The sequence below is a fragment of the Brevundimonas vesicularis NBRC 12165 genome (assembly GCF_001592205.1).
Lineage (GTDB): Bacteria > Pseudomonadota > Alphaproteobacteria > Caulobacterales > Caulobacteraceae > Brevundimonas > Brevundimonas vesicularis.
In genome coordinates this window covers 1-50,522 of record NZ_BCWM01000022.1, presented here as the reverse complement: position 1 = coordinate 50,522, position 50,522 = coordinate 1, and the positions used below count along the sequence as shown (strand labels likewise).

General features: G+C 64.6%; 64 protein-coding genes and 2 pseudogenes. 34 read left to right on the top strand and 32 right to left on the bottom strand.

Translation table 11 applies throughout. The annotated features are described in order from the left end of the window. The 4 genes from BVE01S_RS15030 to BVE01S_RS15015 form a co-directional block, all read left to right on the top strand. A partial coding sequence (locus tag BVE01S_RS15030) for a copper resistance system multicopper oxidase (protein WP_066629282.1) occupies positions 1 to 1,305 on the top strand: 1,305 nt, incomplete at its 5' end. Continuing rightward, positions 1,302 to 2,495, top strand: a complete 1,194-nt coding sequence (locus tag BVE01S_RS15025; protein WP_066629267.1) for a copper resistance protein B — start codon at positions 1,302 to 1,304, stop codon at positions 2,493 to 2,495. The genes BVE01S_RS15030 and BVE01S_RS15025, both read left to right, overlap by 4 nt. A gap of 17 nt (positions 2,496 to 2,512) precedes the next feature. Next, entirely contained in the window at positions 2,513 to 2,899 is a 387-nt protein-coding gene (locus BVE01S_RS15020; protein WP_244878401.1) for a copper resistance protein CopC, read from the top strand. Between the two features lie 10 nt (positions 2,900 to 2,909). Next, entirely contained in the window at positions 2,910 to 3,152 is a 243-nt protein-coding gene (locus BVE01S_RS15015; protein WP_066629264.1) for an ammonium transporter family protein, read from the top strand. 332 nt (positions 3,153 to 3,484) lie between these two features. On the opposite strand, the gene BVE01S_RS15010 is transcribed toward BVE01S_RS15015, so the two are convergent. Then, a complete protein-coding gene (locus BVE01S_RS15010; protein WP_084375443.1) occupies positions 3,485 to 4,345 on the bottom strand; it encodes a ParB/RepB/Spo0J family partition protein in 861 nt (286 codons plus the stop codon). Between the two features lie 357 nt (positions 4,346 to 4,702). Between BVE01S_RS15010 and BVE01S_RS15005 the strand changes: the two genes are divergently transcribed. Then, positions 4,703 to 5,260: a TetR/AcrR family transcriptional regulator gene (locus BVE01S_RS15005; protein WP_066629261.1), complete on the top strand. Its 558-nt coding sequence runs from the start codon at positions 4,703 to 4,705 to the stop codon at positions 5,258 to 5,260. 18 nt (positions 5,261 to 5,278) lie between these two features. On the opposite strand, the gene gst is transcribed toward BVE01S_RS15005, so the two are convergent. Further along, positions 5,279 to 5,983, bottom strand: coding sequence for a glutathione transferase, Atu5508 family (gst, locus tag BVE01S_RS15000; RefSeq protein ID WP_066629259.1), 705 nt, complete (start codon positions 5,981 to 5,983; stop codon positions 5,279 to 5,281). A gap of 126 nt (positions 5,984 to 6,109) precedes the next feature. Continuing rightward, entirely contained in the window at positions 6,110 to 7,009 is a 900-nt protein-coding gene (locus tag BVE01S_RS14995) for an endonuclease/exonuclease/phosphatase family protein (RefSeq protein WP_066629256.1), read from the bottom strand. Positions 7,010 to 7,255: 246 nt separating this feature from the next. Here BVE01S_RS14995 and BVE01S_RS16655 point away from each other — a divergent pair, with 246 nt between their 5' ends. From BVE01S_RS16655 to BVE01S_RS17400, 4 genes are all read left to right on the top strand, one after another. Continuing rightward, positions 7,256 to 7,456 carry a helix-turn-helix transcriptional regulator gene (locus BVE01S_RS16655; protein ID WP_157076481.1) on the top strand — a complete coding sequence of 67 codons (201 nt, stop codon included), beginning with the start codon at positions 7,256 to 7,258 and terminating at the stop codon, positions 7,454 to 7,456. Positions 7,457 to 7,815: 359 nt separating this feature from the next. Then, positions 7,816 to 8,106 carry a metal/formaldehyde-sensitive transcriptional repressor gene (locus tag BVE01S_RS16650; RefSeq protein ID WP_084375442.1) on the top strand — a complete coding sequence of 97 codons (291 nt, stop codon included), beginning with the start codon at positions 7,816 to 7,818 and terminating at the stop codon, positions 8,104 to 8,106. 213 nt (positions 8,107 to 8,319) lie between these two features. Then, positions 8,320 to 9,429: an S-(hydroxymethyl)glutathione dehydrogenase/class III alcohol dehydrogenase gene (locus tag BVE01S_RS14980; RefSeq protein ID WP_066629248.1), complete on the top strand. Its 1,110-nt coding sequence runs from the start codon at positions 8,320 to 8,322 to the stop codon at positions 9,427 to 9,429. A 392-nt stretch (positions 9,430 to 9,821) separates the two neighbouring features. Then, positions 9,822 to 12,482: an excinuclease ABC subunit UvrA gene (locus tag BVE01S_RS17400; RefSeq protein ID WP_280513220.1), complete on the top strand. Its 2,661-nt coding sequence runs from the start codon at positions 9,822 to 9,824 to the stop codon at positions 12,480 to 12,482. Between the two features lie 258 nt (positions 12,483 to 12,740). On the opposite strand, the gene BVE01S_RS14970 is transcribed toward BVE01S_RS17400, so the two are convergent. The 5 genes and pseudogenes from BVE01S_RS14970 to BVE01S_RS16645 form a co-directional block, all read right to left on the bottom strand. After that, positions 12,741 to 13,130: a DJ-1/PfpI family protein gene (locus BVE01S_RS14970; RefSeq protein WP_218015934.1), complete on the bottom strand. Its 390-nt coding sequence runs from the start codon at positions 13,128 to 13,130 to the stop codon at positions 12,741 to 12,743. Between the two features lie 209 nt (positions 13,131 to 13,339). Further along, positions 13,340 to 14,479 (bottom strand): glutathione-independent formaldehyde dehydrogenase, encoded by a 1,140-nt coding sequence (locus tag BVE01S_RS14965; RefSeq protein ID WP_066629245.1) that lies wholly within the window; start codon positions 14,477 to 14,479, stop codon positions 13,340 to 13,342. Between the two features lie 461 nt (positions 14,480 to 14,940). Continuing rightward, positions 14,941 to 15,237, bottom strand: coding sequence for a putative quinol monooxygenase (locus BVE01S_RS14960; protein ID WP_244878400.1), 297 nt, complete (start codon positions 15,235 to 15,237; stop codon positions 14,941 to 14,943). Positions 15,238 to 15,343: 106 nt separating this feature from the next. Then, a pseudogene (locus BVE01S_RS14955) lies at positions 15,344 to 15,837 on the bottom strand (SDR family oxidoreductase). Next, complete coding sequence (locus BVE01S_RS16645) at positions 15,827 to 16,111, bottom strand: Arm DNA-binding domain-containing protein (protein ID WP_441441204.1); 285 nt, start codon at positions 16,109 to 16,111, stop codon at positions 15,827 to 15,829. The pseudogene BVE01S_RS14955 and the gene BVE01S_RS16645 overlap by 11 nt, the downstream one beginning before the upstream one ends. 218 nt (positions 16,112 to 16,329) lie before the next feature. Here BVE01S_RS16645 and BVE01S_RS14950 point away from each other — a divergent pair, with 218 nt between their 5' ends. Then, complete coding sequence (locus BVE01S_RS14950; RefSeq protein ID WP_066629243.1) at positions 16,330 to 16,581, top strand: SDR family oxidoreductase; 252 nt, start codon at positions 16,330 to 16,332, stop codon at positions 16,579 to 16,581. Between the two features lie 560 nt (positions 16,582 to 17,141). On the opposite strand, the gene BVE01S_RS14940 is transcribed toward BVE01S_RS14950, so the two are convergent. The 4 genes from BVE01S_RS14940 to BVE01S_RS14925 form a co-directional block, all read right to left on the bottom strand. Continuing rightward, positions 17,142 to 18,416 (bottom strand): serpin family protein, encoded by a 1,275-nt coding sequence (locus BVE01S_RS14940; RefSeq protein ID WP_066629239.1) that lies wholly within the window; start codon positions 18,414 to 18,416, stop codon positions 17,142 to 17,144. Then, complete coding sequence (locus tag BVE01S_RS14935) at positions 18,416 to 18,802, bottom strand: DUF3597 domain-containing protein (protein ID WP_066629272.1); 387 nt, start codon at positions 18,800 to 18,802, stop codon at positions 18,416 to 18,418. The genes BVE01S_RS14940 and BVE01S_RS14935 overlap by 1 nt, the downstream gene beginning before the upstream one ends. A gap of 62 nt (positions 18,803 to 18,864) precedes the next feature. Next, positions 18,865 to 19,491, bottom strand: a complete 627-nt coding sequence (locus tag BVE01S_RS14930) for an OmpA family protein (protein ID WP_066629236.1) — start codon at positions 19,489 to 19,491, stop codon at positions 18,865 to 18,867. A gap of 66 nt (positions 19,492 to 19,557) precedes the next feature. After that, positions 19,558 to 20,859 (bottom strand): mechanosensitive ion channel, encoded by a 1,302-nt coding sequence (locus BVE01S_RS14925; RefSeq protein WP_066629233.1) that lies wholly within the window; start codon positions 20,857 to 20,859, stop codon positions 19,558 to 19,560. A gap of 73 nt (positions 20,860 to 20,932) precedes the next feature. On the opposite strand from BVE01S_RS14925, the gene BVE01S_RS14920 reads away from it, so the two are divergent. From BVE01S_RS14920 to BVE01S_RS17485, 3 genes and pseudogenes are all read left to right on the top strand, one after another. Then, positions 20,933 to 22,141 (top strand): L,D-transpeptidase family protein, encoded by a 1,209-nt coding sequence (locus BVE01S_RS14920; protein ID WP_306301768.1) that lies wholly within the window; start codon positions 20,933 to 20,935, stop codon positions 22,139 to 22,141. A gap of 92 nt (positions 22,142 to 22,233) precedes the next feature. Then, on the top strand, positions 22,234 to 24,285 hold the full coding sequence (locus tag BVE01S_RS14915; RefSeq protein ID WP_066629229.1) for an AsmA family protein: 2,052 nt from the start codon (positions 22,234 to 22,236) through the stop codon (positions 24,283 to 24,285). Positions 24,286 to 24,334: 49 nt separating this feature from the next. Continuing rightward, positions 24,335 to 24,613 (top strand): annotated as a pseudogene (locus BVE01S_RS17485) (PAS domain-containing protein); the annotation flags it as partial. Here BVE01S_RS17485 and BVE01S_RS17480 read toward each other — a convergent pair. The 5 genes from BVE01S_RS17480 to BVE01S_RS17310 form a co-directional block, all read right to left on the bottom strand. Further along, positions 24,522 to 24,896 carry a DUF6766 family protein gene (locus BVE01S_RS17480; RefSeq protein WP_312572573.1) on the bottom strand — a complete coding sequence of 125 codons (375 nt, stop codon included), beginning with the start codon at positions 24,894 to 24,896 and terminating at the stop codon, positions 24,522 to 24,524. The pseudogene BVE01S_RS17485 and the gene BVE01S_RS17480 overlap by 92 nt on opposite strands. Then, a complete protein-coding gene (locus BVE01S_RS14905; RefSeq protein WP_066629222.1) occupies positions 24,862 to 25,152 on the bottom strand; it encodes a hypothetical protein in 291 nt (96 codons plus the stop codon). The genes BVE01S_RS17480 and BVE01S_RS14905 overlap by 35 nt, the downstream gene beginning before the upstream one ends. 41 nt (positions 25,153 to 25,193) lie before the next feature. Further along, a complete protein-coding gene (locus BVE01S_RS16915) occupies positions 25,194 to 25,397 on the bottom strand; it encodes a hypothetical protein (protein WP_157076479.1) in 204 nt (67 codons plus the stop codon). A 219-nt stretch (positions 25,398 to 25,616) separates the two neighbouring features. Next, the gene (locus BVE01S_RS17315) at positions 25,617 to 25,787 is read right to left on the bottom strand and encodes an EAL domain-containing protein (protein ID WP_244878404.1); all 171 of its coding nucleotides are present in this window, start codon (positions 25,785 to 25,787) and stop codon (positions 25,617 to 25,619) included. 53 nt (positions 25,788 to 25,840) lie between these two features. Then, a complete protein-coding gene (locus tag BVE01S_RS17310) occupies positions 25,841 to 26,500 on the bottom strand; it encodes a hypothetical protein (RefSeq protein ID WP_244878398.1) in 660 nt (219 codons plus the stop codon). Between BVE01S_RS17310 and BVE01S_RS16910 the strand changes: the two genes are divergently transcribed. From BVE01S_RS16910 to BVE01S_RS14880, 3 genes are all read left to right on the top strand, one after another. After that, the gene (locus tag BVE01S_RS16910; RefSeq protein ID WP_157076478.1) at positions 26,487 to 26,999 is read left to right on the top strand and encodes a hypothetical protein; all 513 of its coding nucleotides are present in this window, start codon (positions 26,487 to 26,489) and stop codon (positions 26,997 to 26,999) included. The two genes, BVE01S_RS17310 and BVE01S_RS16910, sit on opposite strands and share 14 nt — an antisense overlap. 172 nt (positions 27,000 to 27,171) lie before the next feature. Beyond that, the gene (locus tag BVE01S_RS14885; RefSeq protein WP_066629213.1) at positions 27,172 to 27,360 is read left to right on the top strand and encodes a hypothetical protein; all 189 of its coding nucleotides are present in this window, start codon (positions 27,172 to 27,174) and stop codon (positions 27,358 to 27,360) included. Positions 27,361 to 27,468: 108 nt separating this feature from the next. Then, a complete protein-coding gene (locus tag BVE01S_RS14880; RefSeq protein ID WP_066629210.1) occupies positions 27,469 to 27,765 on the top strand; it encodes a helix-turn-helix transcriptional regulator in 297 nt (98 codons plus the stop codon). 684 nt (positions 27,766 to 28,449) lie between these two features. On the opposite strand, the gene BVE01S_RS14875 is transcribed toward BVE01S_RS14880, so the two are convergent. Both BVE01S_RS14875 and BVE01S_RS14870 read right to left on the bottom strand, forming a co-directional pair. After that, a complete protein-coding gene (locus tag BVE01S_RS14875) occupies positions 28,450 to 30,375 on the bottom strand; it encodes a hybrid sensor histidine kinase/response regulator (RefSeq protein ID WP_066629207.1) in 1,926 nt (641 codons plus the stop codon). 278 nt (positions 30,376 to 30,653) lie between these two features. After that, positions 30,654 to 31,370, bottom strand: a complete 717-nt coding sequence (locus BVE01S_RS14870) for an SDR family NAD(P)-dependent oxidoreductase (protein WP_218015933.1) — start codon at positions 31,368 to 31,370, stop codon at positions 30,654 to 30,656. A 321-nt stretch (positions 31,371 to 31,691) separates the two neighbouring features. On the opposite strand from BVE01S_RS14870, the gene BVE01S_RS14865 reads away from it, so the two are divergent. From BVE01S_RS14865 to BVE01S_RS14855, 4 genes are read left to right on the top strand one after another with little or no spacing between them, the layout of a single operon-like run. Then, positions 31,692 to 32,030 (top strand): SRPBCC family protein, encoded by a 339-nt coding sequence (locus tag BVE01S_RS14865; RefSeq protein ID WP_218015932.1) that lies wholly within the window; start codon positions 31,692 to 31,694, stop codon positions 32,028 to 32,030. Continuing rightward, positions 32,030 to 32,155: a hypothetical protein gene (locus BVE01S_RS17395; protein WP_280513219.1), complete on the top strand. Its 126-nt coding sequence runs from the start codon at positions 32,030 to 32,032 to the stop codon at positions 32,153 to 32,155. Before BVE01S_RS14865 ends, BVE01S_RS17395 begins: the two co-directional genes overlap by 1 nt. Positions 32,156 to 32,196: 41 nt before the next feature. After that, entirely contained in the window at positions 32,197 to 33,375 is a 1,179-nt protein-coding gene (locus BVE01S_RS14860; RefSeq protein ID WP_066629202.1) for a zinc-dependent alcohol dehydrogenase, read from the top strand. A 10-nt stretch (positions 33,376 to 33,385) separates the two neighbouring features. Continuing rightward, the gene (locus tag BVE01S_RS14855; protein WP_066629199.1) at positions 33,386 to 34,366 is read left to right on the top strand and encodes an ATP-dependent DNA ligase; all 981 of its coding nucleotides are present in this window, start codon (positions 33,386 to 33,388) and stop codon (positions 34,364 to 34,366) included. Between the two features lie 12 nt (positions 34,367 to 34,378). On the opposite strand, the gene BVE01S_RS17305 is transcribed toward BVE01S_RS14855, so the two are convergent. From BVE01S_RS17305 to BVE01S_RS14830, 7 genes are all read right to left on the bottom strand, one after another. Further along, a complete protein-coding gene (locus BVE01S_RS17305) occupies positions 34,379 to 34,588 on the bottom strand; it encodes a cysteine hydrolase family protein (protein WP_370667839.1) in 210 nt (69 codons plus the stop codon). Beyond that, the gene (locus BVE01S_RS14850; protein WP_244878405.1) at positions 34,510 to 34,983 is read right to left on the bottom strand and encodes a cysteine hydrolase family protein; all 474 of its coding nucleotides are present in this window, start codon (positions 34,981 to 34,983) and stop codon (positions 34,510 to 34,512) included. Before BVE01S_RS14850 ends, BVE01S_RS17305 begins: the two co-directional genes overlap by 79 nt. Positions 34,984 to 34,989: 6 nt before the next feature. Further along, positions 34,990 to 35,493, bottom strand: coding sequence for a YciE/YciF ferroxidase family protein (locus tag BVE01S_RS14845; protein ID WP_066629196.1), 504 nt, complete (start codon positions 35,491 to 35,493; stop codon positions 34,990 to 34,992). An 80-nt stretch (positions 35,494 to 35,573) separates the two neighbouring features. Further along, a complete protein-coding gene (locus tag BVE01S_RS16905) occupies positions 35,574 to 35,744 on the bottom strand; it encodes a hypothetical protein (RefSeq protein ID WP_157076477.1) in 171 nt (56 codons plus the stop codon). Between the two features lie 48 nt (positions 35,745 to 35,792). Next, a complete protein-coding gene (locus tag BVE01S_RS17300) occupies positions 35,793 to 36,173 on the bottom strand; it encodes a hypothetical protein (RefSeq protein WP_066629190.1) in 381 nt (126 codons plus the stop codon). A 29-nt stretch (positions 36,174 to 36,202) separates the two neighbouring features. Continuing rightward, positions 36,203 to 37,888: a glycoside hydrolase family 65 protein gene (locus BVE01S_RS14835; RefSeq protein WP_244878396.1), complete on the bottom strand. Its 1,686-nt coding sequence runs from the start codon at positions 37,886 to 37,888 to the stop codon at positions 36,203 to 36,205. After that, the gene (locus BVE01S_RS14830) at positions 37,881 to 38,282 is read right to left on the bottom strand and encodes a DUF6766 family protein (protein ID WP_066629181.1); all 402 of its coding nucleotides are present in this window, start codon (positions 38,280 to 38,282) and stop codon (positions 37,881 to 37,883) included. The genes BVE01S_RS14835 and BVE01S_RS14830 overlap by 8 nt, the downstream gene beginning before the upstream one ends. 120 nt (positions 38,283 to 38,402) lie before the next feature. On the opposite strand from BVE01S_RS14830, the gene BVE01S_RS14825 reads away from it, so the two are divergent. Both BVE01S_RS14825 and BVE01S_RS14820 read left to right on the top strand, forming a co-directional pair. Beyond that, positions 38,403 to 38,585 (top strand): hypothetical protein, encoded by a 183-nt coding sequence (locus tag BVE01S_RS14825; protein WP_066629178.1) that lies wholly within the window; start codon positions 38,403 to 38,405, stop codon positions 38,583 to 38,585. Then, on the top strand, positions 38,582 to 38,833 hold the full coding sequence (locus tag BVE01S_RS14820; RefSeq protein WP_244878395.1) for a hypothetical protein: 252 nt from the start codon (positions 38,582 to 38,584) through the stop codon (positions 38,831 to 38,833). The genes BVE01S_RS14825 and BVE01S_RS14820 overlap by 4 nt, the downstream gene beginning before the upstream one ends. A 280-nt stretch (positions 38,834 to 39,113) precedes the next feature. Here the strand turns inward: BVE01S_RS14820 and BVE01S_RS14810 are convergent, their stop codons facing one another. Further along, the gene (locus tag BVE01S_RS14810; RefSeq protein ID WP_066629170.1) at positions 39,114 to 39,320 is read right to left on the bottom strand and encodes a hypothetical protein; all 207 of its coding nucleotides are present in this window, start codon (positions 39,318 to 39,320) and stop codon (positions 39,114 to 39,116) included. A 283-nt stretch (positions 39,321 to 39,603) separates the two neighbouring features. Here BVE01S_RS14810 and BVE01S_RS14805 point away from each other — a divergent pair, with 283 nt between their 5' ends. Continuing rightward, positions 39,604 to 40,206 carry a DUF4142 domain-containing protein gene (locus BVE01S_RS14805; protein WP_084375436.1) on the top strand — a complete coding sequence of 201 codons (603 nt, stop codon included), beginning with the start codon at positions 39,604 to 39,606 and terminating at the stop codon, positions 40,204 to 40,206. 72 nt (positions 40,207 to 40,278) lie between these two features. Here BVE01S_RS14805 and BVE01S_RS14800 read toward each other — a convergent pair whose 3' ends face one another. Next, positions 40,279 to 40,599: a hypothetical protein gene (locus tag BVE01S_RS14800; protein WP_066629165.1), complete on the bottom strand. Its 321-nt coding sequence runs from the start codon at positions 40,597 to 40,599 to the stop codon at positions 40,279 to 40,281. A gap of 9 nt (positions 40,600 to 40,608) precedes the next feature. Next, entirely contained in the window at positions 40,609 to 40,974 is a 366-nt protein-coding gene (locus BVE01S_RS16900) for a hypothetical protein (RefSeq protein WP_157076476.1), read from the bottom strand. Between the two features lie 100 nt (positions 40,975 to 41,074). Here BVE01S_RS16900 and BVE01S_RS14790 point away from each other — a divergent pair, with 100 nt between their 5' ends. Both BVE01S_RS14790 and BVE01S_RS14785 read left to right on the top strand, forming a co-directional pair. Continuing rightward, complete coding sequence (locus BVE01S_RS14790; protein WP_066629162.1) at positions 41,075 to 41,338, top strand: DksA/TraR family C4-type zinc finger protein; 264 nt, start codon at positions 41,075 to 41,077, stop codon at positions 41,336 to 41,338. 4 nt (positions 41,339 to 41,342) lie between these two features. After that, entirely contained in the window at positions 41,343 to 41,936 is a 594-nt protein-coding gene (locus BVE01S_RS14785) for an alpha-ketoglutarate-dependent dioxygenase AlkB (RefSeq protein ID WP_066629161.1), read from the top strand. A 418-nt stretch (positions 41,937 to 42,354) separates the two neighbouring features. Here BVE01S_RS14785 and BVE01S_RS14780 read toward each other — a convergent pair whose 3' ends face one another. Further along, a complete protein-coding gene (locus tag BVE01S_RS14780) occupies positions 42,355 to 43,119 on the bottom strand; it encodes a glutaredoxin family protein (protein ID WP_055808283.1) in 765 nt (254 codons plus the stop codon). A 68-nt stretch (positions 43,120 to 43,187) separates the two neighbouring features. On the opposite strand from BVE01S_RS14780, the gene BVE01S_RS14775 reads away from it, so the two are divergent. The 5 genes from BVE01S_RS14775 (at position 43,188) to copD (ending at position 46,216) form a co-directional block, all read left to right on the top strand. Beyond that, entirely contained in the window at positions 43,188 to 43,601 is a 414-nt protein-coding gene (locus BVE01S_RS14775) for a MerR family transcriptional regulator (protein WP_054765702.1), read from the top strand. A gap of 146 nt (positions 43,602 to 43,747) precedes the next feature. Then, on the top strand, positions 43,748 to 44,191 hold the full coding sequence (locus BVE01S_RS14770; RefSeq protein WP_082382688.1) for a DUF305 domain-containing protein: 444 nt from the start codon (positions 43,748 to 43,750) through the stop codon (positions 44,189 to 44,191). A gap of 96 nt (positions 44,192 to 44,287) precedes the next feature. Continuing rightward, on the top strand, positions 44,288 to 44,734 hold the full coding sequence (locus BVE01S_RS14765; RefSeq protein WP_066629159.1) for a DUF305 domain-containing protein: 447 nt from the start codon (positions 44,288 to 44,290) through the stop codon (positions 44,732 to 44,734). 200 nt (positions 44,735 to 44,934) lie between these two features. Next, a complete protein-coding gene (gene copC / locus BVE01S_RS14760) occupies positions 44,935 to 45,297 on the top strand; it encodes a copper homeostasis periplasmic binding protein CopC (protein ID WP_017505543.1) in 363 nt (120 codons plus the stop codon). A gap of 4 nt (positions 45,298 to 45,301) precedes the next feature. Next, positions 45,302 to 46,216: a copper homeostasis membrane protein CopD gene (copD, locus tag BVE01S_RS14755; RefSeq protein ID WP_066629157.1), complete on the top strand. Its 915-nt coding sequence runs from the start codon at positions 45,302 to 45,304 to the stop codon at positions 46,214 to 46,216. Positions 46,217 to 46,391: 175 nt separating this feature from the next. Here copD and BVE01S_RS14750 read toward each other — a convergent pair whose 3' ends face one another. Both BVE01S_RS14750 and BVE01S_RS14740 read right to left on the bottom strand, forming a co-directional pair. Then, a complete protein-coding gene (locus BVE01S_RS14750) occupies positions 46,392 to 46,883 on the bottom strand; it encodes a YybH family protein (RefSeq protein ID WP_017505545.1) in 492 nt (163 codons plus the stop codon). A 40-nt stretch (positions 46,884 to 46,923) separates the two neighbouring features. Continuing rightward, positions 46,924 to 48,555, bottom strand: a complete 1,632-nt coding sequence (locus tag BVE01S_RS14740; RefSeq protein WP_244878394.1) for an acyltransferase family protein — start codon at positions 48,553 to 48,555, stop codon at positions 46,924 to 46,926. Between the two features lie 129 nt (positions 48,556 to 48,684). Between BVE01S_RS14740 and BVE01S_RS14735 the strand changes: the two genes are divergently transcribed. The 4 genes from BVE01S_RS14735 to BVE01S_RS14720 all read left to right on the top strand — a co-directional run. Next, positions 48,685 to 48,966, top strand: a complete 282-nt coding sequence (locus tag BVE01S_RS14735; RefSeq protein ID WP_017505548.1) for a hypothetical protein — start codon at positions 48,685 to 48,687, stop codon at positions 48,964 to 48,966. Further along, on the top strand, positions 48,963 to 49,403 hold the full coding sequence (locus BVE01S_RS14730; RefSeq protein WP_017505549.1) for a Spy/CpxP family protein refolding chaperone: 441 nt from the start codon (positions 48,963 to 48,965) through the stop codon (positions 49,401 to 49,403). Before BVE01S_RS14735 ends, BVE01S_RS14730 begins: the two co-directional genes overlap by 4 nt. 9 nt (positions 49,404 to 49,412) lie before the next feature. After that, a complete protein-coding gene (locus tag BVE01S_RS14725) occupies positions 49,413 to 49,976 on the top strand; it encodes an RNA polymerase sigma factor (protein WP_017505550.1) in 564 nt (187 codons plus the stop codon). Between the two features lie 126 nt (positions 49,977 to 50,102). Then, a partial coding sequence (locus BVE01S_RS14720) for a multicopper oxidase domain-containing protein (RefSeq protein WP_157076475.1) occupies positions 50,103 to 50,522 on the top strand: 420 nt, incomplete at its 3' end.

Below are 50,522 nucleotides of genomic sequence, written 5' to 3'. Positions count from 1 at the left end.
CCGGTCGCCTACGACCGGGAGCATGTGCTGGTCCTGTCGGACTGGAGTTTCATGCATCCGCACGAAATCCTGGCCAAGCTGAAGAAGAGCCCGGGCTACTTCAACCAGCAGCGCACCACGCTGGCGGGGCTCATGGACGGCAGCGACCGCATGAGCCTGGAGGAACGGCGCATGTGGGGCCAGATGCGGATGGACCCGCGCGACATCCTCGACGTCAGCGGATCGACCTACACCTATCTGATCAACGGCCATGGGCCGCAGGAGAACTGGACCGGCCTGTTCCGGCCCGGCGAGCGGGTGCGGCTGCGCATCATCAACGCCTCGGCCATGTCCATCTTCAACGTTCGCATCCCGGGCTTGCCGATGACCGTGGTGCAGGCCGACGGCGAGAACGTGCGCCCGGTCGAGACGGACGAGTTCCAGATTTCAGTCGCCGAGACCTACGACGTCATCGTCCAGCCGACCGAGGACCGCGCCTACACCATCGTCTCCGAAGCCATCGACCGGTCCGGCATGGGCCGGGCAACCCTGGCGCCGCGCCTGGGCATGACCGCCGAGGTCCCTCCCCTGCGCGAGGTCCCGAACCTCACCATGCGCGACATGGGCATGGGCGGAATGGATCACGGCGCGATGGGCGACATGTCCGGTATGGACCATGACGCGATGTCCGGCATGGACCACGCGGCTCCGGCCCAGAACGCGCCCGCAGCCGGCGAGATGGCCGGGATGTCCATGTCGGGCATGAACATGCGCGATCCCGAGAACGCTCCGCCCGACATGGCGGTGGGCGTCGGCGTCGATGCGATCGCCATGGACCCCGCCAACCGTCTGGGTGAGCGTCCGATCGGTCTCACGACCGTCGATCATCGCGTCCTCGTCTACACCGACCTGGTGTCGCTCCAGCCGAACAAGGACCCGCGCCCCCCGTCTCGGACGATGGAGATCCACCTGACCGGCAACATGGAGCGGTTCATGTGGGGCTTCGACGGCCGAAAGTTCAGCGAACTGGTCGAACCGATCCGCTTCGAGCGCAACGAGCGGGTGCGGGTGACCCTGGTCAACGACACCATGATGGCCCACCCGATCCATCTGCATGGTCATTTCTTTGAACTGGTGACCGGCGGACCGGCCGGGCACCAGCCCCTCAAGCACACGGTCAACGTCGCGCCCGGCGGCAAGGTGACCTTCGATCTGACCGCCGACGCGCCCGGTGATTGGGCCTTCCACTGCCACATGCTGATGCACATGCACGTCGGCATGTTCAATGTTGTGACGGTGCGGCCCATGGACGGAGCTGCGTCATGAACCGCCTCGCCGTCGCCCTCGCCCCGCTGGTGCTCGCCGCCAGCGCCTTCAGCGCCCAGGCCCAGGACCCTCACGCGGGCCACACGATGCCGGCGACCGCGGCGCCGACGCGCCCCGCGCCAGCACCGCGGCCCACGCCACAGGCGCCGGCCCGACCGGCGCAGGATCCGCACGCCGGTCACGTCATGCCGCCCGCGCAGACGCCGCCCGCCGCGGATCCGCATGCAGGCCACCAGATGCCGGCGCAGCCCGCGCCCGTAGACCCGCACGCGGGACACCAGATGCCGGCGGCGACGCCCGGCCAGGCTGATCCGCACGCGGGCCACGACATGTCGGCCATGTCGCCCGCGCAGACCGACCCTCACGCCGGGCATGACATGTCGACCATGAGCATGGGGCCGCCCGATGTGGCGACCAGCTCCGACAATCCCGGCCGTCCTCCGGAGGACCCACTCCCGGCCGCCGCCCTGGCCGGCCCTGCCCACGCCGCCGATCTCGTCTTCGGCGCCGAGGCCATGGCCGCCTCTCGCCGGACCCTGATTCACGAAAACGGCGACGTCCGCACCACGGCCGTCATTCTCGATCGCCTCGAAGCCGGCTTCGGCGACGACGGCGAGACCTACCTCTGGGACGTCCAGGGCTGGACGGGCGGCGACATCAATCGCTTCTGGTGGAAGTCCGAGGGCGAAGGCGACTTCGGCGGCGAGCTCGAGGAGGCTGAAGTCCAGGCGCTCTACAGCCGCGCGGTCACGCCCTTCTGGGACGTTCAGGCCGGCGTGCGTCAGGACTTCCGGCCCGACGGCGAGGACACCACGCATCTGGTCCTCGGCCTGCAGGGCCTGGCGCCCCATTGGTGGGAAGTCGACGCCGCCGCCTTCCTGTCGACCGACGGCGACCTGACCGCCCGCGTCGAGGCCGAATACGACCAGCGCATCACCCAGCGCCTGATCCTTCAGCCCCGCCTCGAAATCGACGCTTCAGCCAGCGACATTCCGGAACTGGAGATCGGTTCGGGCCTGTCCTCGATCGAGGCGGGCCTGCGACTGCGCTACGAATTCCGCAAGGAGTTCGCCCCCTATGTCGGCATCGAGTGGAGCCGCGCGTTCGGCGATACCGCCGACTACATCGAGGCCCGAGGCGGCGAGACCGACGACACCCGCTTCGTCGTCGGCCTCAAGGCCTGGTTCTAACCGAAGGAGAAAACCCCATGATGATCCGCACTCTCGTTGTCACCGCCGCCCTCCCGTTCGCCGGCGCCGCCGCCGCCCAGGACCCGCATGCGGGTCACGCTATGCCGGCCCAGGCCGCAGCGCCCCAATCCGGCATCACGACCGTTCCTGCGAATGGCGCGATGACCCAGGGTTCGCCCGAGCGGTTCAGCGTCACCTTCCCCCACGCCATGGTCCTCAAGACCGTCGCCCTCTCCGCCGAGGGGCAGGCTCCGGTCGACGTCACTGTCCCCGCCGCGCCGGCCGCCGCCACCGTCGGCGTGGCTCTTCCGCGCCTCGCGCCGGGCAACTACACGGCCGCCTGGACCGCCGAAGGCCCGGACGGCCACAAGATGTCCGGCTCCGTCAGCTTCATGGTTCACTAGGAGAACGACGATGAGGGTTTCCAACCTGCTGGCCGCCGCCGGCGCGATCCTGACCCTGAGCGCGGGCGCGGCTCTGGCGGCCGAAGGCTGCGATTGTTGCAAGGACATGGCTGCGGACGCGGCTATGACGTGCTGCGACGAGATGCAGGATGATGCGTCTTCGGCTCCCGCTCATTCACTGGCACCTGACAGCGCGCCTGCGAGGCCTTCGTCAGAGGCCGTGAACCACAATCAGCAGCGTTCACCAACCTAAGCGACACTTCTACGATTTCGGCAGGAACTCTCCGCCCAACCGCCGACGACCATCGGTCGAGCGCGCTAAGGTCGAGGCTGCAATGCCCCAGAACAAACTTTGGCTCACACCGGAAAGCGGACGCTCCCGGAGTCGCCAAAGAGTCAGAAGCGGCCTCGCGCCGATTAAAGCCCACGGACTCGCCTGAACCGAATATCCTAGGCTATTGTAGCGGCGGCGGGTTCCGGAACGGATAGGTCATTGTCTTGAGCCAGGGGACGCTTAGGCGTCGGCGGCGGCAAGGACCGAAACTCCGGGCTTCCGAAAAGAAGTTCCTGGCCCGCCCCCTCCCCTCAATCCACCTCGATAAGGCCTCGCCTTACGCCGACTACGACCGCTTCAATGCGCGTGCGAACCCCCAGTTTGGAGGCCGCCTTCTCGAGGTCGCGCAGCACCGCCCCGCCCTCGGCCTCATAGGCTTCTATCCCCACGAAACCGACGCGCCGGTCGTCGGCGCGGACCTTGGCCTCGGTCATGGCGCGACGAATGGCGAAGACGGAGGTGTAGGGCCCCATCTGTGCCAGCACCTGACGTTGCCGGTCCTGATCCTCGCTGACGCAGAAGGCGGTCAGGAGGTCCAGGGTGAGCGTCCCCTCGCGATAGGCCGCCATCAGTTCCGGGGCCGCTGCGCCCAGCCTCAGGCGCTGCCGCACCACATGGGCCGACACCCCGAAACGCGCGCCGATCTCCTCAGGGCCATAGCCCTTCTCCTCCGCCAGCGTGCGGAAAGCCTCGAACTGATCGGCGGGATGCATGGCCTCGCGGGTGAAGTTCTCGTCGAGACTGATCTCATGGGCGTCGTTCAGAGTGTCCACCACCACCTTGACCGGATGGGTCGACTTGATCGCCTTGCGCTTCACCAGCATCCGCAGCGCCTGCCGCCGCCCCTCCCCGATGGTGACGAGGTAGTTCCCCGTCGTTGCGCCTTCCCGGTCCCGCTCGATTTCCACCACAGGAGCCTGAAGCACGCCCTTGGCCCTGATCGACGCCGCGAGCGCCTCGATAGCCGCCGCCGAGTGCTTCACCTTACGTGCGTTTCTCGGAGAGGCCTTAAGCCGGTTCAACGGGACCACGATCTCCGCGCCATGCGCAGGCTCGAGAACCGCCCCAATCTGGGGCTCGGTCGCGGCGGTCTGAACATCATGAGCAGTCATGTCTGCCTCCTTTGGGCAAGGGTTGCAGGCATGCGAAAGGCGCGCCTGAAACCCTGCCCGTCGGCGAGACCGGGGTAGCAAGGGCCAGGGCGGATCGACCGGAGGGGGATCACCCGGCCTTCACAAGTCTGACGTCCTTGCCCAACATCCAGGAATGACCGGCGCGGAAGGCCGGGGAGACCGGTCGATCCGGCGGCGAAGCCGCTTCACCCTGGCCCGCGCGAGGGCGGAGCCCTTAGCGCTTGTGCCTTGCTATTCGCCGCGCCGCACCTTCGCGGCGCGCCTGACCTGAAGCGCTTTGTCTGGATCGAACCAGCATTCGAGCTAGAGTGAAGCCATGCGGACCGTGGCTCCAGAATGAGAAGCGCCGAGATCACCCGTCAGGTCATCCTGCATGCGGCCCTGAACCTCTTCGCCGAGGAAGGCTTCGAGACGGTCGGCGTCCGCGATATCGGACTCCGCGCCAAGGTCGATCCCTCACTGGTCAATCGCTACTACGGCGGGAAGGAGGAGCTCTTCATCGAAGTGGTGAAGGCCTGCCACGCCGATTGGCGTCACCTGTGGGGCGCCAAGCAGGACTTTGCCGCCCGCGTCGTCAAAGAGGTGCTTCACGGAGGGAACGACGGGAAGGTGCTCCAGGGCATTCTCGTCATGCTGAGAGTGACCGGCTCGGAACGCGCGCGACATCTCGTCGACGAGACGCTCGGCTCCAGCATCTTCGCCCAACTCGAGGCCTGGCTGGGCGGCCCGGAGGCCGATGTGCGAGCTCGCATGCTCATCGCCCTGATCGGCGGCATGGCGTTCGCCCGCGACCTGAGCGGCGACTTTCCCCTGGAGGACGCCAGAGCCGCCGCACTGGCACAGGCCTTTGAGGCCTCTATCGAACGGCTTCTATCTTCATCGCCCTCGGCCTGAGCCGACGCCAATCAGGACCTATTGCGCGCCCAACACCTTGCGAAGCGACTGTTCGATCTGTCCGCCGCAGTAGACCTCGCCATATTCGCGACGAGCACGAGCCGCCAGATCGGCCAGCGCCGGGGTGCGCGAAACCCGACCAGCGAGGTTCGCCGTCATAGGCGCCGCATCCTCCAGGATCGCCCCGATCGATGGAAAGCGCTCGACCATGGTGGACCACAGCGTCGCGCTGACGACATCGGCGACGCCCGGCGTCCCGCCGCCGAGCAGAAAACCGGATTGAGATGTCAGCCCGTGACGTCGGCCGAGTTCCTCCCACAGACCCATCCACTTTCGCAGGCGCGGGACAAAGGTCACCCAGCGGGCTTCGGTCCACATCTGTCGCCCACCATCCAGGGTGAGATCGTCGATCACGTCGTTGGCGTCATTGACCACCTTGATCGACAAGGCCCGTCCGCCGGGATCGTCCGGAAAGAGCCCGAGCTTGTCCCCCAGGTAGAGAAGGATCGCGGGCATCTGGGAAACGGCCACGCCTGCAGCGTGATCAACCAAGACCGGAGGTCCCATGAAGGGTACCGGCTTGTCTTCCAACGCCCCCTCCATCAGAGCGCCGACCGCTTCGTCGCCCGCCTCTGTCCACGCCTCGCCGCCGTAGGCCAGAAGCGCGCGGACAAACTGCCCGCGGAAAGGCACGGCCCAATAGTAGAGGGTGTAGTTTGGCATCCGGCCCTCGATGACGACGCATATCGCTCAACGGACCAGGCCGAGATCCGTTCTCAGGCCCCTACGCTCGATCTCACTCCCAAGTCGTCTCAATCCACCGACGATACGGCCCCGCGTTAGACGCCCTCAGCCCAGAAGGCGCACCGATATCGGGCAGTGATCCGAAGGGTGCTCGGCCTCAGGCGCGCCATAGACATATTCCTGGAACGACTCCGGCTCGACCCGCGCGGCGGCGTCCACGCCGACGACGATGAAGTCGATGAACTCCGGGTAGCGCGCCTTGCATCCGGCTGGACGGTCGCCGCCGGCAAGGGTCAGCGCCGCAGCCGCCGGCTCGCCGTCATTGAGCCCGTCCAAGAAGGCGTCGCCCCGGCTCGCCATGCGCCGGTTCCAGTCGCCCAGAACGACGAAGGCCTCGCCCGCCTGAGCGCGATCATCGACCCAGGTCTCGAGGACCGGCAGTTGGTCAAACAGCACAGGGCAATCGGGATCGCTCGAGGCGCGACCCGAGTTGCATCCGGACTTTAGGTGGACGGCCAGCAGCCGCACGGGCCGCCCCTTGGCGACGGTGATGTCGACGCCCCAGCGCAGGTTTGGATTGCCGAGAGCCAGAGCCGCAAGGTCGCCGTTGCGCGACCAGACGACGCCCTTGCGGATCGCAAATCCAACGGCTTGGTTCTGGATGTGGCGACCAGGCCCTCCCCGGCATTCGGGGCCGCGCTCGCTCGCCGGGCGGGTCGACATGACGACATCGTATTTTGCCGGTTCGAAGACCCGCTCCGCCGCGGCCTGGGTCTCGACCTCCTGGAGGGCGATCACATCGGCCCCCAGGGCATCCGCATGGCGGCGCAGGACGGCGTAATCGGCCTCCACGCGCGGCCTGCACCCCTGGCCGTCCAGTTCTGCCAGGTGCTCGAGATTCCAGCTGGCGACTTTGAGCGGAGCGCCGTCCGACGGAACGGGCAAGATCCCGGCGCAGCCGGAGAGAAGAGCAGTGGCGGCGAGAGCGGCGAAGAAGCGTTGCATGGGGCTGTCGTAGCGCACGCGAGCCCTCAGACAAGCCCCGCTCCCCCTGCTGCAGGAAGGGCGCCACCGTGGAGATGGCGGCCGCAGGCCTACGGGTTTCGCCTTCGCCGCCTATCGGGTTCGATTCTTCAAAGGCAAATCGAGGAGACGAGACATGGCCAGCACCGACCCGCCGCCGCTCAAGCGCACGATCAAGAAGCCTCAACTCCACCAGATGGTGCCCCTCGCGACAGCACCATCTGGGAAATGGAAAAGCGGGGTCAGTTTCCTCGCCGTTTCCTCCTCACCCCTCGCTGCGTCGTCTGGGATCTTGCCGAGGTGGAGGCCTGGCTTCTCCTCCGCCGCACCACGCCGATCCACCGCGCCGCGCCTCCAGACGTCCGCAAGCGTATTTCGCGCCCCGTCAGAGACGCGGATCGAAACGGGGAGCAGCCGTCTCAGGGATAGCCAGACGGTATGGAGGAGCCGGCGCTTCCTCGAATCGAACGACCAGATCGGCAAGGTCGTCGTTACGGTCTGACCGGCAAACCCGGGGGAGCGAGCGATGGCTCCCCCCTCCCAGACACAGGATCGGACCCTAAGCGCGCATGCCGTCGTTGCTTGTGGCGCAGGCTTGAGAGCATGATGCTCCTCGTCCGCGTGCCAGACCTGTCTCAGGGCAACATGGCGGCTATGCCTGCCCGATCTGGGGGCGAATTTGGAGATTGGCCAGGGAACCTCGCCTGATTACAGAAGCGCCAGCCTCTGGACAGGATTGAAACTCTCCCCCTGTATAGTATGCTGAAGCGATTTCTCGGGAAAACGCGATGCCACATTCATCAGAGGACAAAAAGCGAGCCATCACACGCTTGCGGCGTATCAAGGGCCAGGCGGACGCTCTGGAACGCGCGATCGAAGCCGGGGCCGATTGCACTCCCCTGCTGCAGCAAATTGTCGCCATGCGTGGTGCGACAAATGGACTGATGGCAGAAGTGATGCAGAGTCATCTCAGGGAAACATTCGGTGCGGGCGCAGATCGGGCCGTCAGAGGCGCAGGTGGCGATCACGATGACGGCGTGGAGGGCATAATGAAGATTCTGCGTACCTATCTTAAATGACAATTTCAGGCTCATTTTCTTGCTCGTGTTCTCCCGCACCTAGAAGCCAGCCCCTGCTGCCTTCCCGGGTTTGAGATCCTCGTTAGGACACATGTTGTATACTGCCAGGGAGTATGATAAAGATACTCCCTGGCAGTATGAGGGTGTCGACGACTTGCGCTGACGCAACGGCCTCGCACCAGCAATCAGTTTAACTCATGAGGGTATCCCAACATGAAATCTCGCGCCGCTGTAGCCTTCGAGGCGGGCAAGCCACTCGAAATCGTCGAGATCGATGTCGCCCCACCCCGGAAAGGCGAAGTCCTCATACGGGTGACGCACACCGGTGTGTGCCACACCGACGCGTACACGCTGGCGGGGAGTGATCCGGAGGGTGTTTTCCCGGTGGTTCTGGGCCACGAGGGCGCGGGCGTCGTTGTCGAGGTCGGTGAAGGCGTCACCAGCGTCGGGCCGGGCGATCACGTGATTCCGCTCTACACCGCCGAGTGCCGCAAGTGCGACTTCTGCCTGTCGGGCAAGACCAACCTGTGCGTCGCTGTCCGCGAAACGCAGGGCAAGGGCTTGATGCCCGATGGGACCACCCGCTTTTCGTACAATGGTCAGCCGCTCTATCATTACATGGGTTGTTCAACCTTCAGTGAATATACTGTCGTCGCCGAGGTCTCGCTCGCCAAGATCAATCCCGAGGCAAACCCCGAACATGTCTGCCTGCTCGGCTGCGGCGTCACGACCGGCATCGGCGCAGTCCACAATACCGCCAAGGTCCAGCCCGGAGACTCGGTCGCCGTGTTCGGCCTCGGCGGCATCGGCCTCGCGGCGATTCAGGGTGCGCGCCAGGCCAAGGCGGGTCGCATCATCGCCATCGACACCAATCCGTCCAAGTTCGAGCTGGCACGCCAGTTCGGTGCGACCGAGTGCATTAACCCCAAGGACCATGACAAGCCCATCCAGCAAGTGCTGATCGAGATGACGGGCTGGGGCATCGATCATACCTTCGAGTGCATCGGCAACGTCCACGTCATGCGCGCCGCGCTTGAATCAGCGCACCGTGGCTGGGGTCAGTCGATCGTGATTGGCGTTGCCGGCGCGGGCGAGGAAATCTCCACCCGCCCGTTCCAGCTCGTCACGGGTCGCGTCTGGAAGGGGTCTGCTTTCGGCGGCGTCAAGGGACGTACACAGCTCCCCGGCATGGTCGAGGACGCCATGAGAGGTGATATCGATCTGGCCCCGTTCGTTACCCACACCATGGGTTTGGAGGAGATCAACGAGGCCTTCGAACTGATGCACGAAGGCAAGTCGATCCGCACGGTCATTCACTACTGACCCGTCGATCAGAAGCGGCGCGAGGCGCTCGGATCGACAACTCGGCCGTCATCATGGCTCGACCCCGGCCATGATGACGCGCGCTCTGGCAAATGGGCAACGCGTCGCGATGCGGTAACAAGCGCCGAAGTGCGGTCGTTACATGCCGATAGCGGCACGGACCAGGGCCGCTTGGCCCAGGCGCTTACCGCCGGAGTGTGTGTGGCCTCGTCGCGCGACCCAACGGGAAAGTGGTTTTGTCGCAACCTTTGTCTAGTGCTGGAAAAATATTTCAAAGGTGCCGAACATCGGGCCAGCCTGGCCGTTGGATGTATTGAGTCGGAAATGCATTCATCTGTACCCGACTGTGATGAACCACGGGCCGCACAGGCGTATAGGGCAGGAAGACTGAATTGAAGAGCAAGGATATTCACGCGACGACGCCGGCCACCGATCATGGGCATACGGGGCCGCCCGCTTGCGTGCAGGTTCGCGGCGCGCGCCAGAATAACCTCAAAAATATTGACGTCGATGTACCGCGCGACGCCTTCGTGGTGTTCACCGGCATATCGGGCTCGGGCAAGTCATCGCTCGCGTTCGGCACCCTTTATGCCGAAGCCCAGCGGCGTTATCTGGAATCGGTTGCGCCCTATGCCCGTCGCCTGATCGACCAGGCCGGCGTGCCGGAGGTCGACGCGATCGACGGTTTGCCGCCTGCGGTGGCGTTGCAGCAGCAGCGCGGCTCGGCCAACGCGCGATCCTCGGTCGGCAGCGTGACGACGCTCTCCAGCCTGGTGCGGATGCTCTATTCGCGCGTCGGCGAATATCCGCGCCATCAGCCGATGCTCTATGCGGAGGATTTCTCCCCCAACACGGTCGCGGGGGCCTGTCCGACCTGTCACGGCATCGGGCGCGTCTATGACGCGACCGAAGAAACGATGGTGCCCGACGACACGCTGACGATCCGGGAACGCGCAGTCGCCGCCTGGCCGGCGGCATGGCATGGCCAGAACCTGCGCGATATCCTCGTGTCACTCGGCTATGACGTCGATACGCCGTGGCGCGACCTGCCGAAAAAGGATCGCGACTGGATCCTCTTCACTGAAGAGGCGCCGACGGTGCCGGTCTATGCGGGTCTGACGCCCGAACAGACCCGCGTGGCGCTGAAGCGCCGCATGGAACCGAGCTACCAGGGCACCTTCACCGGCGCGCGCCGCTATGTGCTGGAAACCTTCGCCAACACGAAAAGCGCGCTGATGAAGAAGCGCGTCTCGCAATATATCATCGGCCGCGATTGCCCGACCTGCGACGGCAAGCGCCTGAAGCGCGAAGCCCTGTCAGTCAAATTCGCCGGCCTCGACATTGCCGAGTTCGGCGACCTGACGGTGCTCAAGCTGAAGGACTTGCTGATGCCCGTCGCGCATGGCGCGTATGGGGCGGTCTCAGCCCCCTCAAAGGGCCATGTTCTGGAAGAAGCGGCCCGCGATGCAGCGGTCAAACAACGGGTTGCGGCGGGCGGCTCTGCGCACAAGAGCGCGCCCGACGTGCGCCGCACGTCCAATCTCTCCGACGAGAAGCGGATCGCCGCCCAACGCCTTGCCTGCGAATTGATCGAGCGGCTCGAGGCGCTGATCGATCTTGGCCTTGGCTACATTTCGCTCGACCGCAGCACGCCGACGCTCTCCTCCGGAGAGTTGCAGCGCTTGCGGCTTGCCACGCAATTGTCGTCACAGCTTTTCGGCGTGGTCTATGTGCTTGACGAGCCTTCGGCAGGGTTGCACCCGGCAGATGGCGAAGCCTTGCTCACCATCCTCGAGCGTCTCAAGGCGGCGGGCAACTCTTTGTTCGTCGTCGAACATGATCTCGACGTGATCCGCCGCGCGGAATGGCTCGTCGATGTCGGGCCAGGAGCCGGGGAAAAGGGCGGTGAAGTCCTCTACAGCGGGCCGATAGAGGGGCTTGCCGACGTCGAGAATTCGATCACCCGCCGCTACCTGTTCGCAGAGCCGTTCCGCAGTGAGCGCACACCGCGCGATCCCAAGGCATGGCTACGCCTGGAAGGGATCAGGCGGAACAATCTCCATGGTCTCGACGTCGAGTTTCCCATCGGCTGCTTCACCGCTGTCACCGGCGTTTCGGGATCGGGTAAATCCAGTCTTGTCAGTCAGGCGCTGCCCGAGCTCGTCACGGAACACCTCGGCGGCTCCCCCGTGGCCGAGGAGGAGGATATCGATCCGCTGCTCGATGTTGCGCAGAACGACACTGAAGGACGCATTGTCGCAGGCATGGAGCATGTTCGCAGGCTGGTGCGGGTCGATCAGAAACCGATCGGCCGCACGCCGCGCTCGAACCTATCCACCTACAGCGGCATGTTCGACAATGTGCGACGGATCTTCGCTGATACGCCGCTCGCCCGCCGGCGGCACTACAGCCCGGGAAGGTTCTCGTTCAACGTCGCGCAAGGCCGCTGCCCTGTGTGCGAGGGCGAGGGATACGTCATGGTGGAGCTGCTGTTCCTGCCGAGCGTTTTTGCCCCGTGCTCGACCTGTCATGGCTCTCGCTACAACCCGCAAACGCTCGAAGTCGAATGGAACGGGCGCAATATCGCCCAGGTGCTCGAACTGACGGTCGACGACGCGTGCGATTTCTTCGCTGGCGAGGCATCTGTGATGCGCTCCCTCGACGTGTTGCGGGAGATCGGTCTTGGCTATCTGAGGCTCGGACAGCCTGCGACCGAGCTGTCTGGCGGGGAGGCGCAGCGCATCAAGCTGGCGGCTGAACTGCAACGCGCCCAGCGCGGCAACACGATCTACATCCTCGACGAGCCCACTTCGGGGCTTCACCCCTCCGATGCCGACCGGCTGATGCAACACCTGCAGGGCCTCGTTGACGCTGGCAATACCGTCGTCGTCGTCGAACATGACATGCGCGCCATCACGCAGGTGGACTGGCTCATCGATCTGGGACCGGGGGCTGGGGAAGATGGCGGCCGTATCGTTGCCAGCGGCGTCCCTGGCGTCGTTGCGGAAGCAGAAGGCAGTCTCACCGCCCCCTATCTCAAAGCGGCGCTGTAGGTAGTAAACCTGGGAGGACGCACGTTCGATCAGGCGTATCTCCAACGTACGCACGCTGAAATGGTCGAATCTGAAAACGGGAGCCGGCGAGGTGTCACCGCGGGTCACGCGGCTTGGGGATTGAGTGCTCGGAAGTGCGCCGTTTTCGTCTGATACTAGGCGTAGCGGACAGTCAATCGTCGGCCATCCGCTACGCCTGTTTGTGAGGACCTTCACTAGGGAGCGCGCCCTCACATGGTTCGTCGAAACCGTCCCGTATTAATTCGAGGCCGCAGGCCCAGCGCCCGCACCTTCCGCGATTTTCTCGACGAGCTTGCCACAGAAGGCGGGTAAATCATCGGGGTCGCGGCTGGTCACAAGGCCGTTGGCGACCACGACTTCCTCATCGGCCCATGTAGCGCCGGCGTTCTCGATATCGACCTTCAGCGTCGGGTAGGACGTCAAGGTGCAACCCTCAAGAACGCCCGCCTCGACCAATGTCCAAGGTGCATGGCATATCGCGGCAACCGGTTTTTTCTGATCGAAAAAAGCCCGGATGAAGTCAATTGCCTCGGCGCTGCCGCGCAGCTTGTCGGCACCGACAGTCCCTCCGGGCACAACTAGTCCGTCGAAATCGTCGGCTCTGACATCGGAAAATGCTCTGTCGATAGTATAGCTGCCGCCCTCGTCGAGATCGTTATTGACCGTGTGAGCCTCGCCCGGTCAAAACTGACCACGGTCACTTTGCCGCCAGCCTCCTCGACAGCTTGCTTGGGCTTCGAGAACTCTGGTTCTTCCGTCCCGCGGGTGCGATCAGAATGGCAACTGATTTGCCCTCTAACGTCATCACTTATTCCCTATTTCGGAGAAGACTAAGGTCAGGCGGTCGGCTTAAGCACGACCTTTGTCCATCCATCATCGCGCGCATCGAAATGCTTGTAGGCGTCTGGCGCCTGATCGAGCGGCAGTCGGTGCGAGATGATTTGGGCAGGATTAGCCCGGTTTTGCTCGATCAGCTTCATCAGTCGCCGGTTGTAGTGCTTTACATTGCACTGGCCGGTACCGATCTTCTGGCCCTTGAACCAGAAATTGCCGAAGTCGAACGCCATCTTGCCTTCCTTCTGGAGATCGTCAGGCGCATTCGGGTCTTCCGGGATGAACACGCCGACGACGCCGATGCCGCCGGTGGCCTTCGTGCTTTTTACGAGGCAGTTCATCGTGTAATTGCTGCGCTCCTTGCCGTGGCGATCGCAACACTGGTATCCGACCGCCTCGACCCCCCGGTCGGTCCCTAGCCCGCCGGTCGCGTCAAGGATTTGCTGAGCGGGATCGCCCTTGCGCATGTCGATCGGGATCGCGCCCATTGCCTCGGCCAGCTGCAGGCGATCATCATGGGAATCGACCACGAAGATCTGAGAGGCACCGCGGATTTCGGCTGAGTGCGCGGCCATCAAACCGACTGGACCGGCGCCGTAGATCGCGATGCTTTCACCAGGCAGGAAACCCGACAGTTCGACGCCATGCCAACCTGTGGGGAAGATGTCGGAGAGCATAACATAGTCGTCCTCCTTCTCTTCGGCGTCCTGGGGCAACTTAAGGCAATTGAAGTCCGCATAAGGAACGCGCATCAACTCGGCCTGACCGCCTTGCCACGGACCCATTTCGGCAAAGCCATACGCTGCGCCGGCGGTTCCAGGGTTGGTCGTGAGGCAAAAACCAGTCAAACCGCGTTCGCAATTTTCGCAGAACCCGCAACCGACGTTGAACGGCATGCAGACGCGATCGCCCTTCTTGATATGATCCACGGCGGCGCCGACTTCGATGACCTCGCCAAGGTTTTCGTGGCCAAAGACCCTGCCCTTCTCAAAGCTGGTACGGCCCTCATACATGTGAAGGTCGGACCCGCAGATGTTGGTGGTGGTCAGCCGAATGATGACATCGGTGGGCTTTTCGATCTTGGGATCATCGATGGTATCGACGGAAACGTCTTTGGGCCCGTTGTACACGACAGCTTTCACGGATTTTCTCCTTTTTGTAGCTCTGCTCTGGCGTCATCAAATCGAGAGCTTGCTCATGATCTGAACCAGCGCAAAGGCGCATAGCATCGCATCTTCCGAACCGATGTCTGTCTCCTAAACCGCCTGGCGCCTGAGCGGTTCCTTCCCGTTCGGCAGTTCTCGGATCGATTTACGGCGGCTTTTCGATTGTCTGGGCCAGGACGGTCTAAAAAAGCGGCAGATTGATGTGCTCAAGAAGTCCTGCGAAACCAACGGTGCCATGATGACGCAACACATCAACGCCGACCTATCAGCAGCAGCATCGAAAGGTGGGATAAGCGCAAAAGACAAGGCCATCCACTATCGCGGATGGCCTGTCGTATTCTTCTATTTAGTTCCAGAGCCGGCCGGGCCGTCCATTCCGGAGGGCAGGCGACCCTAACCTTGCAGTCGTACGGCAGCTTGGGGTGCCGACCGCTCCGCTATTTCGCTGCCAGCAGGGTGAACTTGTGAATCTGCGGCGGTTCCGAGAACAGTTCTTCCGCCTTGTCCATCAGCGCGGCGGCAACCTTGCCGTCAAGATGGGCCTGCCGATCCTCCTCTGTGTCGAACGTATCGAAGATCGCGTACGCACCGGGACCTTCCTCGATCGCATACCAGGTCAGAGTGCCCGACTCGGCTTGAACGAGCGGCAATGCCGAGGTCAGGAAATTGGCGACATCGCGCTCTTTTCCGGGCTTGGCCTTCAGTGGCACATACAGCGCAAGTTTGGGCATCATCGACTCCTCAAGTTAACGGACAGATATCATTTGGCAAAGTAACGGTCAAACGGGCCGGAACGTTCCTAGGAGGCGGAGCACACGCGGCCCTGCCTCCTCGTCGAAATCAGAACTGCTGTGCGGTCGGCCGGATGACGATCGCGTTGACGTCGACGTCATCAGGTTGTTCTACAGCGAACGCGATAGCACGCGCCACCGATGCCGCCGGGATGGCCTGCTTGTAGAAGTCGAGCACCGTCTCGGCAGCCGTGCCAGACGTCGTGAACTTCAAATCGCTTTCGACAGCTCCAGGCTCGATTGACGTGACACGGACCTTTTCACCCACCTCGTGGCGCAAGCCCTCGCTGATCGCGCTGACGGCGAACTTGGTGCCGGAGTAGACCGTGCCGCCCGGTGGGAAGACCTTGATGCCCGCAACCGAGCTCAAGTTGATGATGTGACCGCTGCCCTGCTCAAGAAAGCCGGGATCAGCCCGGCGTTGTTGATCAGCACGTCGAGGCGGCCGAAGTCGGCGATGATTGCGGCGACGACGGACTGGACCGCCGACTTGTCGGTGACGTCGAGCGCGTAGCTGCGTGCCGTGCCGCCGTTAGCGGCGATGGGCGAGGCTCAATCCGCCGCGCCCGTACCGCCCCAGGGTCAGCGTCTCGCGTCGTCCGTTGAAGCGATAGTCGTAGCGAAACGAGATCGCTCCGCCGGGCGAGACATAGACATACAAGCCGTCCCTGTCGGTACTCTTGTAAGGCTTTGATTGCGGGCGCAAATTCTTCAGTGCAACGTCAGTAAGCACGGTAAAAACACCTCGATCCAAGCAAGTGCGGATTTGCCCGATGCACGACCGGTATTTTCCTTCAAGATCAATATGTTGATCCAAAATAATACCGTCACCGCCTTGCGATGAGGCTGACGGTACGAGGGAGATTCCGGCATCGCAACAGGAGGCGACACCGTCGCCAGTGACGGTAAAACGAAAAAAGACCCTCCGAAAGATATCGAAGGGTCTCGTCAGAATTCACAATGTTGTCAGGCGCTTGTCGAGGTTTTCGGAAGCGATACCGAAAGGTAGCGAGAGCCCCGAATTATTCCAAGTCCATGGTCAAGCAACTCGCCTCCAAAGGCATCCGTGTGAATGCCGTGGCGCCAAGCCCCTCCTGGACCCCGCTGCAGGTCAGCGGCGGGGCCACGCCCGAGAAGCTCCAGAGCTTTGGGTCACAGAGCCCGCTGGGTCGCCCCTGCCAGCCCGCCGAGATCGCAGGCCTCGATGTCGCCGCGGCCAACGCCGCGCTCAGCTATTCCACCGGCCAGATCTTCGCAGCAACCGGCCGCGGCGGGCAGCCCGCGTAATCGGCTGACGCGCCACAACCGACGCTCAGAGAGGGATCATGTGATCGCCGACCTGGATCTGTGGGTCTTAGCTATTGGCTCGGGAGTTCGAACCGCCTTTGCGCCCCCTTGGGAGCCAGTTTCCCGACCGGCGACGATGCTCGGGACACAATTTTCCGAGGAACGACGAACGTCCGGCGCCGCAGGAAAAGCATAGCGAGGGATGCCCTGTACCGCGTCAAATCAGGCCCCTTCGCCAGCTTACCCAAGAGTTTGATCGTAAGGTCTCGCATCGGCGGCTGGCTCGCAATCTTGATAGCCCCGTGCAACAAACAAATACCAGTACGGGTGTGCGGGTTCATCAGCCGAGGCCCGACCTTTGGAATGCTTTGGCCCATGGCCCGCCCGGCGCCTAGACACCGAGATGTTCCGGCAAGGCCCGGTCCAACATCGGGGCAAGGTCAAATCACCAAAGGACTCTCGTTATGGGTGGATGAGAAACGGGGGTCATCCTTTAAGTCAAAGTAACGTCAGGACAACGCATGCGAGGATGGCGCGTGCGGGGAATGCACGTGTGGCCGCTAGGTTGCCGGCGCCTCTGGGCGGCTGATGCGGCCGAGGAAGAGAATGGCGCTGGTCTCCTTGTCGCGGATCAGAAAGAGGAAGGGGTGGTCGGCGCGGAAGGTCGGCGGGGGCGTCACAGGCGCGCTCGTCTGTTCTTCGACAGCGATCCCGGTGGCCGCCGCGGCTTCCGTCCCCTTCTCATCAATCCGCAAGAAGGGCTTGTGCACCACCTGGCCGATCGCCAGAGGGGCGTCGGCGATGCCGCGGAAGTCGGCGCCATCGGTGAAAGCGATCCCCATGCCCAGCATGGTCAGTTGCGGGATGAGATCGTAGCTGAGCGCCGTCTCGGTCTTTGGAAGATAAAGCAGGACCCGCCGAGGCTCCTCCTCATCAAGTGCAATGAGCCAGCCCGCAAGATTGGCGCTGAGTTGAGCCTCCACGTCCGACAGGCCGCCGCGCGTGCGCGGCAGGATCACAGTCATCGACAGCCGATCGCCCCTGTAAGGAAGATCGATGGCCTGCAAGGCGCCGGTTTCCAGCAGACGCAGGTACCCGCGCTGATACATCATCGGCGTCGACAGGCGCGATCCGTCCGTAAGGTAGAATGTTTGGTCGCTTGTGTTGGAGGCGTTGAACGGCTGGGCCCAATCACCCAGGAAATAGACCGCGTTGGTGACGATCAGGCGCGTGGCGACGTTGATGCTGGAAGGGCTGAGCAACTCCGGGATGCGCCTGCGCGTCTGTCCCGAGACCCAGGCGTTGATGCGCCCGGCCGCCTCATCAGGCGCGTCCCGAAAATCCACGGGCCGGGCCAGGGCGCCGTAATCCCGCTGGACGCTCTCAACGAAATCGGGTTTGAGGCCAAAGCCGTCCTGCACCCACACCGCGTTGGCGACGCTGAGCGTGGTCTGTCCGTCCTCGCGCTCGAGCGAACGCAACAGTGCGCCCAGGTCTGCGTCGAGCGAGGGGCTGTCGGGGAGACTGAGGCTGCTCAGGAGGGCTGTGCGCGTCTGGCCCCGGGCTCCCGCCGAGACCACCCCGAAGGCCCCCATCAGGCTGACCGGAGAGATGACGACATTGTCGTCTCCAGCGCGCAACTGGTCGTAGAGCCTCACGCCGAGCGTTTGCCCGCTGAGATCGGCCGGCGCGTTGACCGCAGGCGCATCGGTCAAAACAGGGTCATCGGGAAGAGAGGCCGGAGCCGTCGTGCAGGCGGACGCCGCCAGGGCGAAGGCGGCCAGGGCTGCAGAGGCCCCTAACCGCGCAACGTCGCCCTGTCGCCGCCGGACCATCAGTCCCTCAGGCTTGCCGGGACCTGCCCGCCGTTCTCGGCCAACTTGGCCCAGACCGCACCGGAGAGGGCGATGTTCTGCTCTGCGGATCCGTGAGGACCGGCATGCACGCCGAGTTCCTCCGCAAGGTCCTTGCGAGCGTCGAGACTGGAGTCGATATCCAGCAGCTTCAGGAGGTCGACGATGGAGGTGCGCCAGTTGCCGCCGCCGCCCTTCATCTCCGCCATCTGGGACAGTACCTGCTCGACATCGACCGGTTGGGAAGCGACAGGGGCCGCCGTCGGCTGCACAGGAGGGGCTTGAGGTGTGGGCGCCTGGGGCGCCGCCGGCGTCTCAGGCTTCTTGTGCCCTGTGATCTTGTCCCAGATTTTTCCGAAAATACTCATGATCGACCTCGATGTGCGTGTGTTGGGATCCCGGGCGCGCATCGCGCCCGGGGTCATAGGGATCAGCGTTGGACGACAACCAGTTCGGTGCGGCGATTCTCCGCCAGCCCGCCGGCCGTGGCGTTGCTGTCGACCGGGTTGGTCTCGCCACCCGAAAGCGACTCGATACGTCGTCCATCCACGCCTGAAGCGATCAGAGCCGACCGCACCACATCCGCCCGAGCCTGGGCCAGCGTGCGATTGGCGGCATCGGACCCGCGTGCATCGGCGTAGCCGTAAAGCCGGACGTGCGCGTTCGGATAGCGGCTGAGGACGGCGGCCACGGCCTGGATTTCGGGCCGATCCTGAGGACGGATCGTGGATGCACCCGTATCGAAGTTGACGCGCTCGAAGGCGAAGGTCCGCGGCGCGGCGTCAGATCCGGCGAGATAGGCGTCCAGGCCTGAGACGCCGGCGGGGCTGGCGGGGCTGGCGGGACCCGCGGTCGGCGGCAGAACGGGACCGGTTTCGACGGGGAACGCAGCGGCGTCCGTCACTGCCGGATCGACCGCCGCACGATCATCACCGCAGCGCGTGAGCAGGAGAAGCAGAAGCAGAAGGACCACGGCTCCGATGATCCACGGAAGGTATTTGCGCCAAGAGGGCGCCACAGGATCCAGGCGGGGATCGCGATCTCGGTTGTCGGTCATGTCGGGCTCCTTGTTGGAAGCGAAGTCAAAAGACCGGGCCGCGAAATGCGGCCCGGTCCGGGAGGGTTATTGCGGCGGGATCTTCGTGACCTTGTCGGCCCACATCTGAGCCACTTTGCCCGCCGCGTCGCGTCCGCCGAGACCAAAGGCCAAGGCCGCGGCGACCGCCGCGGCTCCCAGGATCAGGCCGAAGGCGAGAAGAACGATGTCGTCGGCGATGCCCATGAAGCGCAGGCCCATGGCCGTCGCCAGCGCGATCGTGGCCCAGCGGACCAAGGTCGACGCGAAACCGTCGGCGCCGCCAGTCCCCTTGTTGATCAGGTTGGCCAGAACGCCGCCGATCAGGACGCCGGCGGTGATGATGATCCCGCCGACGATGACATGACCCGCCAGCGCCAGGATCTCCTGGAGGGTGACGGCGATCGTGCCGAACTGCAGCAGCTTGGCGGCCTCGACCGCGGTGAAGGCCACGATGGCGGCCATGGCGATCTTGCCGACGATGGACGACGGCGTCAGGGCTTTCGGCGCCTCCCCCCCGAGCGCCCGCGCCGTAGCCGGCGTGACGTCCCCGGCATAGGGCGCGACGGCAGGCGTCGGTTGGGCCGGCTTCTCGGGCGTGGCCGTGAGGCTGGTCAGGCTGGAGATGCTGCGATCGAAGCCGGTGGCCGGCAGGATGCGTTCGATCAGGTGGGCGACCCAGCGACCGATGAACCAGCCTACAGCGAGGACGATGGCGGCGGCGAGGACGTGGGGAATCGCCGCCAGGACGGTCGAGAGGACGGCCACGGCGGGAACCGTGAGGGATTCGATGCCGAGCTGTTCCAGGGCGGCGATGGTGATCGGGATGAGGATCAGGACGAACACCAGGGTACCGATGGCCGTGCTGACACCGGTCGATCCGGTCGCCTTTGTCAGACCGGCCTTCTCAAGCCAGCGATCGGCGTTGGCGGCCTGCAGGGCGGCCTCGACGACCCGCCTGGCCAGGGTGGCGACGACGAAACCGATGAAGAAGATCAGGACGGCGCCCAGCACGCTCGGGACGAAGGCGGCGACCTGGGTCAGAAGGGTGTTGAGGGGGGTGACGACCTGGCCGAGGTTGAGGACGCCGAGCGCCGCGACGACGCCGAAAAGCAGGATCAGCCAGAAGGCGACGTCGCCCAGGCTCGCGCCGATAGAATGTTTGGGATTATCGCTGGCGGTCGCTTTCGAGGCGCCCGGAATGCGGTTGATGCCCTTGGCCAGCGCCCATTTGACGGCCTTGCCGATAAACCAAGCCGCGACCAGGATGACCAGGGCTCCGAGCGCCTTGGGGCCCCATTCGTAAATGAGCGCGTTCCAGCCGATGAACTCGTAGTTTGCCGTTTGCATTCAACCCTCCACGACACTCCCTCGCAAGCGTCGCCGAACTAACGGTGCAAAGCTGAGGGGGTTCCGCCTGGCGATGGCTTTCACGCGGGGAACCGCCCATAAGCAGTCGGGTTGGTCGATCGCTACTCGTCGCTCACAGTTCTGGATTATGATGTTCATTCGCGTCATCCCGCTTTCACTGTTGGTAGGGCTGGCCGCCTGCGGCGCGCCGTCTCCTGACCAAGCGGCTCGGCCGGAACCTGCGCCCGTCGCTGTCGCTGCGCCAGAGCGCCCGATGGCCGCGGGCCTGTCGCGGCAGGCGATCGAGGCCGCGACATTCGAGCCGCCGGCGAAGCTGTCGCCTTCTAACGCGCCCGCGGCGACGCCAGGGTCGACGCCGCCTTTTGCAAGCACGCCGACGCAGGTCCCAGCGGGTGAGGACGTCGTTCCCACGACACCAGCACCGACCGCAGCCCTGATCCGGGCGCAGATTCTCCTGGATCGCTCGCCCTTTTCGCCCGGAGCCATCGATGGTCTGGACGGGGAAAACATGCGGCAGGCGATCGCGGCCTTTGAGACCGCCAATGGTCTGACCGTCGATGGGCAGCTCGACGCCGAAGTGTTCAGCCGCCTGGCGGCGGACAGCCGGCCCGTACTGAGCGACTACGTCATCACCGCCCAGGACCTTGCAGGTCCCTACATTGGAGCCCTGCCGGACGACCTTGAGGGCAAGGCGCGGCTGACTGCGCTCGGATACGCCACGCTGAAGGAAGCGCTGGCGGAGCGGTTCCATATGACCGAGGCCCTATTCGACGCCCTCAATCCCGGCGTCGATCTCAGCCGGGCCGGGCAGACCATCGTGGTGCCGGCGGTGGCGACGCCGTCGCTGGCCGAAGTCGTGAGGATCGAGGTCGACAAGACTTCCAGCCGGGTCACCGCCTTCGATCGCTCGGGCGGCGTCCTCGCCGTCTATCCCGCCACCATCGGCAGCAGCGAGCGGCCGGCGCCGACGGGGAACCTGAAGGTGGTCGGCGTGGCCAAAGCGCCCGACTACACCTACGACCCGTCCCGCCTGAGCTATGGCGATGGGAAACAGAAACTGGTGGTCGCCGCCGGGCCCAACAATCCGGTCGGCGTGGTCTGGATCGACCTGTCACGCGACACCTACGGCATCCACGGTACGCCGGATCCCGAACTGATCGGCAAAACCGCGTCCAATGGCTGCGTGCGCCTGACCAACTGGGACGCACAGCAGCTGGCGGCGGCGGTGAATCCCGGCATGGATGTGATCTTCCGCAACTGATCCGCCGCCCCGCACGCCACAGCTAAGGTCTTGATTTCCTGACACCAACCTTACGCTGATGCGTTGGAGCGCTGAGTAGGGAGATTTCGACCTTGACCGCGACCTCCAAACTTCGACTGTCCTGGGACGCCTTTCGGACGAGAACCCTGGCGCGCGCGGGGGTTCGGGCCGGGGAATGGCGCGACTGGGTCAAGGCCAACGATCCCGTCTACAACAGCTTTCGTCATCCCGGGCGGACGGAGAAGATCGCAGCTTCGATTGTGATGCTGCTGATCGCCGCGATCGTGATCTTCTTCCTCCTGTTCGACTGGAACTGGCTGCGCGGGCCGATCGGCCGGTGGGCCTCCGCCAAATATGATCGCGAGATCGCTTTGCGCGGCGACCTGGACGTCAAGTTGTTCACCTGGACGCCTACGGTGGTCGTCAACGATCTGAAGTTCGGCGGCCCGCAGTGGGCCAAGTCGCGCGACACCGCCACAGTCTCGCGCATCGAGGCCTCGGTCCGACTGCGCAAACTGTTCGCGGGCCAGATCGAGATGCCTCTGCTCTCCTTCACCCAGCCCGAAGTCTATCTCCTCGCCACGAAAGACGGTCGCCAGAGCTGGGAACTTGAGCCGAACAAGCCCGACACCGGCGAAGGCATGAAGCTGCCGGTCATCCAGCAACTCATTATCCAGAACGGCCATATCGTCATAGACGAACAGAAACGGGGCCTGACCCTCGACGCCTCTGTCGACGCCCGCGAGACCGCCAACGACGACGACGCCGGCTTTGTTCTGGCCGGCGAGGGCTCGGTTAATCGCTCGCCCCTGACGCTGCGGATCGAGGGCGGACCCTTCATCAACATTCGCCGTGACCGCCCGTATCACTTCAACGCCCTGATCGAGGGCGCGCGGTCGAAGTTGACCGCCGACGGCGCGGTCACCCGACCCTTCCACCTGGGCCAGTTCACCTCAACCCTGACCCTCCAGGGGCAAGACCTCAGCGACCTGTACCTGCTGACCGGCGTGACCCTTCCCAATACCCCGCCCTACCGGCTGGCGGGGGCGTTGAAGCGCGACGACAGCACCTGGACCTTCAACGACTTCACCGGCCGGGTCGGGTCGTCCGACCTGTCCGGAGACGTCAAGGCCGAGACGGGCGGCCGCCTGCGATTGGAGGCGCAACTCGCCTCGCAGAGGCTGGATATCGACGACCTCATGGCCATCTTCGGGGCCCGGACCCAGACGAATGCGGCCGGCACCAACACCACCACGGTCAGTTCGGGCGCGCCGGGCAAGCTGTTGCCTGACGCCACCTTGAACGTCGATCGCTTGCGGACGATGGACGGGAGCCTGACCTACCGGGCGGCTTCGGTGAAGGCCAACGAGATGGACATTCGTGCAGTGCGTCTGGGCGCAGAACTTGAAGCCGGGGTCCTTAACCTCAATCCGGTCGCCTTTACCTTCAATCGAGGAAGCCTGACCGGAACGGCGCGGATCAACGCCGCGCGGGACATGCCCTACAGCGCTATGGACTTTCGGCTTACCGGCTATCCGCTGGAATCCATCGTGCCTGCGAAGAATGGCACGGCGCCGATCACAGGCCAGGCCACCGGGCGGATGCTCCTTGAGGGACCGGGAAACTCGATCCATCGGTTCGCCGCCGCGTCGAAGGGTTCGGTCAGCCTGGTGGTGCCGAACGGAGAGATGCGCTCAGCCTTCGCCGAACTCCTCGGCATCAACGCCAGCGCGGGACTGCTCAAGCTACTGCGCGGCGACCAGTCCAAGGCCGACATCCGCTGCGCTGTCGCCGACTTCAACGTCTCCAACGGCGTCGCCCGGGCCCAGACCCTCGTGATCGATACGGATGTGGTTCTGGCCAATGGCTCGGGATCGATCAATCTTGGCGCCGAGACGCTCGACCTGAAGATCGACGGCGATTCCAAGAAGCCGCGTCTGCTGCGGCTCTGGACGCCCATTCTGGTGAGAGGATCACTGACCTCGCCGCGGGTCGGTGTCGATACGGGCCAGGTGGTCGCGCAGGGCGGTCTGGCGGCCATCGTCGGGGCCGTCGCGGCGCCGGTCGCGGCCCTGTTCGCCTTCGTCGATCCCGGCCTAGCCAAGGACGCAAACTGCGGGGCGCTCATCGCCAGTGCGCGATGAGCGCAGAGGCTGCGTTTGATCCAATCGAGAGCCGGAGCGCTCACAAGGAATGGCGGAGTCGATGATGCCTTTGTCCACCCATCCTGACCTGGCGGACCTGATCGTTCGCAACGTCAAGGCCTACGCCATCGTGGTTCTTTCTGAAGACGGCGTCGTGCCCGAATGGTCGGGAGAAACCCAGGCGGTGACGGGCTACGCCGCGGGCGATATCGTGGGCCGCTCCTTCGATATCCTGTTCACAAAGCCGGACAGGGCCGCAGGCGTCGCCGCCCAGGAGATCGAACTCGCGCTCCGCGATGGGCGCGCTGAAGACAGTCGGTGGCATCCTTGCGATCGGCGTCGAGGACCGGGTCGCGATCTTGGGGCGAAGGCTCGTCGAGATCCTTGGACTCCGGAGACCCGCGCTGCATCAGATAGGCGGTCAAGACGACATAGGTCCTCATCTGCAGAAATTCGCTCTCCCAGTTCTCGAACAGGGAGGACAGAAAGGCGCCGCCTGGTCGAGCGGTTGACACGGAGATCGCCGCCCCGCGGGTCCTGGCTTTCCTGGCGATTTGAGCTGACCCGGCGAGAGGCCTAGCCTTGGCCTTGCTCGTCGTCGGACCGTACAGCGTGCGACTCGATCCATGACAGCATTTCCAGCGCCGCCATTCGTTCTTCGCCGGAGTAATCGTACTCGATCCGTGGCCTCAATCCTTCGACGAGCGCCCGGTGCATGAAAGCCTCGGGCCGCTCGGGGTCCATGAGCACTTCCAGCGCGACGAGCGTGACATGCAAGCCTTCGGAAAGGACCCCGACACAACCGTGCAGCCGGGCGACTTCTTTCTCCAGATCAAGCAAGCGACCTGCGTCGTCGGCCTCCGCCATTCAGATAATCTCCAGCCGCACCGACATAATGAGCCCCCGAACTAGGGGTCTCGCCCGTCGTTGTCCCGCGTCAGGATCAGGACCTCTTCCCCATCACGGTGGACAGAAACCCGCAATAACCCGCCGGTCAAGAGAAGACGCAGTTCCGCCAGATCTCGCGCCTCTTCGTCGTCCTGGGCATTGGCCAACTCGGTGACCGGCTCCCCGTCGGGCGTTGTGTAAAGCTTGAAAAGGTAGGAGGTCATCGGCCATCGCGAGCTAATGGCCACGCTTAGCACCTTGGTGTCGTAGAGGAAATGCAGCTTTTCGAAAGTCCGCTGACGGACGCTCGAAGCGCGCAACCCCTGGATGTCGGCTATCGACGAACCGGAGCGCCGACACCGCCTCGGCATGTCAAAACGTCTTAGGGCTCTATACCCGCGCCGGCGGCGGAAAAGCTTCGCGCGGCACTATCTCTCCTGCCGTCAGATACCCAAGTCGAACGTCTTGGTCATGACGGGGCGACCGAACAGATAGCCCTGCGCTTCCGGACACCCGTTCTCGGCGAGGAAGGCCAGCTGTTCTTCGCTCTCCACACCTTCGGCGATCACATCCAGGCTAAAGTTCCGGCCGAGATAGATCACGGCGCGGACGATCGCCGCGTCTTCCCGGTTCGTTGTGACGTTCCTGACGAAAGACTGGTCGATTTTCAGCCGGGTGCCGATGTCAACCGCAGCATGAGAAACCCGCGCACCGTCTCGGCCGCCGCGCGCGGATGGCGACGGGCATCCGGCATGTACCGCAGCACCTCCTCGGCGATCTTGAGATATTCGCCCACTGGGCTCGCGGCCTCGAGAATGGGAAGCAGCGGCTCGAATGGATCGCGGTGGACGCGCGCGACCCGCTGCACCTCTCGCGCCCGCGACAGGGCGTGCCGGTTCATCCGCTCGCAGGCCATGTCCCAGTCAGCCTGGACGGTCTCGATGTCCGCCTGCGTCAGGACGCCGGGGATCGGCCGGAGCCGTTCGGCCAGCCACGGACATTGGCGCAGCCAACCGAACTCCACCCGGGTCAGGGCCGCCGCCAGCAGGAGCATCTCCGACTCCCAACCGGTGAAGAAGCCTCGCCTCTGCTCACGCCACTGGATGTACCAGTCCCAGACTGGCGGGCAGACCAGCAGGGCAAGCGAGAGATCTTCAGGCACGGCCCCTGCCCCTTTCACCTCGCCGTCCGAACGGGCGGCCAGGGCTCCGAACAGCAGGGCAAGATGCTCGCCGCGCTGGGCGGCCGTCTCCGGCCCCCAGACACCCGATCGCTGAAAGCCCAGGTCTGTGAGGGTCGCGGATTTGAACTGGATGAGCGACCGCATCTCGGCCTGTAACTGTGGCGGTGCGGGTCTCGGCGAGCCGGTCCAGGTTCTGCAACAGATCGACGAGAAGGACCTCCTCGGTCAGCTTGGCCGGGACCGAGGGCTTTTTGCGGAAGTCATAGACGCGGCCGCCGAGGTCGAACCGGCCATGGCGTTTGAGATTGTAGACAACGGGTTCGTTGTACAGCTGGGTCGTCCCTACCCCCAGGCCGTTGTAGGCGTTCGGCGAGACCAGCAGGAAGCGGTCGTCCTTGAGGAAGCTCTCCACCAGTTTCTCCGGCCGGGCGGGAGCCTTGCCGTAGCGCGTCTGGCGCGGCGCCAGATAGAGGCCGCCGGAGACCTTCTCCAGTCGCCCTTCCTCCACGAGCTGGCGCAGATGCCGATCCACGGCATTGGACCACTTCTCGAAATCCTGACGACGATAGACCTGACCAGGCCGCAGTCGTTTCTTCACATCGTTGAGCGCCGACATTGGGAAAATCCTTCGCCACCTACGTAGGAAGCGTCCGACGCTTATGCAAAGATTTTGATTTAAATTCCATGCATACTTTGCGCAGCCGCGTCTGTTGGGGGTCACGAACTTTCGTGCCGCGCCGACACGCCGACCGGCCGGCTTCGACGAACACACCCTCTTTCCTTGAACTCGGTGCCGATCCGTCCATAGAGAACCCATGACTGACGCTGAACGCATCGAAGCCTTGCTGGACCTCGTGGATCCGGCGCGCGCCGGCAACGAGAACCGCGGACGCGAACTAACGGTGCTGGGACTTGCCGAGGCCGTCGCAAAAGGCAGTTACCGCCCGACCAACGCCGGCTGGGTGATGATCGGCAACCGGGGCAGAGCTTTCCAGCCCCGCTGAGGGTCGGCAATCCGCAACGACACGGTGGCGACTTCACCCAAGGAGACCTGCGGATGGCTCCGTCGTCGCCTTTCGGATTCCCTTGAGTCGTATTCAAAGGAGAGCCCGATGGCACAAGCCGCCGCACCGCCGCTCAAGCGAACCATCAAGAAGCCTGAGCTTCGTCAGATGGTGCCGCTGGCCGACAGCACCATCTGGGAGATGGAGCAGAAGGGTCAGTTTCCCAAGCGTTTCCTGCTCACGCCGCGCTGCGTCGTGTGGGACCTCGCCGAGGTCGAGGCCTGGCTGAAACTTCGCCGGGATCGGCCAATTCCGAGGGCGGCCGGCCCGGACGTCCGCCTGCGGCGCTCGCGCCCTGTCAGACGCGCGGATCAAAACGCGGAGCCGAGGTCTCCTGCACCGTGACCACGGGTGTGAAGGGCCTGCCAGGCGTAAATCTGTTTGACGATGTCGCGGACGTGGATGGCGGTCGCCGGGAGCTTCCTGCATCGCAACAGGAGGCGACACCGTCGCCAGTGACGGTAAAACGAAAAAAGACCCTCCGAATGATATCGAAGGGTCTCGTCAGAATTCACAATGTTGTCAGGCGCTTATCGAGGTTTTCGGAAGCGATGGGGAAAGGTAGCGAGAGCCCCGAGTTATTCCCACTCGATTGCGAAAATGGCCCAGGACGTTGAACGTTCTGGGTTTTTTCTTCACTTTGATCGATCAAACCGATCCGTAGGCCGAACAAATTTTGAGATATTGAAAACACTGGCGAATTCCTCATCATAAAATTTGCGTGATGTCGCCATCTTTCGACGTCTATTACCGCATTCGCCCTATGTAGTGACAATGTACCAGCAGGAATCAACTTCCCCGTCGCGTCGCACCATTTGACCGTCACTATAGAAAATATGGTGTACTCTGACCCATAGGTTCTTTCTTAGGTTCCAACAAGCACACCTCACAGTGTCGGCTTTGGCGGCGGGTTGGCGGATACCGAAGGAGCTACGGGCTTTCGGGAGGCAAGTCGGGGCGACTACGCCATCTTCGAACAATGGCCCTTCGAGGCGTCGGAGCCCCTCATGCGGTCCCCCACGCGAGGTGTCAGGACTGGATATCGCCTTCAACCGCTGACCATACCGCGCGCTCTAGATCCGCTTGATTGAAAGGTTTCGGCAGCCGGAGAAGCTCGTCGTTATCGACGGTATCTAGCTCTGCGAACCCGGACGTGATGAGCGCGGGTAATCCCGGACGTAGCCGTTTGGCCTCTAAGATCAATTCAAAACCCGACATTTGAGGCATGACGTGATCGGTGACCATCAAGTCGAGCGGCACGTCCGATTTGAGGTGCACCAAAGCCTGCTTCCCGGACGAGGCGGTAATCACCTCGTGCCCGAGATCTTCCAACAAGGCCGTCGTGTTGATCAGCACAAGGGGATCGTCATCCACAGCGAGGATCCGGAGCAACGCCTTTCCGGCTTGAACGGGATCGACGGTGGGGATCGCGCTCAGTCCTTCGGCGCCCTCGGCAACCCGGAGCCAGAGGGTCACGGTCGTACCCTCGCCCGGTTGACTGTCGATCTGAAGACGCCCGCCGGTCTGGGCCATGAGACCGTGGATCATCGACAGTCCCAAACCAGTCCCCTTCCCTACCCCTTTGGTGGTGAAGAACGGATCTGCGGCGCGCGCCAGGGTCGCCGGATCCATCCCTTCGCCCGTATCGCTGACGTAGAGTTTCACATAGTCGCCCGGCGCAAGCAGGGGGTCCCCCGCCTTGACCTTGGCCGCCGAGGCCCCGATGCGGATCACACCGGCGTCGGGCATGGCGTCTCGTGCGTTGACCGCCAAGTTGAGCAAGGTCGTCTCCAGCTGGACCGGATCCGTTAGAATCGGCGCCAGTCCCCTTGGAAACTCGGTCTCGATCTCAATCCGTGGACCGATCGTCCTCTGGAGGAAATCACGCATGCCGCCGACCAGAGCCGGCAGGTCAGTCGGTCGGGTTTCCAGATCCTGCTTCCGGGCGAAGGCCAACATCCGCTGGGTCAGAGCAGCGCCCCGCTCCGCTCCGAGGATGGCGTTGTCGATCAGTGGCGAGATGCGGGGATCGAACGGCAGCCGCTTGCGGACCAGGTCGAGGCTTCCGAGAACGGCCGAAAGAAGATTGTTGAAGTCATGCGCGATTCCACCGGTGAGCTGGCCGATAGCTTCCAATTTCTGTGACTGGAAGAGTGCTTCACGAGCCGCCTCCAGCTGACGCTGGCTTTCCATTCGTTCTGTGATGTCACGGGTGACCTTGGCGAAGCCAATGATCGCGCCATCGTCATTCCGGACAGCGTCGATGATGACATGGGCCCAGAACCGCGAGCCGTCTTTGCGCAGACGCCAGCCTTCTTTTTCAAACCGACCGTCCGCCGTCGCCGTTTCCAGCGCGCGTTCGGGCAGGCCGGCCTCGCGATCTTCGGCCGTGTAGAACCGGGAGAAATGCTCGCCGACGATCTCGTCGCGGCGGAAGCCCTTGATCCGCTCGGCGCCGGAGTTCCAACTCGAGACGAGCCCTGACGGATCGAGCATATAGATGGCGTAATCCGTGACGCCGTTGACCAGCAGTTGGAACTGTTCCTGAGACAGACGAAGCTGTTCCTCGGCCGCTCGACGCTCGGTCAGATCTCGCGTCACCTTGGCGAAGCCGATGACCTTCCCCGCCGGGTCGCGGATCGGATCAATGACCACATGAGCCCAGAACCTGGTCCCGTCCTGGCGCAGTCTCCAGCCTTCGTGTTCAAATCGACCTTGTTCGGCCGCCTCGGCGAGCGCGCGCTTGGGCAGATCCGACGCCCGATCTTCAGGGGTGTAAAAACGGGAGAAATGCTGACCGACAATCTCGTCGGCGCGATAGCCCTTGAAGCGTTGGGCGCCGGGGTTCCAACTGGACACATAGCCGTTCTCGTCCAGCATATAGACGGCGTAGTCCGTGATCGCATCGACCAGCAGTCGATAGCGACGGTCTTCTGAATCCAACGAGTCTTTCATGCAGCCCCCACGCGCGGGGACCCAACGTGCCGCTTGGCTCGTTGTTCCGGCGCCAGCCGTGAAATCCCGAGCGGCTAGTCGCCTGGTCGGCGACGCGCGTCGTGGGCCGCATCGAGCATTCGGATGCCCGATATGTCCGCTTCATCCGGTGACATGTGCATGGGCTTTCCCGGAGGATTTTCGACGACGACGAGCCCATCTTCCCCTCGGGGGTTCAGAGGACCTTGGCGAAGATCATCCTCCGGTCCTGGTTTCTCCTCGTCTGGGTTTTTCATGGTTCAACCCTGACCGGAGCCGGGCTCCGCCATTTTGCGATGCTGCTCGGCCAACACGGTCTGGGGAGTCACAGCGGCGATCGCCGCCTGAAGTTTGTTGCCCAAGCCGGCGACCACATCGCCGTCGCCGCGATTCATTGCGTCGTAGCCGTATTTGGCGACGTCGGCGGGGTCCATCTTCTTGTCGTCCTGCCCCACCTTCGTGTCCATCAGTCCGGCCCGCTCGCAGAAGTCGGTGTCTGTCACCCCCGGCATGAGGACCGTCACGGTGACGCCCGTATCCTTCAGCTCGTTGCGCAGGGCGAAGGAGAAGCTGTCCACGAAGGCCTTGGACGCGTTGTAGACGGCCTGGAAGCTGCCGGGCATCAGGCCGGCGATCGACCCGGTGAAGAGGATCCGGCCGCGTCCCCGTTCGCGCGTGTCGCGGCCCAGGAGATGAGCGAGGCGCACCGTGCCGGTGATGTTCGTGTTGATCACATGCAGGATGTCTTCGAAGCTTTCGTCGAGGAAGCCCTTGCCGAGACCGTGACCCGCGTTGGCGGCAAGCGCGTCAACCGGCCGGCCCCCGATCTTGTCGTAAAGGGCCTGGACGCCCTGCTCCGTTGCGAGATCGACTTGAACAGCTTCAACGGTCGCGCCCACGGCTTCCAGCCCTTGGACGGCTTCCGCCAGCGGCGTGTCGGCGGCGACGATCAGGTGATAACCGTCTTCCGCGAACAGCCTCGCAGCTCGTAACCGATCCCACTGGAGGCTCCGGTTACGATGGCGAGGGGCCGGACCGCCTCAGCGGCGGAAAGTTCAGTATTGGACATGGGGTTCTCCGGACAAGGCTCTGTTCGGCAAGAGCAAAGGGCGCTGATGCGGTTCCGTATCGCCACGCTGGAACACAGCCGCGTCGGACGGATTGGATAGCCGACCAGACGGAGCATCCCCCATGTCCTCATCAGACCCGATTTCCACCGACGCCGAGGTCGCCTCTCCCGCCTTTATCGACAAGGACAATGTCGAGGGCGACACGCCGCCGCCAGCATCCGCGCCGCCATGATTAACCGGCCACGCCAGGAGCTTTATGAGTTCTGGCGCGACTTCACGAACCTGCCGTCCTTCACCGAGAACGTGAAGACGGTCGAGATTCTCGACGCCAAACGGTCGCAATGGACCATCGCCGGACCCGCCGGCGCCGAAATCGATCTGGTGTCAGAGATCACCGAGGATATCCCCGGCGAGCGGATCGCTTGGCGCTCCAGCGAAGGCTCCGACGTCGATCATGAGGGCTGGATCGAGTTCAAGGACAACGCCTTCGGTCGCGGCACGGAGGTGCGGATCTTTATCAGCTACGACCCACCTGCCGGGGCACTGGCAAGGTCGTCGCCAAGGTGATGCAGCGCGAGCCTCGCATCCAGGCCCGGCGCGAGCTGCGTCGCTTCAAGCAGTTGATGGAGACCGGCGAGGTCTCGACCTCCAAGGCGCCCGACGCCGGGCCCCGCGCCAGTCGCCACTTCTGATCGGCCCCGTCCGAACACACCCTCCAAACAGCGAGATTCCCATGCGCGCACTCACATGGCACGGCAAACACAACGTCCAGGTCGACACCGTCCCCGACCCGCAGATCGTCAATCCCCGCGACGCCATCATCAAGATCACCGCCACCGCCATCTGCGGCTCGGACCTGCACCTCTACGACAGCATGATCCCCGGCATGTCGAACGGCGACATCCTGGGCCATGAGTTCATGGGCGTGGTCGAGGAGGTCGGGCCCGCCAATACGACCTTGAAGCGCGGCGACCGCGTCGTGGTCCCCTTCGTCATCGCCTGCGGCAAATGCTTCTTCTGCGATCACAAGATGCCAGCCGCCTGCGACAACTCCAATCCGGCCGAGAAGGCCGACGCGTCCGAGATCGCCTACGGCTACGCCATGACGGGCGCCTTCGGCTATTCGCACCTGACCGGCGGTTACGCCGGCGGTCAGGCCGAGTACGCCCGGGTCCCCTACTCAGACTATGGCCCGATCAAGATTCCGGACGGCATCGAGGATGAGCGCGTCCTGTTTCTCTCCGACATCTTCCCCACCGGCTGGATGGCGGCCGAGAACGCCCAGATCAAGCCTGGCGACACCGTGGCGATCTGGGGCTGCGGTCCCGTCGGCCTGTTCGCGATCAAAAGCGCTATCCTGATGGGTGCGGGCCGCGTCATCGCCATCGATCACCACCCGCGCCGCCTCGAGCTGGCCAAACAGAACGGCGCCGAGGTCCTCAACTACCACGAGGTCAAGGTGCGCGAGGCCCTGATGGAGATGACCGCCGGCATCGGTCCGGACAGTTGCATCGACGCGGTCGGGATGGAGGCCCACGGCTTCTCACCGGACAACATCGTCGACGCCATCAAGCAGGAGACGAAGATCCTGGGCACCGACCGCCCCCACGTCCTGCGCGAGACCATCATGGCGGTGCGCAAGGGCGGCACCGTCTCGGTCCCCGGCGTCTATGGCGGCTTCGCCGACAAATGGCCGATCGGGGCCTTCATGGAAAAGGGCCTAACCCTGAAAACCGGCCAGACCCACGTGCAGAACTATCTGCCGCAACTGCTGCAACTCATCCTCGACGGCAAGATCGACACCACCGACCTGATCTCGCACCGCCTGCCCCTCGAACAGGCCGCCGAGGGCTACAAGAACTTCAAGGAAAATCAGAACGAGTGGACCAAGGTCGTGCTGAAACCCGGTTGAGGTCGCACCGATGCACGCCGATCTGGACGCCTGCCCCATGGAGGCTCGGTCTCAGTCGGACCTGCCGGACGGGGCTGGCTGGATCTATGAACCCAAGTGGGACGGCTTTCGCTGCCTCGCCTTCAAGCGAGACGGCCAGATTCACCTGATCGCGAAGTCCGGAAAGTCGCTGAACCGCTTCTTCCCCGAGGTGGTCGATCGCCTCGCCGCCCTGCCGGAAACGCGGTTCGGGCTCGACGGCGAACTGCTGGCGCGCGACGGAGACGCCTTCTCCTTCGAGGTGTTGCAGGCGCGTCTGCATCCTGCCGAGAGCCGCATCCGGCGCCTCGCCCAGGAAACGCCGGCGATCTACGCCCTGTTCGACATGCTGGTCGATGTCGATGGGTCGGATCTCAGGCCCCGGCCCTGGTCGAAGCGACATGGACGGCTTGAGGCCTTCCTCGAGGTTCACCAATCCGCCGACTTCACCCTCACCCCCGGCACGACTGACCGGACCCTCGCGCGGACGTGGCTTGACGAGGGCAAGCTGGAGGGCGTGGTAGCCAAGGCTAAAGACGGCGCTTACGTCGAAGGCGAGCGCGACTTGATCAAGGTCAAGCGCGCCCGCACGGCGGACTGCGTCATCGGCGGCTTCCGCTATGCGTCGGATGCACCGGTCGTCGGTTCGCTCCTGCTCGGCCTCTACGACCACGAGGGTAAGCTCAACCACGTCGGCCATACCTCGGGGTTCGGGGGCGCCGACAAGATCGCCCTGACCCGCGAACTGGAGGCCCTGCGCGGCGGTGATGGCTTCAGCGGCCGCGCGCCCGGCGGGCCGAGCCGATGGTCCACCGAACGGTCTGCGGCTTGGGAGCCGCTACGGCCTGAACGCGTGGTCGAGGTCGGCTTCGACCAGGTCTCGGACGACCGCTTCCGCCACGGCACCAAGCTGCTCCGCTTTCGTCCCGACAAGGCGCCAGCCCAATGCCGCATGGAGCAGCTGGAGAGCTAGCCGGGCGCCGCCCTAGGCCCAGTTGGCGAGGACTTCCGCACTCTCCGCCGTTTCCACCTGCTGTCCATAGCGGTCACGGTACAGCCCCAGCAGGGCGTCATGGCTCTCGTCGGACGAGCTGCACAGCCCGTCCGTGACCACGATCACCCGATAGCCGAGATCGACCGCACCCAGAACGGCGGCCAGCACGCAGACGTCGGTCTCCGCTCCGGTGATGACCAGGGTGTCGACGCCGCCGGCGCGCAGGGCGTCGTCGAGCCCGGTGCCCGGCCAGGCGAATAGATGCGCTTGTCCAGCACGCGGGCGGGCGGGACGAAGGCGGCGAGCGCCGGGATCAGGTCGATCCGCTCTGGCCCCAGCCGCTCGATCGTCATCTCCGGCCAGCGTTCCCAATAGCCGCGCCAGGTGCCCCACCCCTCGCCGACCTCGGCAGCAGGGATGAAGCGGGTGAACCACGTCCGCTCCGGCTTGCGTTCGCAGAGCCCGACCACGACCGGCAGCACCCGCTCCATCCACGGCGTTCGCCAAGGGGTGTCCTCGGCGAACATCCGCTGCATGTCGATGCAGAGATGGACCGCGGTCTCAGGGATCGCGCCGCGGATCAGCCCGTCCGCCATCGCGGATCAGGCCGCCGCCGCGCCTTGGGCCTTGGCGTTGGCGGCGGCGTCGGCCAGGGCCGTCAGGCTTTCGTCGGTCGCCGACTCCTGCTGCAGGGTCTCGTCCAGCAGCGCCGCTGCGTCGTCGAAGCCGAGCAGGGTCGCCCAGCGCTTGAGCGTGCCGTAGCGGGTGATCTCATAGTGTTCGACCGCCTGGGCTGCGGCGATCAGGCCGGCGTCCAAAGCGTCGGTCCCGGCATATTCCTCGAGGATCTCGTCGCCTTCGGCGAGGATGCCTTCGATGGCGTCGCAGGTCTTGCCCATGGCGCGCTTGCCGATGATTTCGAACACCTGCTGCAGGCGTTCGATCTGCCCTTCTGTCTCTTCGCGGTGCTTTTCGAACGCCGCCTTGAGCTCGGGCGAGTTCGCGCCGCGCGCCATCTTGGGCAGCGCCTTCACGATCTTCCGCTCGGCGTAATAGATGTCCTTGAGCGTGTCGTAGAACAGGTTGTCGAGGGTCTTCTCAGCCATCTGGGGCTCTCCACGTTGAAGGTTGAGCCCATAAAAAACGTTCGCCGCCACAGCGTTCCAATGTCCGATGCCGGACGCGATCAACCGCCGCCGCCACGCACGATCTGGCCGACCTCGGCCTGTCGACGGGCATCCCGTTCGGTCTTCACATCCAGACGATGAGCCTCCTCGTCCGACAAGGGCGCCGGGGTGGCTTCGGCCGGCTTCTCCGCCGCAGGAAAGGTTTCCGGGGATGTCGGGGTCTGGTTCATCTCGCTCTCCTCTATGGGAAAACCAGGTGAGGCCATGCCGGTTCCGGTTCAGGCTACCAGCGTCAGTTCGGCCCGGTCCGCGCCTTGGCTCGCCAGCAGTCTCATCGGACGCCCCCGCACCCAGACCCGTCCGATCTCGATCGCGGTCCAGCCCCCTGGCAGAACGACGGGGCGTCGTGGCCAGGCCTGGGGATCGCCATCATCGACGACCATCCCCGTCAGCCCGAGCATCAGGCCCAGCAACATGCCGCCGAGATTGGCGAAGAAGGGGCCGGCCTTCACCTGGCTGTCGGGATGGTCGGGGCGATACTCGAGACACTGGTGGAAGCGCCCCTGATCGTAGGCGGCGTACCCCTCCTCGAAGAGCTTGAGCGGCAGGCCGCGATCGCCCGCCATGGCGGCCCAAGTCGTGTAGAGCGCCGGGAACATCGGCGCCCCCACGTACTCGGCCCAGTGCTTCAGATAGAAGTCGAACGTGTTGCGCCGCTCTCGCTCCGAAGCGGGATGATCATAGGGAAACAGCCCCGCCAGCGGGGACGGCGTTGCCCCTTGGGCTCCGACACACGGAAGTCGTCGTGGGCGGCGATCACCCCGTCCGACCGCACAGGAAGATACAGGTCGTCGGCGGTCGCCGCCCATTCCGTCGGGACCGTGCGTCCCGTCTGTTCGGCCGCCCGGACGGCGCGGCGCAGGACCTGGATCGCCGCCATGATGGTGAAGGCGTCGTTGTTCGGGGGCTCGGGCACCTCGGCCGGCCCGGTGGCGCGCAGGATTTCCAGCCCCCGCTTCGTGCGGGTCGTGCGGCTGACGATCCAGTCGGCGACGCCGGACAGCACCGGCCAGGCGTCCTCGTTCAGGAAGGCTTCGTCGCCGGTGACGTCGGCGTAGAGGCCGAAGGCGCGCGCCGTGTGAAGGGATCCATGATCCTCATGGGCGGCCCCGTCCCCGCCTCCGGGCGAGGCCTCCTGCCCCGACAGCGGCGCCGCCTCCCACGGAAACTGCACGCCGTCGCGCCCGGACAGCCGGGCGTTGGGCCGGGCCGCGTCGAGCCCTCGGGTGCGAAAGTCGAGAATGGCGCGCGCCGCATCGGGCTGGAAGAACAGCAGAGGCGGGACGCAGAAGGCGTCCACGTCCCACATCACGTGACCAAAGTAGTAGTTGTAGTCGTGCCAGGTCGCGAGGCCGAAGATCGAGGTCGCGGACGGCGACGCCTTATGGGTCGAGCAGTTCAGGTAGAAGACGGCCGCATCGATTAGGGCCTGATGCTCGCGGTCAGCCCCGTGCACGACGATCCGGCCTTTCCATATCTCGGCCCAGGCCTCGCGGTTGCGACCGCGCAGGGTCTCGAAGCCGCTGGCCTGGGCGCGAGCCACGCGGCGGACGGCTTCTTCGTCGGGCCGGTCGTGCAGGACCGAGGGCAGGACGGCGACCAGCTGGCGGAGCCGCACGGGCCGATCAGATCGCGCCCGTACCCTGTACTCGGTGCGCAGCGGTCCGGAGATATCCCAGGTCTGCACCGACCGTTCCGCCTCACCTCCCGTCAGCTCCGTGGCCAGGGCGAAGCCGCAAGTGCTATGTCCGCCCTCCGACTCCCACAGGATCGAACCGTCGCACGCCGGCTCCGGCTCTCCCGGGGTATCGGTTCGGCGTCGGATCACCCGTCCCCTCAAACCGCTGGTCTCGACCACGGCGCGCAGGGCGAGGTCGCAGGCTTGGTCGACCCGCACACTGATCTCCTGCAACACGATGGACGGCGCCGACCGGCTGGCGAAGGTCACGACCTCGACCTCGGCGACGACGCCCGCCGCCTCGTAGCGGAAGCTGCTGGTCAACTCCGCGGTGGCGAAATCATAGGCCTGGACCAGGTTCGAGACCGCCGACGGCTGGTCGCTGAGCCAGACGTTGTTGAGGGCGAGATCGCCGGCCAGCGGATAGGGCGCCGGGGCAGCAGCCTCGATCCGGCGCTCCGGATGTTCTCCCGCGAAGCCGCTGACGATCGTCATGCCGGCCTGCAGCGGCTGTTCGCGCACGCGCAGCCCAATCAGTCCGTTCCCGACATAGGCCGGTAGATCGCCGTTTCGAGGGCCACGCGCAGCGGGCGGATTGATCGGCGTCGTCGCCTCGGAAATAGGCGCCCTAGGCATTGAAGGGCGGGTCCACATGGATCCTGGCGTGACCCCCGCGCCGCTCATGGGTCTCGTCGATCTCGCGGATGATGGCCTCGCCTCGCTCCTTGCCGACCAGTTGCAAAAGGGCGTCCAGCTTGGCCTCGGTGCGGTCGTCGTTTTCCTTGGACGCGGGCGAGCCGACATAGAGGAAGTAGGCCAGACCGACGACCTGCCACAGCAGTTGCAGGAACTCGGACTGCCAGTTCTCGAAGGTGTCGCGACCCATCATCATCAGATAGGGCGTTAGCTCGACCGCTTGGCCGTGCTCGCGAGCGTCGTCGACGAACGTGAACCAGCCGAACAGCCAGTGGCCGATCATCGAGACGGCGAAGAAGCCCAGGGTGATCCAGGCATAGGCGTAGCGTTTCATCGATCCCTCCGTGGTCGTTGGCTCAATGCTGAAGAACGTTCGGGGTTTCTTCATTCGCTTGCCGACACTGGAACCTGCGTCGGCTCGCCCGCTTTCTTCTGGACACAGAGGAGAGTCGCCATGACCGATACCAGTACCCACCGTCCCGACGAGAACGGCCCGGACGACGATAGCGGAGCCGGGGTTCGCCGGCCTGACCAAGGCGGCACGAACCAGCCCGGCCAGACGCCAGAAAGCCCGGCCAGCGGCGGCGAAGGCGCGGCCGGCGCCGGCGGCCCCGACGGTTTCGGGACCGGCACATGAGCCTGCGCCTCTACAAGGTTGCGCTGGGACGGGATGGCGGGTCTTCCCGCCAAGTCCACGTGATGTCCGAGACCGATGTCCAGGCCGGAGACGCCGCCGCTCCGCTGATGAGCGCAGGCGAGTCGATCCTCTCCATCGAAGAGATCGAGGACGACGGTACAGTCATCGTCGATGGGCCGCCGGCCAAGTCCCAGGCGGCCGAGCTGGCTCCGGTTACGCCCGGAGCCGCGGCGGCCCCTGACCACTAAAACCAGTGTCGAAGCGCGGGCTCAAGGCCTATGGCGCGCGTTGAACCGGGAGCCCTGAATCCTCGAAGGCGCGGGCTTCCAGTTTGCGGCCGACATGCGCCCGAGAACGTAAAAGCCGCGCTCGGCGAGTTGCCGACTCAACAGCTCCATGTCGTCGGGACCGAACTCAGACCCGGATGCGGATTTCGTCTCTGTGTTCATTTCCTTTCCTCCCGCGCGGGAAAAAACGCCTGGGACGATTTTGGCGCAACTCACAGTCTCGCGATCCGAAACGCGACCCTCAGACTTCGCGTGGCTGCTCGCTGTCGCGGTGCAGTCGAACGAGTTCGACGCCGTCCCGCTCGACTTCAACATGCTTGAACGCCGAGCTCAGCGTGAGCCGAAGTTCGGCCAGAGACCGGGCCTCCTGATCGTCACTTGCCTCCACGGTCTCCGTCCGTGGCGGGGTTTCGGGTCCATCGTGCAGATGGAAGACATAGGTCGGCATAACGCCCTCTCCCCGCAAAATACGGCGGGAAAAACGACCATGTATGGCTAAGGTTCCACGGCTCGCCGAGGGGTTCTGATCTCTCCGCAGCGGGCCGCTTCACCAGATGCCTACTGCCTGCCCTGACTCGATCGGCGGAGCGGTCAGGTGATGACCAAAAGCCCAGGCGTCAGCCGGCCGATTCATATCCCGGCGCCGAATGGAGTCGCCTGAACGGACGGGGTGACGGCTTGGAACGCCGTTTGACGACACGCATTTTGGACACATCTAAAGGGAGGACACCATGAAACGAATACTCTTCGCTGGCGCCTGCGGCTTGGCCCTCTTCACCGGAGCGTGTCAGCAAGAAACCGGCGGCGCGCCGGACCAGCAGAACCAGGCCGTCAACGCCGCCCAGGATCACGCCGCCGGCGTCGTCGGCACAGCGGCCGTTCCGGCCGGCGCCACGACCGACGACGGCTTCGTCGCCAATGCCGCCATCGGCGGTATGTATGAGGTCGAAGCCGGCAGGATCGCGGCGGAGCGGTCCGCCAATCCGGCGATCAAGCGCATCGGCCAGATGATGGTCACCGATCACACCAAGGCCGGCGACGAGCTCAAACCGATCGCCACGGCGGCCGGCCTCACTGTACCGACAGCGCTCGACCAACGTCATCAAGGCCTGATCGACAACCTTCGCGGCGCGACGGATCAGGACTTCGACCGCGTCTACCTGCAGCAGCAGGAGGCGGCCCACAACGAGACGGCGGCGTTGCTGGAAACCTACGGCCGAGTGGGCGGCAACGACGCACTCAAGGGCTGGGCCGCCAAGACCTTGCCGGTGGTCCGCGCCCACCAGGAAATGGTGGATCAGGCCGACGAGGCGGATGCGGATCGGCCGCACTGACGCTCGCCCAAAGCCATCGCGGCGCTTGAAGCAAACGACCGGCCTGCCTTCCGCCAGGCCGGTCGTTTCGCTCTATTCCCCTTTCAGCCTGTCCCGGTTGGCGGCGACGGTTTTCGGCCCCTGCGGAGACTGCCGTTCGAACCGGTCAGCCCGATCCGCGTGGGTCTGGCCCTGCTGTACGTCGTCCGCAGACAGCGCCTCGCCCTCGTCCGCATAGTCCGCGAGTTCACCAGCGGCAGGCGGCGCGACGGCGGATGTTTCCGGCGTGCCGTCGGTATAGCTCCGGGGTTCGGCCCCGCGCTCGCCGTCACGCGATTTGTCACCCGGCGCGAGCGGATCGGTTGCGGCGTTTTGGGCGGTCGCCGACGATGAGGTGGTGTTTTGATGAGCCATCGGTCGCTCCTAGTGCCGGTTGTCGCGCTCGTGGCGCTTCTCTTCGCTGGTCGCCTGCCGGGCGCCTTTGGCCTCCGGAGAATGGCCATGGTGGATATCCCGCTCGCCGCCAGAGGAGACCTGGCTCCTTGGGGAAAGATGATCGGGGGCGTCCGCGTCCTTGACGACGGCATCCGGTTTCGGTTTCGAACGGTCTTCGTGGCTCGCCCCTGGTCCGCCCCATCGTTCAGTGCTGTCGTTCTTCTCGGGCATGTTGGTTTCCTCACGGCTTAATGCCGTGCTGAGGAAATCGACGGCTTGAGCACGGCGTTCCACATGGCGGAGTTGCCAAATGGATCGCCCAGCGCCCCAGCCGGTGATCAGCCGATCAGCCACATTCACCAGAAACCCCTCGCGCGTTCCGCCGGCGGCAACGCTTGGTTTGGCCGCCGGATTTCCTATCTCGTTGTTTCAACGGACGAACACGGAGCCCCACATGGCTGGAGGTTGGACCCGAGACGGAGCGGTCCTGGATCAAATCGACGACACCATCCTCGACGGCGTGTTGACCGCTCGCGCCCGCATGCCCGCCGGCGAAGGGACCGAGGACTGCATCGAATGCGGCGATCCCATCCCCGAGGCGCGCCGTCGGGCGATTCCTGGCGTTACCACCTGCGTGCCCTGCCAATCCGGCCGTGACAGCCGCGTCGTCGTCACCGGCATCAACCGGCGCGGCAGCAAGGACAGCCAACTGCGCTGAAGCCATGACCGACACCCTCGCGCTCTTCCCCGAGCCGGGTCCCGTGCCGAGCCAGCACGAGCCGCGCGGTCTGCGTTACGCTGACGCCGTCATCTCGCCGGAGGTCCAGGAGGATTTGGTCGATCGGGCCCGCACGTTCGACTTCGCCCCTTTTGACTTTCGGGGATTTAAAGGCAATCGTCGGACGGTTTCGTTCGGCTCCCGCTACGACTTCACACTCAACCGGGTTGCATACGCCGATCCTCTGCCCGACTGGCTGACCCCGTTTCGGGCCGCGGCGGCGGGCTTCGCAGACATCCCCGAGGCCGAACTCGTCCAGGCCCTCGTCACCGAGTACACGCCAGGCGCCGGCATCGGTTGGCATCGAGATCGCCCCGAGTACGGCAAGGTCGTCGGCTTGTCGTTTGTCTCCCACTGCGTGCTCCGTTTCAGGCGTCCCGAAGCCGGCGGTTGGCGACGGGCCTCCCAGATCCTGCGTCCCGGCTCCGCCTATCTCCTCGACGGTCCTGCCCGCGACAACTGGCAGCACAGCATCGCTCCGGGCGATCTGCTCCGATACTCGGTGACCTTCCGGACGCTGCGCCGGCCGGCGCAGTGAGGCTCCAACCCGTCCGCCAGCTGCGTCGCGCCACAAACGGAAAACGTCCAGCCTTTCCACCCGTTGTCCCACCGTAGGGATACGGGGTCGTCCTGTCCGAATCCGCCCGCTAATGTCACCGGGTCATCAACGCTCCTTCGCCAAAGAGCCGTACCTCCATGCCCGTCACCCTCACGCCCACTCGATTGCTCTAAGCTGGATAAAATCATGAATCAGTTGGTTTTTTCGCGGCCCACCTACTTTAACACCGGCTCGCCGCCCGACCGTTCGGCTTGGTTCTGAAAACATTAGATAAATAGACCGATGTAAAAACCGCGTGATCGCGCAATCTTTCGAGACGTATTGACAATCTCAAACTCGAATTAACAATCGATTCTTGCGCGTTCACTTGCCTCCGCTAGACTAGCATGAACAGAACCTACATCGCCATCGCTGACGCCGGCAGAGCGTAGTGCATAACCAGCATCCAGATCGCCATGGCGATCATCATCAGGTTCTCGGTCAGGGATAGGAAGCCAAGCGGCACATTGCTGTCTCCACCGACGCAGGCGCATTTCAGTTCGCGCTTGTCGATGTAGACAGCCTTGAAGACCGAGGCCGCGCCAATGCCGCCGATGAACAGGGCCACCGGGACCGACAACCAGGTCAGGACGCCCGCGACCATCAACGCGCCTGCCCCGAACTCGGCGAACGGATAGACCTTGCCGTATGGCACCCACCGCTTGGCCAGCAGGTCGTAGTTCAGGAACATGGATGAGAAGCTCTCGATGTTCTGGAGCTTCAGCATGGCGAGGGCCATCATAGACAGGGCGATAAACCACTCCCCTGCCCGCACGGTGAACGGCGTGCCAAAAATCGTCAGGCTGAGCATCGTCGCCATCACGGCGGTGGTCAGGAAGACGACGAGGACCGGCGTGTAGGTGGTCGCCTTGGGATCGCGGACCTTGAGACCGAGATAGCGGCGCAGATCGTCGTGGCCGCCGACACGCTGGCCGTCGATGAACACCTGCGGCGTTGTCTTCACCCCGTGCTCGGCCTTGAAGGCGTCGGTCTGCTCGCGGGTCGTGAGCCAGTGGTCCTCGACCTTGTAGCCCCGGCTCTTGAGAAGATGCCGGGCCTTGAGCCCCCACGGACAGGTGTGGTCGGGCATCACCATCCGATAGATGACAGCGGTCTTGGTCATTGCAGGCTCCTTGATCTTCAAATCCGAGCTACAGCTCTTAGGTTCCGTACCTAGATACGGAGTCAAGCATGAACGTTCGGACGATCGCAGGGTTGGCGCGAGACGGCGGCGTCGGGGTGGAGACTGTCCGCTTTTATCAGCGTCGCGGATTGCTTTCGACGCCTGACAAATGGTCGCGTGATGGCGCTGGCGCGGGCGTTCGACGCTATGGCGAGGAGGACGTGCGCCAGCTGAAGTTCATTCGCTCCGCACAGACGGCGGGCTTCACCCTCGAGCAGATCAAAGAGCTGTTGTCGCTCGACGCTGGCGAGGATCGCACGCGCGCCCGTGCGTTGGCCGCGGAGAGGCTGGAGGCGCTGGATCGAACCATCTCCGATCTTGAGGGGGCGAGAGCGGCGTTGCGCCGACTGGCGAGCGCTTGCGCGGCGAACGACAGCGGACCGTGTCCGATCATTTCGGCCTTTCAGGGTGAAAAGGTTTGAAATCTTGCCCTGTCTTGGCGAACGGGGTGCGAGGGCCGGCAGCCGTCCCGCCTGGGAAAAACCCGACTGCGTGGCCACGCAAGCGCGAGGACCGGAACGTCCCGCAGCCAGAACTGTTCGTTGATCATCACTTTCGGAGAACGAAGATGTCGATCAAACTGAACGTTGGTCTGGCGACCGCCGCGCTATCCGTGCTCCTCACGGCGTGCAATCCTGCGGGACAGGCCGATAGAACCGCGACTGCCGACTCGGGGTCGGCGGCCGAACACAGCGTTCCGGCGGTCCAGCCGATGGCGGGGCCCGAGACGCCCTTTTCCACCTCTGAACAGCAGATGCATCAGGCCATGATGCAGGCGCACGGCGCAGACCCGCAGGAGACCTACGCCCTGAAGATGATCGAGCACCACCGGGGCGCCATCGCCATGTCGGAGGTTCTGATGCGCGAGAACCCGGACGCTGCGCTCCGCGAGATGGCCGAAAAGACGATTACGATGCAGCGCCAGGAGATCACGGCGCTGGAGCAGTGGGTCGCGCAACATCGGTCCGCCGCGGCAACCCCCGCTTCGGGTTCGGTCCAGCCCGGAGCCTGACGCGGGACGAATACGCGCGGGGACTGGTCTGCCCGTGCGTATTTGCTTTTGAACGGCGTCGATCGTCGGCGTCTGTCCGCCGGCGGGAGGTCACTCATGCACGAAAAGAGCTATCGCAACCTCGCGATTGAACTCATCGTCCACTTCATCATCATGTATTTGGTGATGTTCACGATGATCGCGACGCTCGATCACTTCAACTTCAATCTGAACAATCTCTACATGACGCTGATGATGGTCGCGCCAATGGCTGTCCTCATGCTGGTTCTGATGCGCGAGATGTATCCGAACAATCGGCTCAACCTGGCCATTGGGCTGGCCTCGGTGATCATCTTCGCGGGCAGCTTCTACGCCATGCGCACCCAGGCGGCGATCGGCGACAAGGAACTCATTCGAGGAATGATCCCCCACCACTCCGGCGCGATCCTGATGTGCGGCAAGGCCAAGCTGAGCGACCCGGAACTGGTCGCGCTGTGCGCAGAGATCGTCGAGGCCCAGAAGCGCGAGATCCGACAGATGCAGGCGATTCAGGATCGGCTTTGACGGCTCTTCCGGCGGGACACGTCCGCCGGTCCCGCCAACTCGCCATTCCCGTTCGAGGTGGCCTCGCTCGCCGCCCCGAGTGTTGTCGTCGGTTTCACGGCGTGAGGTCGGCCAGCGTCGGCCGCCGTTGGCGAGGGGAAAGTCGATGCGACGCGTAGACTAGTCGAAGGCCGGACCGGCCACTCGTTAGGAGACACAGTATGCGTGCATTCAACCCCGTTCCCTATGTCGCCCTGGCGACTGCGGTCGTCCTCGCCGCTGGACCTGCGGCAGCTCACGCTCGTCTTGTCAGCGCCACGCCCGCGCCGAACGCCACAGTCGGTGCGACCCGCACGCTGACCTTGACCTTCAGCGAGCGCTCTGTGCCTGCGTTCTCCGGCTTCGACGTGGTCAACTCGGCCGGCGAGAAGCTCGCGGTCCGCACTTCGGTCGCTGAAGACGGCAAGACCCTGACCGGGACTCTGACGCGACCGCTGACTGCTGGCGACTATCGCGTCGACTGGCGCATCGCCTCGAGCGACGGTCACCGCATGACCGGCTCGTACACCTTCACGGTGCGCTGACGCCGTGCTCGAGATCGCGGTCGTCGCGCTCCGGTGGCTCCAGTACGCCGGAGCCGTCGTCCTTCTCGGGACGCCGTTGTTCCTGCTGTACACCTTCAGGCGCGGCGACGGCGTGGATCTCACCTGGTCGCGCGCGATCCTGATAGGGTCAGGTTTGGTCGTCGTCGCGAGCGCGCTCCTGGCGCTACTCGCACAGACAGCGGTCATGGCGGGCTCGCTGGCGGAAGCCATCAAGCCTGTGTCTCTGTCTTTCATGATCACCGGCACGGCCTTGGGGAAAGCCATGGTCGCGCGGGCCGCCCTCGCCCTCGCAGCCGTCGTCGCGGTCCTGGCCTTGAGACCGGGCAAGACGGCCTGGAGCATCTCGCTAGGCCTTGGGCTCTTCGTGGTCGCGAGCTTCGCTTGGACTGGACACGGCGCGGCGACAGAAGGCCCCGAGGGCCTGGTCCACCTCGCCTCCGACATGGTCCATTCCGTCGGGGCGGCCCTTTGGCTTGGTGCGCTTGTAGCGCTGACGATCCTGCTGCTTCGCCGCCCCGGGGTCGACGATGGGGCCCTCTACCGTGCCTTGCATGGGTTCTCGGGCCTGGGCACGCTCGCCGTAGCCCTTCTTGTGGCCACGGGTCTCGCGAACAGCTGGTTCCTCGTCGGATCGGAGCGTTTCGTGAACCTTGGCGAAAGCCTCTATGGACAGCTTCTGATCGCCAAGCTGGCGCTCTTCGTGCTGATGCTGGGCCTGGCGGCGGACAACCGTTTCCGCCTGACACCCGCCCTGCGTCTGGAACTGGAGCACACAGGACAGTCAATCTCGGCGGTTCGACGGCTGCGGCGCAGTATCGTCACGGAGACGGCCCTCGGGCTCGTCGTCCTCGCCGTCGTCGCGCTTATGGGCACCCTCCCTCCGCCGGTCGCGACGTGATCCGACGATCTAGTGGCCCGCGGCGTGGAGCACCGCTGCGGTCGTGGCGCCATTCTCCGAGGTCGAGATGTTGTCACGTCCTCCCATCGGGCTTCCCGGATCCCGGCTTAAGCGGACAAATACGGTCTGAACGCCGCGCGCTTTCGCACTGAGGCGTTCAAACCGGAGAGGCGGATTACCGCGGAGCGCGCGACGACCAGTGAATGTGATGGATGCGCCAGCCGTCGGCGTGGCGCTTTAGCACCATGGTTTCCGTTGTCAGACGGTCCACGGCGCGTCCGTTGAACTGACCGGTGGTGCGGCCTTCGCTCGTGATCCACGCCACATCGCCGTCCGCCCAGCCCGATCTGCGGCTTACGACATTGTCCGACGCGGCCGCGAAGGCGGCGTCCGACGCAAGATGGTGAGAGGCGTATTCGTCGCGCGAGCGCTCCGCTCCGCCCTCTTCAAAGATCATGACGTCGGGGGCCAGAAGCAACAGGGCGGCAGATGTGTCACCGGCCTTGAGCGCGGCATGGAAGGCATCGACGGTCGTGGCCGCCTCCGTCGCTTCCGCGCTGATCGACCCCGCGGTCTGGGCATGGCCGTGAGAATGGTCCTGCGCGACAGCGGGCGTCACCGACAGGACGGCGAGAGAGAGGGCGAGAACGAGAGGTTTGGGGGACATGATGGGCTCCGGCTTATGAATCAGGTGAGACAAGGTCAGGTCAGGTGGGCGGGTTGTGACGGGCGAACACCTGCGTCGCGCCGGAGCGAAGCACCAGCAGCGTGTCGTAAGGGTCCTTGTGTCCCTGCGGCGTCTCCATGCCGGGCGAACCGAGGGGCATGGCCGGAACCGCGAGACCGAGCGCTGCCGGCCGCTCGGCAAGCAACCGTATGACGTCCCGTGCCGGAACATGGCCCTCTACGACATAGCCATCAATCAACCCGGTGTGGCAGGAGGCCAGGCTGTCCGGAAGCCCCCGGCTGCTGCGGACGGATTGGAGGCTCGGCAGAACGGTGATGGTCGTGTTGAAGCCAGCCTCCCGCATGTGCGAGATCCAGGCGTCGCAGCACGCACAGGTTGGCGTCTTGAAGACCGTGAGGGTTCTCGACGCCTGGGTCTGGGCGCAGGCTGTTCCGGTCAGGGCGACGCTGACGGCGGCGCCTAAGAAAAGCCTTCGGTGGAGGTAGGCGGTCGTCAAAAGGGCTCTCCCTGATCGCTGTGAACGGTGCGTCTGGCGTCGGCATCCGGCATCCGGCATCCGACCGAAGGTGCGCCGCCTCAGCCACTGGCGGCTCGGTCGCTCGACCAGACCATAGATGGCGGCCGCCGCGGCGAGGGTCACCGCCAACATCGCCGCCAGTTCCAGAAGCCCCATTCGATAGTCGCCCGGCCAACCCCCGATGGCCTGGGCGGCATTGCGCCAGACCATCAGGATCGGAATATGGACGAGGTAGAGGGCGAACGAGGCCTCACCGGCGAAGATTGCGACCGGGTGCGACAGGAAGGTTCTGACACCCGCCTTGGCGAGCAGCGCCAAGGCGAGAACGAAGGGTCCCGACGCGGCGACGATAAGGCGATCATCGGCCCCGATCTGCATAGCGAGCAAGAGGAGCGCGGTGGCTCCGACGGCGCCGACGATCGCGACGCGCGGGGACGGCGCCCAGCGCGCTCCGAGATAGTAGAGGCCAATCCCGAGCAGGAACTCCGGAATGATGCGCAAGACGCCCATATTGTCTTCCGCCCGGGGCAGAACCGAGCCGAACCAATGCCGGTAGATCGCATCCAGCAGGATGAACAGGCTCGTCGCCGCGGCTACGAGCATCCATGGCCTGTGTCGAAACCGCAGGGCGACCGCAGCATAGGCTGGAAAAGCGAGATAGACGAACCATTCGGCTGACAGCGACCAGGCGGGCCCGTTCCACAGGACCATCCCGTCTCGCGGCAACCAGGCCTGAACCAAAAAGAGGGTGGCCAGAAAATCCGCAGGATTGAACCGCCCGGGCTCCAGGCCGATGCCCAACACCGGCGCGGCGAGCACCAGCAACAGCATCGCCAACAGGATGAACAAATGCGCCGGGTATATGCGCGCGAACCGCGCCGCGATGAACCGCCTGTAGTTCACTGGCTGATCACCCTGCAGGTAAACGTGGGTGAGGATGAACCCAGACAGGATGAAGAAGATATCGACCCCGAGACGGGCCCGGTTTAACAGTCCGGCCGCACCTTCGGGCAGCGTCCATTGCAGCTGGTAGTGAAACAGCACCACGCCGAGCGCGAGGAAGAACCTCACCCCCGTCAGCGGATCGAGCCGATCCGGAAACGGACCCGCGGCCGGATCTGTCCTCTCGCTCACATCGCCTCCCCCGACACGAGCGGGTCCTCCCGGTCGTTCTCTGGTATCTACGCGGCGGACATCTCGTCCCCTCGTAAGGGGCCGGACGGTTTGGCGCGTATGGCAAAGGGGGCGTGATGCAGGTGCGCAATGACTGATGAGATCGAACGACTGATTGCGGCGGAAGGGCCAGACGATGCGGGGCGGCTGGACGGCCTGGAAGACGCTGTCTGGACACGGATCGCCGTGCGCCGGGAGGCGGCGTCAATGGGCCAGGTTCGGGTCGCCGCCGTAGGGCTGGCGCTCGTGCTCGGCGTGGCCAACGGTGGATTGCTCCTCGTGGCGTCGCCGCGGCCTGAGCCCTCTGAGTTGCGCATCTTCACCGTCTCGGCGGGCCTGTCGCCGCTCGGTCCACTGGATGCCCGGGGATGAGAGCGCGCTGGAAATCGATCGTCCTGACAGCCGTGCTGGCGGCGCTCGCCAGCGGCGCGGCGACCTGGGCGAGCGCAACCTGGGTCATGCGCGAGCGTCAGCCGCCGAGCCTGCATAGCGTCGTCCATGAGCAGTTGAACCTGAGCGCTGAACAGGATGGTCGTCTGGACGCGATCGAAGCGCGCTTCGCCGCGCGCCGCCCCGGGCTGGAGGCAGAAGTGCGAGCCGCCAACCGCGAGCTCGCCGCCGCCATCGCTGCAAGCGATGGGAACACGCCCCAGGTGCAGGCGGCGGTGGATCACTTCCACGTGGCCATGGGCGATCTGCAGAAGGCGACCATCGCCCACGTCTTCGAGATGCGGTCGGTGCTCACCCCCGCGCAGGCCGAGGTCTTCGACGCCGCCGTGGTGGACGCCCTGCGTGCCGACGCCGGCTAGGCGCGGCGCGTGAAGGACGGCGACAGCATTGAAGCCCGCGCGGCTGGCGGCGACGCCGGCGCGTTCGGCGCCTTGATGGCGGCGACCAAGGGCGATCTCTACAGGTTCGTGCGCCGCTATGTCGGCGACGAAGCGGAAGCGCACGACCTGCTCCAGGAAACTTACACCGCCGCATGGCTCGCCCTGCGAAGGTACGATCCGGCTCGCCCCTTCGAGGTCTGGCTCCGCTCGATCGCCCTGAACAAATGCAGGGACTGGAGCCGTCGGCGTGCGGTGCGTCGGGTGGTGCGCGGCGTCATGGGCCTCGACGCCCCCGAAGCGTCAGCGGTCCGGATGGAAACGCCATCTCCCGAAGCCCGACTGGACGATCGCCGTCGCGCCGAGGCGCTGCGCAGCGCGCTGACCCGCCTGCCTGACGGCCTCAAGGCCCCTCTCCTGCTCGCTACGCTCGAAGGTCGCTCGCACGGCGAAATCGCGGCGATCCTGGGCGTCACGACCAAGGCCGTGGAGACGCGGATCGCCCGCGCCCGCAAGCGACTTGCCGAGGACATGGCCGTTCCGGGAGGTGCTTGATCTCATCGGCCCGCCCGATGGCGAAGGGCGTTTCTTTTCGCGGTGTGGCGACCTGACGCAAGGGCGTTGTCGCCGACGTGCGTATGTCAACCAGAAGCCGACACGCGTCCGAGGAACCCCACGCTTATGCCCATGCCAAGTTTCGATCGCCGAATGCTTCTCAGGGGCGCCGCCGTTGGCGGCGGGCTGCTTGGCCTGCAGGGACTTCTGCCGGCCTGGGCGCAGACCGGTACGGCGGGCTTGAGAACGGCCCTGCCGACGTTGAGCGGGCCCAACATCGACCTGACGGTCGGCCACTCGCCCTTCACGGTCGGGGGACGGACCGGCCATGCCGTGACGATCAACGGAGTGCTCCCGGCGCCCTTGCTGCGCCTGCGCGAGGGACAGAACGTGCGACTCTCCGTGACCAACGGGCTGGATGAGGACACTTCGATCCATTGGCACGGCCTATTGCTGCCGTTCCAGATGGACGGCGTCCCGGGCATCAGCTTCCCGGGCATCAAGCCGCGGGAAACCTTCGTCTATGAGTTCCCGATCAAGCAGTCA

Excerpts from the sequence above, each read along its gene's own strand:
- BVE01S_RS15015 (WP_066629264.1), top strand. The coding sequence starts at position 2,910 with ATGAGGGTTTCCAACCTGCTGGCCGCCGCCGGCGCGATCCTGACCCTG.
- BVE01S_RS14950 (WP_066629243.1), top strand. The coding sequence starts at position 16,330 with ATGGTCAAGCAACTCGCCTCCAAAGGCATCCGTGTGAATGCCGTGGCG.
- BVE01S_RS14960 (WP_244878400.1), bottom strand. The coding sequence starts at position 15,237 with ATGATGCCCAAACTTGCGCTGTATGTGCCACTGAAGGCCAAGCCCGGA.
- BVE01S_RS14940 (WP_066629239.1), bottom strand. The coding sequence starts at position 18,416 with ATGGTCCGGCGGCGACAGGGCGACGTTGCGCGGTTAGGGGCCTCTGCA.
- BVE01S_RS14835 (WP_244878396.1), bottom strand. The coding sequence starts at position 37,888 with ATGCCTAGGGCGCCTATTTCCGAGGCGACGACGCCGATCAATCCGCCC.
- BVE01S_RS14810 (WP_066629170.1), bottom strand. The coding sequence starts at position 39,320 with ATGCCGACCTATGTCTTCCATCTGCACGATGGACCCGAAACCCCGCCA.
- BVE01S_RS14850 (WP_244878405.1), bottom strand. The coding sequence starts at position 34,983 with ATGGCGGACGGGCTGATCCGCGGCGCGATCCCTGAGACCGCGGTCCAT.
- BVE01S_RS16905 (WP_157076477.1), bottom strand. The coding sequence starts at position 35,744 with ATGAACCAGACCCCGACATCCCCGGAAACCTTTCCTGCGGCGGAGAAG.
- BVE01S_RS14845 (WP_066629196.1), bottom strand. The coding sequence starts at position 35,493 with ATGGCTGAGAAGACCCTCGACAACCTGTTCTACGACACGCTCAAGGAC.
- BVE01S_RS14765 (WP_066629159.1), top strand. The coding sequence starts at position 44,288 with ATGCACGAAAAGAGCTATCGCAACCTCGCGATTGAACTCATCGTCCAC.
- BVE01S_RS14770 (WP_082382688.1), top strand. The coding sequence starts at position 43,748 with ATGTCGATCAAACTGAACGTTGGTCTGGCGACCGCCGCGCTATCCGTG.
- BVE01S_RS14885 (WP_066629213.1), top strand. The coding sequence starts at position 27,172 with ATGACTGACGCTGAACGCATCGAAGCCTTGCTGGACCTCGTGGATCCG.
- BVE01S_RS14825 (WP_066629178.1), top strand. The coding sequence starts at position 38,403 with ATGACCGATACCAGTACCCACCGTCCCGACGAGAACGGCCCGGACGAC.
- BVE01S_RS15025 (WP_066629267.1), top strand. The coding sequence starts at position 1,302 with ATGAACCGCCTCGCCGTCGCCCTCGCCCCGCTGGTGCTCGCCGCCAGC.
- BVE01S_RS14925 (WP_066629233.1), bottom strand. The coding sequence starts at position 20,859 with ATGCAAACGGCAAACTACGAGTTCATCGGCTGGAACGCGCTCATTTAC.
- BVE01S_RS14860 (WP_066629202.1), top strand. The coding sequence starts at position 32,197 with ATGCGCGCACTCACATGGCACGGCAAACACAACGTCCAGGTCGACACC.
- copC (WP_017505543.1), top strand. The coding sequence starts at position 44,935 with ATGCGTGCATTCAACCCCGTTCCCTATGTCGCCCTGGCGACTGCGGTC.
- BVE01S_RS14750 (WP_017505545.1), bottom strand. The coding sequence starts at position 46,883 with ATGTCCCCCAAACCTCTCGTTCTCGCCCTCTCTCTCGCCGTCCTGTCG.
- BVE01S_RS14800 (WP_066629165.1), bottom strand. The coding sequence starts at position 40,599 with ATGGCTCATCAAAACACCACCTCATCGTCGGCGACCGCCCAAAACGCC.
- BVE01S_RS14730 (WP_017505549.1), top strand. The coding sequence starts at position 48,963 with ATGAGAGCGCGCTGGAAATCGATCGTCCTGACAGCCGTGCTGGCGGCG.
- BVE01S_RS14855 (WP_066629199.1), top strand. The coding sequence starts at position 33,386 with ATGCACGCCGATCTGGACGCCTGCCCCATGGAGGCTCGGTCTCAGTCG.
- BVE01S_RS17300 (WP_066629190.1), bottom strand. The coding sequence starts at position 36,173 with ATGTTCCCGGCGCTCTACACGACTTGGGCCGCCATGGCGGGCGATCGC.
- BVE01S_RS14830 (WP_066629181.1), bottom strand. The coding sequence starts at position 38,282 with ATGAAACGCTACGCCTATGCCTGGATCACCCTGGGCTTCTTCGCCGTC.
- BVE01S_RS16650 (WP_084375442.1), top strand. The coding sequence starts at position 7,816 with ATGCCACATTCATCAGAGGACAAAAAGCGAGCCATCACACGCTTGCGG.
- BVE01S_RS14790 (WP_066629162.1), top strand. The coding sequence starts at position 41,075 with ATGGCTGGAGGTTGGACCCGAGACGGAGCGGTCCTGGATCAAATCGAC.
- BVE01S_RS14920 (WP_306301768.1), top strand. The coding sequence starts at position 20,933 with ATGGCTTTCACGCGGGGAACCGCCCATAAGCAGTCGGGTTGGTCGATC.
- BVE01S_RS14995 (WP_066629256.1), bottom strand. The coding sequence starts at position 7,009 with ATGCAACGCTTCTTCGCCGCTCTCGCCGCCACTGCTCTTCTCTCCGGC.
- BVE01S_RS14775 (WP_054765702.1), top strand. The coding sequence starts at position 43,188 with ATGAACGTTCGGACGATCGCAGGGTTGGCGCGAGACGGCGGCGTCGGG.
- BVE01S_RS15020 (WP_244878401.1), top strand. The coding sequence starts at position 2,513 with ATGATGATCCGCACTCTCGTTGTCACCGCCGCCCTCCCGTTCGCCGGC.
- BVE01S_RS15005 (WP_066629261.1), top strand. The coding sequence starts at position 4,703 with ATGAGAAGCGCCGAGATCACCCGTCAGGTCATCCTGCATGCGGCCCTG.
- BVE01S_RS16915 (WP_157076479.1), bottom strand. The coding sequence starts at position 25,397 with ATGACCTCCTACCTTTTCAAGCTTTACACAACGCCCGACGGGGAGCCG.
- BVE01S_RS17310 (WP_244878398.1), bottom strand. The coding sequence starts at position 26,500 with ATGCGGTCGCTCATCCAGTTCAAATCCGCGACCCTCACAGACCTGGGC.
- BVE01S_RS14930 (WP_066629236.1), bottom strand. The coding sequence starts at position 19,491 with ATGACCGACAACCGAGATCGCGATCCCCGCCTGGATCCTGTGGCGCCC.
- BVE01S_RS16910 (WP_157076478.1), top strand. The coding sequence starts at position 26,487 with ATGAGCGACCGCATCTCGGCCTGTAACTGTGGCGGTGCGGGTCTCGGC.
- BVE01S_RS14785 (WP_066629161.1), top strand. The coding sequence starts at position 41,343 with ATGACCGACACCCTCGCGCTCTTCCCCGAGCCGGGTCCCGTGCCGAGC.
- BVE01S_RS17395 (WP_280513219.1), top strand. The coding sequence starts at position 32,030 with ATGCAGCGCGAGCCTCGCATCCAGGCCCGGCGCGAGCTGCGTCGCTTC.
- BVE01S_RS16655 (WP_157076481.1), top strand. The coding sequence starts at position 7,256 with ATGGAAAAGCGGGGTCAGTTTCCTCGCCGTTTCCTCCTCACCCCTCGC.
- BVE01S_RS14805 (WP_084375436.1), top strand. The coding sequence starts at position 39,604 with ATGAAACGAATACTCTTCGCTGGCGCCTGCGGCTTGGCCCTCTTCACC.
- BVE01S_RS14820 (WP_244878395.1), top strand. The coding sequence starts at position 38,582 with ATGAGCCTGCGCCTCTACAAGGTTGCGCTGGGACGGGATGGCGGGTCT.
- BVE01S_RS14780 (WP_055808283.1), bottom strand. The coding sequence starts at position 43,119 with ATGACCAAGACCGCTGTCATCTATCGGATGGTGATGCCCGACCACACC.
- BVE01S_RS14905 (WP_066629222.1), bottom strand. The coding sequence starts at position 25,152 with ATGGCGGAGGCCGACGACGCAGGTCGCTTGCTTGATCTGGAGAAAGAA.
- BVE01S_RS14735 (WP_017505548.1), top strand. The coding sequence starts at position 48,685 with ATGACTGATGAGATCGAACGACTGATTGCGGCGGAAGGGCCAGACGAT.
- BVE01S_RS14980 (WP_066629248.1), top strand. The coding sequence starts at position 8,320 with ATGAAATCTCGCGCCGCTGTAGCCTTCGAGGCGGGCAAGCCACTCGAA.
- BVE01S_RS14865 (WP_218015932.1), top strand. The coding sequence starts at position 31,692 with ATGATTAACCGGCCACGCCAGGAGCTTTATGAGTTCTGGCGCGACTTC.
- BVE01S_RS14880 (WP_066629210.1), top strand. The coding sequence starts at position 27,469 with ATGGCACAAGCCGCCGCACCGCCGCTCAAGCGAACCATCAAGAAGCCT.
- gst (WP_066629259.1), bottom strand. The coding sequence starts at position 5,983 with ATGCCAAACTACACCCTCTACTATTGGGCCGTGCCTTTCCGCGGGCAG.
- BVE01S_RS14875 (WP_066629207.1), bottom strand. The coding sequence starts at position 30,375 with ATGAAAGACTCGTTGGATTCAGAAGACCGTCGCTATCGACTGCTGGTC.
- BVE01S_RS15010 (WP_084375443.1), bottom strand. The coding sequence starts at position 4,345 with ATGACTGCTCATGATGTTCAGACCGCCGCGACCGAGCCCCAGATTGGG.
- BVE01S_RS14935 (WP_066629272.1), bottom strand. The coding sequence starts at position 18,802 with ATGAGTATTTTCGGAAAAATCTGGGACAAGATCACAGGGCACAAGAAG.